The sequence below is a fragment of the Streptomyces olivochromogenes genome, from assembly GCF_021538895.1.
GTDB lineage: Bacteria > Actinomycetota > Actinomycetes > Streptomycetales > Streptomycetaceae > Streptomyces > Streptomyces olivochromogenes_A.
Genome location: NZ_JADDRL010000004.1, coordinates 1 through 56,529 on the forward strand (window position 1 = coordinate 1; position 56,529 = coordinate 56,529).

The following is a 56,529-nucleotide window of genomic DNA, read 5'->3' on the forward strand; positions in this document are numbered from 1 at the left end:
CGGCGGTCAGGACGGCCGGGGCCGCGACGCCCAGCCGCGCGTACACGGACATCACGTCGTCCCGCGTCAGCCCGGCCACCGGGCTGTCCATCAGTACCCGGCCGGCCCGCAGGCCGATGATCCGGTGCCCCCAGGAGAGCGCCAGGTCGACCTGGTGCAGGCTGCACAGCACGGTGAGCCGCTCCTCCTCGCCGATCTCCTTGACCAGCCGCATGATCTGGGCCGAGGACTCCGGGTCGAGGGAGGCGACGGGCTCGTCGGCGAGCAGGATCTCCGGGCGCTGCATCAGCGCCCGGGCGACCGCCACCCGCTGCTGCTGCCCGCCGGAGAGGGTGTCCGCCCGCTGGAACGCCTGGTCGAGCAGGCCCACCCGGTCGAGGTGCCGCTGCGCCTCGCGCCGTACCTCCCGCGGATAGCCGATCAGTCCGAGGCGCGGGCCGCGCAGCCGGCCGAGCGCGCCGGTGCACACGTTCTCCAGCACGGTGAGGCTGCCGACGAGGTGGAACTGCTGGAAGACGAAGCCGACGCGGCGGCGCAGCCGGCGCAGGGCGGCCCCGTTTGCGCGGCCCACATCGGTGCCGAGGACGGTGACCGTGCCGGCGGTGGCCCGCTGCAGCCCGTCCACATGACGCAGCAGCGTCGACTTGCCGGACCCGGAGAGCCCGAGCAGCACGACCATCTCCCCGGCCCGTACGCTCAGCGAGACGTCGTCGAGCGCGCGCACATCGGAATCGAACTGCTTGCTGACGCCCTCGAATCGCACGACGGGTTCGGGAAGGTGGTCCGCGGTCATGGGGTGCTCCGACTCTTTTGTGAACTGAACTGCCGTAGGGAAAACCGGAATTGCGGGGCCATGGCCGCCGCAATCCCGGTCGTCCTCGTTATGCGTGACGGTGTGCGCGGAATTCGGCCGCGTGGGTCAGGACTTCACGCACTGCTTGTCCTTGGTGATGTCGCAGACCTTGCGGACGCCGTCGTAGTCGGAGTCGTCGACCTTCGCGTAACCCCAGTCGCCGGCGTCGTTCACCTCGCACTTGCCGCTGCCCGGGCAGAATCCGTGGCTCTTGAGGTAGTCGACGTTGGCCATGTTCTGGAAGGCCTTGGCGATCTTCTCCTTGAGGCCGGCGTCGAGGTCGTCGCTGATCGCCACCGGGGAGCCGGGGATCATGTCCGACTTCCACACCGTGGTGATCTCGCCCTTCTTGAGCTGACCCTTTTCGATCAGCTGCTTGTCGACCATCGTGTCGTAGGCGAATCCGGCCTCGCACTGGCCGCTCTTCACCGCGAGCACGGAGGCGTCGTGGCCGCCGGCCATCACCGGGGTGATGCCCTTCTCCACGTCGACGCCGGCGGCCAGGAGCCCGGCGCGCGGGTAGAGGTAGCCGGAGGTGGAGTTGGGGTCGACGAAGCAGACCTTCTTGCCCTTGAAGCCCTTGAGGTCCTTGACCTTCGAGCCCGCCTTGACGATTCCGTAGGACTGGTAGCCGGGCTTCGCGCCCTTCGTCTCGACACCGGCGGCGACCGGAGTGGTCTTCACTCCGGAACTCTTCGCCTGCACGTAGGAGAACGGTCCGTACGCGGCGATCTGGATCTTTCCGGAACGCTGGCCCTCGATGACGGCCGCGTAATTGGTGGCCTTCTGGAAGGTGATCTTCTTGCCGGTCTCCTTCTCCAGCAGCTTGATCACGGCCCCGTAGGAGGCCTGCAGGTCGGTGGAGTTCTCGGCGGGCACGGCGGCCATCACGAGAGTGTCGCCGCCCTTTCCGTCCGCCGACGTCGCGGACTTCGACGCGGCGCTTTCGCCGCAGCCGGCCAGGGTGAGTACGGAGGCGGCACCGAGGGCGAATACGCCGAGATTGCGCCGGTTCACAAGAAACATGGTGTGGCTTCTCCTCAAACGGCCCGCGGGGGCGCCGCCGGAACGATTTTGAACGGCACCCAGGCTGAGTCCGGGGCGTGCCGGGGCGGAGAAGCGATGGTTGCGCTCTGTCGAACGGGTCCGGTCTCTTACGAGCACCCGACCGGACGAGTCACCACGAGCGGGGGCTTAAGTACCTCCGTGGAGTTCACGTAGGCGGCCACCAGGTCCAGGTCGAGGGCCTTGATCACCTCGGGGCCGCGGACCACACCGTCGGTCACCGGTTGATGTCGCAGGAGTGGACGGGGATGTCCGGGTAGGTCCGCGCGAGGTAGTGGGTGGTGTCGCCGAGGTGGCAGCCCGTCTCGACGATCACGTCGGGGCGTAGGCCTCGACCAGGCAGTCGAAGGCGACGGCCGCCTCGATGTCGAAACCGAAGGGGCCGCCGCCGTCGCTGAGCGGGAAGCTGCCGTCGAGCTGCCGCCCGCCCATGCGGTGCGTGCGGCAGAAGTGCTCGTAGACCCGCTCGTGCGTCATCCGGAGGCTTCGCCCAGCGCCGGCTGTTTGCGGCGGACCGTGCGCAGCATCGACCACAGCGCGAACAGCAGCGGGATCGAGCCGGAGACGATCACCTGGTCGCGGCTCGTGACCAGGCTGTTCGGGGTGCCCAGCAGGAAGCCGAGGCCGATGCAGGACCGGGACAGGGCCTGGTAGCAGGCCCAGGCGCTGCCGTGCACCTCGGCGGGCACCTGGGTGTGCACCGCGTTGCGCAGACCGACGTTGCACACGCCGTTGCCGAAGCCGGCGAGCAGGAACAGCGGGAAGATCGCCGCCGCCATCGGGAGCAGCCCCGCGCACAGCAGGCCGAGGGAGATGCCGAGCACCCCGCCGAGGATGAGCGCGGTGTGCCGCCCCGACCAGCTCGCGCGGCCCGCCAGCAGCGCGCCCGGGATGGAGCCCAGCGCCCAGGTCGACAGGAACAGGCCGAACACGGTCTCGTTGCCGTGGGCGACGTCCCGCAGGTAGTAGACGCCCGCGACCCCCTCGATGCTGGTGGCCAGCATCGCCGCCGCCAGGGTGGCCAGCAGCGGTCCGACGACCGGCGCGGTGCGCAGCGCCTGGTAGCCGTCCGACAGTTTCGCGTCGGGCCGGCGGCCGATCGACACGTTCACCGAGCGGGGTACGGCGAGGGCCGTGCACCAGGCGAGGACGAGGAAGGAGACGCCGTCGGCGCCGAGCAGGAACGCCGTGCCCGACACGGAGTGCAGCAGGCCCGCCAGCGCCGGCCCGACCAGCCCGGCCGCCGAAAGACCGGCCGTGAGCCGGCTGTTGGCCCGGCTGGTGTGCTTCTCGCCCGCGACGACCGGGAGCATCTTGAAGCCGGCCGCCACCGACGCCACTCCGGCCAGCCCCGACACGGCGATGAGCCCGATCCTGAGGTGGAAGCCGTCGACCGCGGCGGCGGTGCCGAGGGACATCGCCTGGACCGCGAGGGCCCACAGGCACACGGACCGGGCGCTGACCCGGTCCACGAGGGACCCGATGAACGGCGCGGCGACGACGGTGGGCAGCAGGTCGGCGAGGAACACCTCCGTGACACCCCAGCGCATGCCCTTGTCCGCCGCGTCCAGGACCATGCCGAGGGTGGCGAGCGAGTCGCCGACGCGGGAGAAGAGCGTTCCGGCGATCAGTACCAGGGCGGGCGCCGGAACGAGGGAATTCCGGCGCAGCGCGGCGAATGCCCCGAACGCCGTCTTCCGCGTCTTCTGCGTGTCCAATCGAGTCCAATCCGTCCGCCTGCCAGGTCACTTCAAGGCCGAGCCGCGGAACAGATTAGGTCTGCGTACGCAGCAGAAGGGCGTCCACCGGCCATCCGTGCGCACCACCGCCCGTCACCTCCATGGTGACCCGGTGTTCGTATGCGAGTCCCATTTTCTCGGCCATGAGCCGTACTTCACCGGATGTCCACACGTGTTCTTCATGAATACCCATAACGCCCGGGAACGGATACGGGTCTCCCGCATGCGCCTCGATGAAGTAGTTGTGCCGCAAGTTCCGGGTGTCCGGAAGGAAGTCGACGCCGCGCCGGATGAGTCGCCTGTTGCCCCGCCGATCCTCGAACGAAACGGCGTCACACATTTCGCGCAGGTGGACAAAGCGCTTCAGGGACGACTCGTGGAAGGCGACGAGGACGACATGGCCGTCCGGGCGCACGGCGTCGCGCAGGTTCCGGATGACGTCCGGCGCGGCGGACTCGGAGGTGAAGGAGTTGAGCGTCACGTTGCCCAGCAGTGCGAGGTCCACCTCGCTTTTCGGCCAACCCGGGAGTCGAGGAGGTCGCCCGCGACGAACCGGGCCACCCCCGCGCACCGTTCGTGAAACCGCTCCCACGCCGACTGCGCGTTGTCGATACCCGTCAGATGAATGTCCGGAAAATGCCGGGCCAACGCGCTGATGATGCGCCCCTATCCGCAGCCGGCGTCCAGAACGGACCGGGCCGCGGTCATGTCGCACAGTTCGATGTACGCCGGCAGGTCCCAGGTCACCTGCCAGGCGGCCGGTTCCTCGAATTCGTAGAAAAGACCGGAGAAATATGACTGAACGGGGATCTCGGGGAAGTTCTCCAGGATTCCGGAGAACGGGCGGAAGAACCGGGACGGGGTGTGCACGGCGGCCGTCATGCGACGGCCGCCGCCCGGGACGCGAAGCGGTGGACCTGGTCGAGCGCGTCCGCCCGGTAGGGGCCCTCCGTGTCCCGGCCCTGAGCCCGCAGGGTCTCCCGGTGGGCGTCCATCACCGACGCGATCCAGTCGACCATCGCCCGTGCGTCCGGGCCGAGGGCCGAGCGCACCACCTCGCTGCGCGCCGCCGTGTCGAAGAACTGGGCCCGCTGCCAGTACTCGGTGAGCAGCCCGTCGCACACGTCACGGTCGGCCAGGCCGGCCGCCCGCACGCTCAGCAGCAACTCCAGCAGGTGCGCGTACACATGGATCGTCGACAGGATGCGCAGACAGTCCATCCGGCGGCGTTCGCCCGCGACCGGGTTCCACGGGATGCCGAACACCGCGCCGCTCAGATGGTTGTGGTCGGGCCGCACGAGCCGGCGGCAGACCAGCAGGTCGTAGAACTTCTGGTGGGCGGCCTCGTGCAGGATCGCGTCCGCCGTCCTCAACGCCCCCGCGAGCACCTGGGTGTTGAGGACGGACACGAACGGGGCCGGGACGATGAACGCCGACTCGACGATGCTGTCCTCGATCAGCACCGCGCCGCGCACGGACGACACGATCGAGAGGCCGAACTCCCCGAGCGCCTCCGTGATGAGCCCGAGTCCGCGTTCGACGGCGGCGGCGTGCGCGAGAGTCGCGGCCACATAGGTGTGCGGCACCGCGAGGTCCGCGCTGATCACCCTCCGCAGGGCCCGGCCGCCGGCGCTCGCCGACCAGTCGGTGGCGAGGGCGTAGCGGTGACCGGACAGCACCAGCTCGGTGACCGGCGCGACCGGGGCGAGCAGGGCCGTGCCGCTGCGCAGGGCGGCCGCCGCCTCCTCGGGGTCCTTGCGGGTGTGCAGGGAGCGGAAGGCGTCCAGGGTCGTGGCGCGCGCGACGCTCTGCGCGACGAGCGGTGCACCCGGTGGCGGACACGGGGGACGCAGTCCCGTGTGGGCGTGCAGCAGTTCGGCCGCGACGTCCGAGAAGGCCGCCATGTCGGCGTTGATGTCCGCCGCCGAACCGAAGGGACCGCTGCCGAGAAGATGCCGTGCCTGGGCCATGTCCTGCCCCTCGCCTCGTGGAGGAAGCCTCCTGGGTGGGTGCCGCCGCCCGTGGCGGCGCCGACGGGGCGCCACCGCGAGACGGGACGGATCACCGGGGTCGGTGCGTCCGGCGGCCCGCGGCCTGCCGGCTCACCCGTCGGCCGCGGTCAGCTGACCGCCGGGTACTGCGCCTGGATCTCGGGGATGACGGGGCTGGTGGAGCCGACCTCCTCCTCGGCGTCCGCGGCCGGCTCGGCCGGCTGCTCGACGTCGATCTTGGACTTGTCCTCGGAACTCACGGGTCACGCCTCCTCCCGTACGGGGATCCCCTGCCGCGACAGCGCACGGGGCGGCGCGGGGGCAGGGAGCTCTTCGAGGAGGCCCGCGCCGGCCAGGTCGCGCGCCCGGTGCGCGAGTTCCCGCCGGGCGTCGAGGACGTCCTTCTTCCGCAACTGCGCGTACCGGGCCACCAGTTCGTCCCCGATGAGGCCGCTCTCGAACAGCTTGAGCAGCAGGACGGAACCGGCGTCGATCTGCAGCACCCTCACCGGTGTCGTGGTGAAGACGAGGAACCTGCCCCTGATGCTCAGCGGGCGGTACTGAATGCCTTCCGCAAGCTTGTAGTTCACGTGTGCACCTCGGGCTGTGATGTGGCCTGCCAGGTCTGGAGGTTGCCGACGAGGCCCGCGGGCAGCGCGTCGCGGAGGACGGCCAGCATGCGGGTGAGCTCCCGGTGCAGCACCAGTCCGTCCGGGCCGAACTCGCGGCGCACGCTGTCGAGTTCGAGGGAGCCGAGGAGGAAGCCGCCCCGCTCCACCGCCGTGGTGAGTCTCCTGCGTACGGTCTGCGGGTCGCAGCCGGTGCGCTCCGGGTGTCCGGCGCGCAGCGCGGTCGCGTGCAGTACGGCGAGATGGACGTAGACGTGCGCGGCGCAGATGACACGGCCGGCGTTGAACCACCGCGGAGTCGCGTAGGCGAGGCTCCATGGCAGCAGGACGCGTGCACTGTGCTCGTCGGTGTAGACGGGCCGCATGAGCCGGCGGGTCAGGCGCAGTACGGCCATCTTCTCGTGCAGCGATTCGTGCAGGAGGGCGTCCGCGAGACCGAGCGTGTCCCCGTGCACCGTGGCGGCGGAGACGAAGACGGTTTCGGGCACCTGCGTGAGATAGAGACTGGGAATGGGCGAGTCGAGAACGACGATCTGGTGCACGAACGGCAGGACGCTGGCCGCGATTTCCGGAACCAGTTCGTCGAGCAGCAGCATCGCCCGGGAGATCCGTATTTCGTCGTCCGGTGTCACCTGGGACGGCCGGGCGTGTTCCCCGATTCCCTGCCGAGCCATGGCCGAGACGAAAAGCCGCTCGAACTCGGCTCCGGCGGAATCGTGAATCCAGTCCCGGGCGTGAATCCAGCATTCCGGTGCCGCCTGGACGCGCAGCGCGGTGGAGCCGTACGCCGTCCATTTCCGCAACGCCGGAATACCCTGCTCCGCACCGGCGAGTTGCCGGTCGAGGGCGCAACGCCTCAGGCAGACCGGTATCCGGTCGCCCTCGGCGGCGAGCCGTAGCTCCAGTGGATCGTCGAGTCCGGTGGCCCTGGCCGCACCCGAATAAAGGACGTCCCGGTCGGACAGGAGGGCGGCGGCATCGGCGACGACACCGGTCGTGGCCCAGGTGATGACGTCGCTCGTAGGCATGAAATCCGCCCATCCCGTAGGCTTTTGTTTCCGGACCCTTCGCCCCCTGTTCCCCCATATTCTCCGCAGCTTTATCCGAGCATGTCAACGACCGTTCTGGACGCCTAACTCCCGGTCCAGCGACGCTCCAGGCGCATTCGACCCGCGGTAATGCGAGCGGCTCCGGACGGTCGAAAACCAGGTGACCCGGCGGTGTCCGTCTTCCTACACTCGCCCCACAGCGCACCGCCGCCACGCGGCGGGTGCGCCGTCATGACCAGGAGTGGGACGAGTGAGGGGAGCAGACCGTGCGTGACCGCACCGCTGTCGCCGTTCCCCGTGCCCGGTACGAGGTGATCCTGGTGTCCTCGTCCGCCCGGTGCCCGCTGCGCGGCCGGCACCGGACCCCCGTGACGCCCGCCTGACCCCACCGTGTCAGGTACGGCGACGCCTGCCGGCAACCCGTCAGGCGGCCGCTGCGCACGGGACATCGCGCCGCCCTTTTCCGGAAACCCTCCTCGAAAGGCGATCGGGCCGTGCGCACCGACCTCCACCTTCACCCCACCCCCGCCGTCCGCAACCTGGGCATCCTCGCCCATGTCGACGCGGGCAAGACCACCCTCACCGAGCGGATCCTGTATGCGACCGGCACCACACACAAGCGCGGCGAGGTCCACGACGGCACGACCGTCACCGACTTCGACCCCCAGGAGCGCGACCGCGGCATCACCATCTTCGCCGCCGCGGTCAGCTGCGCCTGGGACGGCCACCGGATCAACCTGATCGACACCCCCGGTCACGTCGACTTCGCCGACGAGGTCGAACGGTCGCTGCGCGTGCTCGACGGCGCGGTCGCGGTGTTCGACGCCGTCGCCGGGGTCGAGCCGCAGAGCGAGTCGGTGTGGCGGCAGGCCGACCGGCACGGCGTTCCGCGGATCGCCTTCGTCAACAAGCTGGACCGCGCGGGCGCCGACCTGGACGCGGCCGTCGACTCGATCCGGCGGCGGCTGCACCCGGCCCCGCTCGTCGTGCAGTTGCCGATCGGCACCGAGGACGCCTTCACCGGCGTGGTGGATCTGCTGCGCATGCGGTCCCTGCTGTGGACCGACGGCGACGGCGGCGTTGGCGTCGGCGGCGGCGTCGGCCGCGTCGAGGAAGGCCCGGTGCCGCCGGAACTGCTGGACGAGGCACGGCGGCGGCGCCGGCTGCTGGAGGAGGCGGTGGCCGAGCTGCATCCGGCGGCGCTGGACGAGTTCTGCACGCCGTCCGGCGTCTCCACGCCGACCCTCGTGGCCGCCCTGCGCGACCTCACCCGCTCCGGCGACGGCGTGGTCGTGCTGTGCGGCTCGGCGTACCGCAACCGCGGGATCGAACCGCTGCTGGACGCGGTCTGCGCCTACCTGCCCTCACCGCTGGACGTACCCGCCGTGCGCGGCACGTACGACGGTGCCGAGCGGCGGCGGCCGGCCGACCCCGAAGCACCGTTCGCGGCGCTGGCGTTCAAGGTGAACGCGACCGCCACCGGACGGCTGACCCACCTGCGCGTCTACTCGGGCGCCGTCGCGAAGGGAGACACCGTGTGGGACCCGACCACGGGGCGCACCGAGCGCGTCGCGCGGATCCTGCGGGTGATGGCCGACCGGCACGTCCCGCTGGACCGGGCGGTCGCCGGGGACATCGTCGCCGTGGTGGGCCTCAAGTCCGCCCGGGCCGGCTCGACCCTGTGCGACCGGCAGGCGCCGATCGTGCTGGAACCGCCCGTGTCCGCCGACCCTGTGGTGTCCGTGGCGGTCGAGGCCCGCAGGAGCGCCGACACGGGGCGGCTGGCCACCGCGCTGGCCCGGCTCGCCGAGGAGGATCCGTCGCTGGTGGTGCGGACCGACCCGGAGACCGGCCAGACCGTGCTGTCCGGCATGGGCGAACTGCACCTGGAGGTGGCGGTGGAGAAGATCCGGCGTGACGGCGGCCTGGAGGTCACCGTGGGCCGGCCGCGCGTGTCCTACCGGGAGACGGTCGTCGAGGGCGTGTCCGGTCTGGTCTTCCGGCACGTCAAACAGGACGGCGGGGCGGGCCAGTTCGCCCATGTCGTGCTCGACGTGGAGCCCCTGACGGCCGAAGTCGGCACCACCGGCTTCGAGTTCCGCTCGACGGTGGTCGGCGGGCGCGTGCCGCAGGAGTACGTCCGCGCGGTCGAGGCCGGCTGCCGGGACGCCCTGGCCGAGGGCCCGCTCGGCGGTCATCCGGTGACGGGAGTGCGGGTCACCCTGACCGACGGGGCGACCCATGTGAAGGACTCCTCGGACACGGCCTTCCGCACGGCCGGCCGGCTCGGGCTGCGGCAGGCCCTGCGCGCCTGCGCGACGGCCTTGCTGGAACCGGTCGCCGAGGTCACGGTCACCGTGCCCGAGGAGGCCGTGGGCGGGGTGCTCGGCGACCTGTCGGCCCGGCGCGGCCGGGTCACGGGATCCGAGTCCCGCGGCGGCGCGGCGGTCCTCACCGCCACCGTGCCGCTGGCCGAACTGTTCGGCTACGCGACCCGGTTGCGCAGCCGCACCCAGGGCCGGGGCAGCTTCACCACCCGGCCCGCCGGGTACGTACCGGCGCCCGCCACGGCGCCGGTCGCGTAGCGGTCGCGGTGGCGCGGCGGCGGTTGCCGCCGCGCCCCGCGTCCCCGGTTCCTCGTCAGGGGTACGACACCACCGTCGACGGCGTGGTCGAGGTGCCCGACGTCGGCGCCCCGAAGTCGTTGACCACGTGCTCGTACTGCCCGTTCCCGCCGAGCGAGACGACCAGCAGGTTGTGGAACCGCACGCCCGGCCGGGCGGGCGCGGCGAAGCCGTGGTGCTGCACGATCGTCGGGTCGACGTTGTAGTAGCAGTAGCTGCCCAGGCCCCACCCCTCGTGCGCGGTGACGCCGTCGCCGACCTTGTAGGCGGCGTAGCCCTTGACCGGGCCGTTCTGGATCGCGGCCTGGTTCGGGGCGTCGTACGCCTTCTCGTTCTGGAAGAAGATCGTGCGGCCCCGCTGGCCGTTCCACTGCACGTCGTACTTGTTGAAGTGCTCGACGAACAGGCCGGTCGCCAGGACGTCGTGGCCGTTGACGACGACACCGTAGTCGGCCCGGTTGGTCTCCCAGCCGACGCCGGTGCCGTGGTCGGCGCGCCACACCCAGGTGTGGTCGACGATCGTGTGCCGGCTGTTGACGACCATGCTCGTGGTGGCCCGGCCCGCGCCCGCGCCGCCGATGCGCACGAACACGTCCTGCACGGTGGTGGGGTTGGCAAAGTGGTCCCGGGACGCGCCCGCGGGCCCGATCTCCAGCAGGGTCGGGGAGTTGACCGGTCCCGCGTCGACGAGGAAGCCCGCGAGGCGGACCCCGTCCACGTCGGCGACCTTCAGGGCGGTGACGCCGTTGTCGGGCACGATGGTCGCGTATCCCAGGCCCAGGACCACGGTGCCCGCACGGTTCACCTGGATCGGCCGGTCCACGTGGTAGATGCCCGGGGTGAGCAGCAGGTGAAGTCCCTGTGCGAGCGCCTGGTTGAGGGTCGCGGCGGTGACGCCGGGCCGGGCGACGTAGAACCGCGACAGCGGCAGGGACGTCCCGCGTGGTGTGCCGTTGCCCCAGGTGACCCCGCGCGCGTTCGTCCGCTTCTCGGGCAGGAAGACACGGAACTCGCCTCCGCCGACGTACAGGAAGGGCTTCTCGCGGGAGACCGGCGTCGTGTCGAGCGTGGTGTACGGCGGGTTCGGGAAGCTCTGCGCCGGGGCGCCCTCGACGCCGGAGAACACCATGTTCCACACGCCGTTGAGCCAGCTGCCGATCGCGCTGTCACGGGTGTACCACTGCTGCTGGGAGTACGGGCCGACCTGGCCGTCGATCCGGCTGTCCGCGATGTAGCCGCCGCTCGCCCAGCCGTAGCCGGTGGGGGAGAGGTTGAGGCCGCCGCGGACATGCATACGGCGGAAGGGCGCGGCCTGGGCGACGGCCCACCGGTTGGTCCCGTTCGCCGGGACCAGGGCCAGGTTCTCCGCCGAACGCCAGAAGTTCTGCGTGGCGTTGCCGTTGAACCAGCCCGCGTCGACCGTCACGTCCCCGTTGATGGTCGTGTCGTCCGGGGACAGGCCGAGGCCCGCGATGGACGTGTAGAAGCCGAGCTGGGCGTTGAGCCCGTGGTAAGTGCCGGGCTTGAACAGCAGGGCGTAGCGGCCGGTGCCGAACTGTGCCGACTCCTGCTGCCGGAACACCTGGTCCAGCCGGGCCTGGATGTCCGGCGTCGACGGGTCGAAGACCAGGACGCCCGGGCCGAGGTCGCCGCCGCCGGGCAGGGCGGCGGGGCGCTTTCGGGACGGGGCGGCCGACGCGGGCGCGGCTCCGCCCGCCACGGCCGAGGCGACGGCGGCCGCGCCGGCGGCGCCGAGCAGGGTTCTGCGGCCGACGGAGGGTCCCCGCGAAGCGGGGGAGTGGGAGGTCATGGGGCGGCTCTCCTCATTCAGGAAGCGAACGGTGGGGAGTTCGGGGAGCGCTCTCTCGCCGGGGAATGCTTCATGCGGTGAATGGACCCGTCAAGGGGTGCGACGAGAGTTCGTCGCACTCTGTCCAAACCCTTGACGGACCCGCCTTCCGAGGTTTAACTCACGTCCTAAATTAAGCCATGATGGCAATCCCGGAAGGGGACACCAGGACCCATGCGCACCATCCGAGCCGCTGCTGTCGGCGCCGTCACCCTGTCTCTCGCCCTCGCGGCCACGGCCTGCGGCGGCGGTTCGTCGACCGGCGGGGGGTCCGACAACTCGCCGAAGACGCTCACCTACTGGGCCTCCAACCAGGGCGCCAGCATCGCCGTCGACAAGAAGGTCCTCCAGCCCGAACTCGACAAGTTCGAGAAGCGCACGGGCATCAAGGTGAAGCTGGAGGTCGTCCCCTGGTCCGACCTGCTCAACCGGATCCTCACCGCGACCACCTCCGGCCAGGGTCCCGACGTGCTCAACATCGGCAACACCTGGAGCGCCTCGCTGCAGGCCACCGGCGCGCTGCTGCCCTGGGACGCGAAGAACTTCGCGAAGATCGGCGGCAAGGACCGGTTCGTCGACTCGGCGCTCGGCTCCACCGGCGCCGAGGGCAAGGACCCGGCGGCCGTCCCGCTGTACTCGATGGCCTACGCGCTCTACTACAACAAGCAGATCTTCGCCGACGCGGGCATCTCCAAGCCCCCGGCCACCTGGGACGAACTGGTCGCCGACGGCAAGAAGATATCCGCGAAGGGCAAGTCGGTCCTCGGCGCCGAAGGTTCGAACGTCGCGGAGAACATCCACCACGTCTTCGTCTTCGCCAAGCAGCACGGCGCGGACTTCTTCACCGCCGACGGCAAGCCCGACTTCACCAACGACAACGTGGTCGCCGCCGTCAAGCAGTACGTCGACCTGATGGCCAAGGACAAGGTCATCCCGACCGGCAACGCCGAGTACGCGCAGAACCAGTCCGTCAGCGACTTCGCCAAGGGCAAGCAGGCGATGCTGCTGTGGCAGTCCGCGTCCTCCAACCTCAAGTCGCAGGGCATGAGCGAGGACGCCTACGGCATCGCCCCCGTCCCCGTGCAGTCCGGCACCCCCGGCACCGGCGCCCAGGTCAACTCGATGGTCGCCGGCATCAACCTCGCCGTCTTCAAGAACACCGACAACCTCGACGGCGCCACCAAGTTCGTGAAGTTCATGACCAGCGACGCGGAACAGAAGATCCTCAACACCGCCTACAGCTCCATCCCGCCGGTCAAGGCCGCCCAGTCGGACGCCGCGTTCACCGCCCCGGCGAACGCCGTCCTGAAGGACACCCTGGCCACCAGCGCCGCCGCGCTGCCGCAGGTCGCCTCCGAGTCGCAGTTCGAGACCACGGTCGGTACGGCCGTCAAGGACCTGTTCGCGGACGCCGCCGCCGGACGCCCGGTGACCACCGACTCGGTGAAGGCGGCGCTCCAGAAGGCCCAGCAGCAGATGCCCGCGAAGTGAGCACCGGCACCATGACGACCGCCACCGAGGTCAGGAAGCCGGTGCACAAGAGCTCCCCCGGGGCGGCGCGCCACCCGCGCCGCCCCGGGCGGATCCGCCGCGTCTCCCTGCCCTACCTGCTTCTTCTGCCCGCCCTGGTGCTCGAACTCCTGGTCCATCTGGTGCCGATGGTGATAGGCATCGTGATGAGCTTCAAGGAGCTCACGCAGTTCTACATCCGCGACTGGGGCAGCGCCCCCTGGTCCGGTCTCGACAACTACTCGATGTCGGTGGACTTCAACGCCCCCGTCGGCGAGGCGCTGCTGCACTCCTTCCTCGTCACCGTCGGCTTCACTCTGCTGTCGGTGGCCCTGTGCTGGCTGATCGGCACGGCCGCCGCGATCTGCATGCAGGACACCTTCCGCGGCCGCGGCCTGCTGCGCGCCCTGTTCCTGGTGCCGTACGCGCTGCCCGTCTACGCGGCCGTCATCACCTGGGTGTTCATGTTCCAGCACGACAACGGCCTGGTGAACCACGTCCTGCACGACCAGCTGCACCTCACCGACAAGCCGTCCTTCTGGCTGATCGGCGACAACAGCTTCTACGCCCTGCTGACCGTGTCCGTGTGGAAGGGCTGGCCGTTCGCCTTCCTCATCGTGATGGCCGGCCTGCAGAACATCCCGAAGGAGCTGTACGAGGCGGCCGCGCTGGACGGCGCCGGGATGTGGCAGCAGATCCGCCGCATCACCCTGCCGTCCCTGCGCCCCGTCAACCAGGTGCTGGTCCTGGTCCTGTTCCTGTGGACCTTCAACGACTTCAACACGCCGTACGTCCTGTTCGGCAGGTCCGCCCCCGAGGCCGCGGACCTCATCTCGGTCCACATCTACCAAGCGTCCTTCGTCACCTGGAACTTCGGCACCGGCTCGGCGATGTCCGTCCTGCTGCTCCTGTTCCTGCTCGTCGTGACGGGCACGTACCTGCTGCTCACCTCACGCGGACGGAGGGCCGCAGATGTCTAGCCCCGCCGCCTCCCGGATTCCGTCGGTCTCCCCGACGGCCCCACCGCGCTCCTTCCTCTGGACCCGGCGGATCTTCCTCACCCTGCTCACCGGCTTCGTCCTGGTGCCGGTGTACGTCATGATCTCCAGTTCGCTGAAGCCCCTGGCGGACGTGACGGGCAAGTTCCGCTGGCTGCCGCGCGGGCTGACGATCCGCCCGTACATCGACATCTGGTCGACGGTCCCGCTCGCCAAGTACTTCGCGAACTCCCTGATCGTGGCGGGCGCGGCGACCGTCTGCTCGGTGGTGATCGCGGTGTTCGCCGCGTACGCCGTCAGCCGCTACAGCTTCCGCGGCAAGCGCGTCTTCACGGTCACCGTGCTGTCGACGCAGATGTTCCCCGGCATCCTCTTCCTGCTGCCCCTGTTCCTGCTGTACGTCAACATCGGCAACGCCACCGGCATCGCCCTGTTCGGCTCGCGCGGCGGCCTGATCCTGACGTACCTCACCTTCTCCCTCCCGTTCTCGATCTGGATGCTCATCGGGTACTTCGACTCGGTGCCGCGCGATCTGGACGAGGCGGCGCTGGTGGACGGCTGCGGACCGCTCGGCGCGCTCTTCCGCGTCGTCGTGCCGGCCGCGATCCCCGGCATCGTCGCGGTCGCCGTCTACGCCTTCATGACCGCCTGGGGCGAGGTCCTCTTCGCCTCCGTCATGACCAACGACACCACCCGCACCCTGGCCGTCGGCCTCCAGGGCTACTCCACGCTCAACGACGTGTACTGGAACCAGATCATGGCCGCGTCGCTGGTCGTGAGCGTGCCCGTGGTCGCGGGCTTCCTGCTGCTGCAGCGCTATCTCGTCGCGGGACTGACGGCGGGCGCCGTCAAGTGAACCCGCCCCGTTCCGAAGGGACTTACGTGTCCGAACGCATCGACCTCGCCGCACTCCCGCACGACTTCCTGTGGGGCACGGCCACAGCGGCGTACCAGATCGAGGGAGCCGTCGCCGAGGACGGCCGCGCCCCGTCGATCTGGGACACCTTCTCCCACACCCCCGGAAAGATCGCGGGCGACGACCACGGCGACGTCGCCTGCGACCACTACCACCGCTGGCGCGAGGACATCGCCCTCATGCGCCGGCTCGGCACGAACGCCTACCGGTTGTCGATCGCGTGGCCGAGGGTGTTCCCCGGCGGCGACGGCCCGCTCAACCAGAAGGGCATCGACTTCTACGACCGGCTGGTCGACGGCCTGCTGGAGGCCGGCATCACCCCCTCCGTCACCCTCTACCACTGGGACCTGCCCCAGGCGCTCCAGGACCGCGGCGGCTGGCCCGAGCGGGCGACCGCCCTCGCGTTCGCCGACTACGCCTCGGCCGTCGCCGAACGCCTGGGTGACCGCGTGCGACTGTGGGCCACCCTCAACGAGCCCTCCTGCTCGGCCTGGATCGGCCACCTGGAAGGCAAGATGGCCCCGGGCCTGACCGATCTGACGGCCGCCGTCCGCGCTTCCTACCACCTGCTCCTCGGCCATGGCCTGGCCACCCAGGCGATTCGCGCGGCCGCCCCGGCCGCCCAGGTCGGCATCGTCAACAACCTCTCCACCGTGCACCCCGCCACTGACCGCCCCGAGGACGTGGCGGCCGCCCGGCGCCACGACGGCCACGTCAACCGCTGGTGGCTGGACCCGGTCCACGGCCGCGGCTTCCCGGCCGACATGCGTGAGGTCTACGGCGTCGAACTCCCCGAGCAGGAAGGTGACTTGGCGACGATCGCCGCCCCGCTGGACTGGCTCGGCCTCAACTACTACTTCCCGGCGTACGTGGCCGACGACCCCTCCGGCCCCGCGCCCTACGTCTTCTCGGTCCGCCGTGAGGGCGTCCGGCGCACCGGCATGGACTGGGAGATCGACGCCGACGGCATCGAGACCCTGCTCCTGCGCCTGACCGACGACTACGGCGCCCGCAAGATCTACATCACCGAGAACGGCTCCGCCTACCCCGACGTGGTCCGCCCCGACGGCACCGTCGACGACCCCGAACGCCAGGAGTACCTGGTGAACCACCTCGCGGCCTGCGCAGCGGCGGCCCGCAAGGGCGCCCCGCTGGCCGGCTACTTCGCCTGGTCGCTGCTCGACAACTTCGAGTGGGCGTACGGCTACGACAAGCGCTTCGGACTGGTCCACGTCGACTACCGCACGCAGGTCCGCACCATCAAGGGAAGCGGACACCGGTACGCGGACATCGTGCGCAGCCACCGCGGACGCACACGCAAGGCCGCCTGAGGAGGACCCCCGGTGGGCGCGCGTGCGGGAGCGCGCGCCCACCGCGAGGGGACCGACAGGCGAGTGAAGTGGCGAGTGAAGTGACATGAGCACGCCACACATGCACACGTCCATGCACACCCCCACCTCCCCAAGGAGAGCCGCATGGCATCCCGCACCTTACGCATGCTCCTGAGCGCACTCGCGACGCTGGCGTTCCTGGGCGCGAGCCCGGCACTCGCCGCCCCCGCCCCCTCCGCCGTGGCCCCGGTCTGGGACACCGACCGCGCGGCCACCGCCTACGCCGCGAACCCGGCCGCCGTCACCGCCTCCGGCAGCGAGAACGCCGGCACCACGCCGGGCCTGGCCTTCGACGCGAACGGCGCGACCCGTTGGTCCAGCAACTTCGCCGACGACGCCTGGATCCGTCTCGACCTCGGTACGACGATCCGCGTCGACCGGGTCGTCCTGGACTGGGAGGCGGCGTACGGCAGGAAGTACGTCCTGGAGGCGTCCCGCAACGGCACCGACTGGACCCCCTTCTACACCGAGACCGACGGCACCGGCGGCACGATCACGGCCCACACGTACCCCCAGGAGGTCACCGGCCGCTACATCCGCCTGCGCGGCATCGAACGCGCCACGCCCTGGGGCTACTCACTCTGGTCTTTCAGGGTCTACGGCGGCGAACCGACCCCGGGCTCCACCACCCGCAGCAACCTCGCCCTGAACCACCCGGCGTACTCCAACTACTACCAACACGCGGGGAACTCACCGGCGTTCGTCACGGACGGCGGCCGGCCCGCCAACCTCAAGGACGACACGACCCGCTGGTCGAGCGACTGGAACGCCGACCGCTGGATCTCCGTGGACCTCGGCGCCCCGTCCACGATCTCCTCCGTGGACCTGTATGGGAGGCGGCCTACGCCGTCGACTACCAACTCCAGGTCTCCGACGACAACCGCACCTGGCGCACGGTCCACCAGCCCTCGGCCGCGGAAGTCGCCACGCGCCGCGCGAACGTCAAGCCCCCCTCGGAGGCAACGGGCCTGCACGACGCGATCACCCTCCCGTCTCCGGTGTCGGGCCGCTACATCCGCACGCTCGGCAAGGAGCGCCGCTCCTTCTACAACCCGGCCCCCTACACGGCCCAGTTCGGCTACTCCCTCTACGAGTTCGAGGTCTGGGGCACGGGCGGCAGCGCGGTGGCGGCCTACCCCGCCCTGCCGACGGACCAGTCCGGCACCTACCGCACGACCTTCTTCGACGACTTCACCGGAGCCGCCCTCGACCGCTCCAAGTGGCGGGTCGTGCGCACCGGCACGGAGATGGGCCCGGTCAACGGCGAGTCACAGGCGTACGTCGACTCGACGGACAACGTCCGCACGGAGAACGGCAATCTGATCCTCGGCGCCAAGTACTGCAAGGGCTGCACGCAGGCGGGCGGCGGCACCTACGACTTCACCTCCGGCCGCATCGACACCAGCACCCACTTCGACTTCACATACGGCAAGGTCAGCGCCCGTATGAAACTCCCTGTCGGCGACGGCTTCTGGCCCGCCTTCTGGCTGCTCGGCAGCAACGTCGACGACCCGTCCGTCTCCTGGCCCGCCTCCGGCGAGACCGACATCATGGAGAACATCGGCTACCCCGACTGGACCAGCTCGGCCCTCCACGGCCCCGGCTACTCGGCGGACGGCAACATCGGCGCCCGCCAGACGTACCCGAACGGCGGCACGGCGGACCAGTGGCACACGTACGCGGTGGAGTGGACACCGACGGCACTGCGCTTCTCCGTCGACGACCGCGTGGTCCAGGAGACGACCCGCAACAAACTGGAATCCACGCGGGGCCAATGGGTCTACGACCACAACCAGTACGTGATCCTCAACCTCGCCCTCGGCGGCGCCTACCCCGCCGGCTGGAACAAGGTGACGAGTCCCTACTGGGGGCTGCCGCAGTCGAGCGTGGACAAGGTCGCGGGCGGGGGAGTGCGGGCGGAGGTGGACTGGGTTCGGGTGGAGCAGAAGGGGTGACCGGTTGAACCACGCGGGCAGCCGCGTGCGTTCGTGTGCATCCGGGCGGAATCACGGGACCACCGCCACGCGGACGACTCGCGCGTGACAGGATCCCGACCATGAGCGCATCCCCGGCGGTAAGGAGCCTGCGCGCCGCCGTGTTCGCCGCGGTGTGCGTGTTGCTCGCTGCCGCCGGGCACGGGCTGGCGATGGGGGCGATGCCGCCGTTGTGGGCCGACGGGGTCGGATTCCTGGTCGTGTTCGTGGCGGGGTGGCTGCTCGGCGGGCGGGAGCGGTCGCTGGCGGGGATCGGTGCGGCCATGCTCGTCACCCAGGCGGGGCTGCACGTCGCCTTCGACGCGGCCCGCCCCGCCGCGCCCATCTCTGGACACGCCATGCGGATGGCGGCCATGCACGGCCACACCATGGCCGCCGTGGTCACCCGTCCGCACGCGCTCACCGCCCACGCCACCGTCGCCCATGTCCTCGCCGCCCTCCTCGCCTCCTGGTGGCTGCGGCGCGGTGAGGTCGCCCTGTGGTCGCTGTTGCGGCGGGCCGTCGCGTGTGTGCCCGGGCTTGTCGCCTGGTGGCGGGACACGCCGTTGCCCGTGTCGCCGGAACGTCCTCGGCCGGTCCCGGTCGTCGTCGTTCCGGCGCGACGGCTTCCGATACGTCATGCCGTGAGCCGGCGTGGGCCCCCGGTCCGGATCCCGTACTCGATCTGACCCCCCATCACTCCTTCAGTACGTACGGAGATCCACTCGCCCATGTCTGCCATTTCTTCCATGACTGCCAAGTCCAGGAACCGCACCATCCTGCGCCGCGTCTCGACCGTCACCGCCCTCGCCGCCGCCGGGGTTCTCGCCGCCGCGGGTGTCGCCTCGGCGCATGTCACCGTCCACCCCGAGAGCTACGCCAAGGGCGCCACGGACGGTCTGCTGAGCTTCCGGGTGCCCAACGAGGAGGACGGCGCGAGCACCACCAAGGTTCAGGTGTTCCTGCCCACCGACCACCCCGTCCTCGGTGTGCTCGTGCATCCGCAAGGCGGGTGGACCGCCAAGGTGACCACCACCAAGCTCAAGACGCCGGTCAAGACCGACGACGGGACCATCGGCGAGGCCGTCTCCGAGATCACCTGGACCGGGGGCAAGATCGGCCCGGGGCAGTTCGAGGACTTCGACGTCGCCTTCGGGCAGCTGCCGCAGGACACCGACGAGCTGACCTTCAAGACGCTCCAGACGTACTCCGACGGCAAGGTCGTCCGCTGGATCGAGCAGGGCGGGGAGGAGGAGTCGGAGAATCCCGCCCCGGTGCTGAAGCTCACCGCCGCCGACAGCGAGGCCCCCGCCGCGACGGCCACGAAGGACGGCGGCGCCAAGACCGGTTCCACGGCAGCCGCCACCGGCTCCGGCGACTCCAGTGACTCCACCGCCCGCGGTCTCGGCATCGCGGGCCTGATCGTCGGCGTGCTGGGCCTGGCGGCCGCCGCGTTCGCCCTCGTACGGAGCCGGTCGGCGCGCTCGTAGCGCGGCCGAGCGGGAGACGAGCGGGAAACGGGAAGCGGGAAGCGAGCGGGAAACGGGAAGGGCCCGGATCAGTTGCTGATCCGGGCCCCTCCCTTCGCGTCGACCTCTCAAGTGGTCACCTGGCGACGAGCTCCAGCATCTCCTGGGCGGGCGCCTCCTGGACGATCCGGGACCTGCGCCACAGCCACAGCACGTCCCGCCCGAACGACCACAGCAGCGAGCCCAGCGCCAGCAGCGCCACGGCCAGGTTCGCGATGTGCGGGAGCAGTTCGGAGCCCGCCAGCAGCAGGCAGACGCCCTGCAGCGCGGCGACCGTCTTGCGGGCGAAGGACGGCGGCAGCGGCGCGTTCAGCCAGGGCGCCACGCGGGCCGCGGCGACGAACGCGTAGCGCATGCCGCCGATCAGCAGCACCCACGGGCCGAGCTGCATCGACACGTACACGCTCAGCACCAGGATCAGGAACGCGTCGACCTCCATGTCGAAGCGGGCGCCGAGCGCGGTCGAGGTGCCGGTGCGCCGGGCGACCTTGCCGTCGACGCCGTCCAGGATCAGGGCCACGGCCGTCAGGCCGACCAGCAGCGTCACCGGCGGCGAGCTCTCGAAGGAGTCCGCGACCAGCGCCGTCACCCCGCCGACCAGCGTCGCCCGGCCCAGGGTGACCCGGTTGGCGGGGCCGAAGGAGCGCAGCCGGGAGCGGTGCAGCGCCCGGGAGAGCACCGCCCAGGAGGCGATCGCGAACGCCAGGCCCGTCAGCCAGCCGGCCGGCCCCATGCCGATCGCCGAGCCCAGCAGGGCCAGCAACAGGATCTGCACGCCCGCTCCCACAGCGGTCTCCTGCTGGACCAGCCTCGCTTCGTAAGTGTTGTTCAGGGCCACCGCACGTCCTCCGGCCGAGTGACAGAGTCGATCAACGCCGCGTACTGTGCGCGGCCTGTGCACATCTCGGTACGTGAACAACTTCCCGATCGTTCAGGAGGATGCCGATGAACCGCTCCGCGCGCGCGTTCTGGCTCCGCTCGCCCGGCCAGGGCGAGCTCCGTGACCACGCGCTGCCCGCGCCCGCCGAGGGCGAGGTCGTGGTGCGCTCGCTCTACTCCGGAGTGAGCCGCGGCACGGAGACGCTCGTCTTTCGCGGCGGCGTTCCCGAGAGCCAACACGCCGCGATGCGGTCGCCGTTCCAGGAGGGCGACTTCCCCGGTCCGGTGAAGTACGGCTACCTCAACGTCGGCGTGGTCGAGGAGGGACCGGACGAGCTGACGGGCCGTACCGTCTTCTGCCTGTATCCGCATCAGACCCGTTACGTCGTTCCGGTGAAGGCGGTGACCCCCGTGCCCGACGGCGTGCCCGCCGAGCGGGCCGTCCTCGCCGGCACCGTGGAGACCGCCGTGAACGCCCTGTGGGACGCGACACCGCTGATCGGCGACCGGATCGCGGTGGTCGGCGGTGGCATGGTCGGCTGCTCGGTGGCCGCCCTGCTGGCCCGCTTCCCCGGCGTACGGCTGCAGCTGGTCGACGCCGATCCGGCCCGCGCCAAGACCGCCGAGGCGCTCGGCGTGGCCTTCGCCGCGCCCGAGGACGCGCTCGGCGACTGCGACCTGGTCGTTCACGCCAGCGCCACCGAACAGGGCCTCGCCCGCTCCCTCGAACTCCTGCGCGCCGAGGGCACGGTCCTCGAACTGAGCTGGTACGGCGACCGGCGCGTCGCCCTCCCGCTCGGCGAGGCCTTCCACTCCCGGCGGCTCACCGTGCGCAGCAGCCAGGTCGGCTCCGTCTCCCCGGCCCGCCGCTCCAGCCGCGACTACGCCGGCCGGCTGGCCCTCGCCCTCGACCTGCTCACCGACCCCGCGCTGGACGCCCTCATCACCGGGGAGAGCGCGTTCGAGGAGCTGCCGGAGGTCATGCCGAGGCTCGCCTCGGGGGAGCTCCCGGCCCTGTGCCACCGGGTCCGCTACGGCGACCAGGGCGACACAGACTGACGGATTCGCACAATCCAGGACGACGAAACGGCCTGACCTCAGAAAAGAGTGAGAGAGGGCTGAACACGGGGAAGCGAAGAGCCGTACTACACGGCATCCCGCGGCAGGCATCAGCCGAGGGAACCAGACGCGCCGCACCTGGAGGGTCGTCCGTTGTTCAGCATCACCGTCCGCGATCACATCATGATCGCCCACAGCTTTCACGGCGAGGTGTTCGGGCCCGCGCAGCGCCTGCACGGTGCCACGTTCCTCGTGGACGCGACGTTTCGCCGCGAGCAGCTGGACGACGACAACATCGTCGTCGACATCGGACTGGCCACGCAGGAACTGGGCGCCGTCGTCAGCGAGCTGAACTACAGAAACCTCGACAACGAGCCCGACTTCGCCGGTGTCAACACCTCCACGGAGTTCCTGGCCAAGGTCATCGCCGACCGGCTCGCCGAGCGGGTCCACAAGGGCGCGCTGGGCGAGGGCGCCCGGGGGCTCGCGGGCATCACGGTCACCCTGCACGAGTCGCACGTCGCCTGGGCGAGTTACGAGCGTGCCCTGTGACCGACACGACCATGGACCGTGCGCCGTCCCTGACCTTCGTGCCCGCCCAGCGCGCGGCCCTCGACCACGTCGGGATCGTCCCCATGTCCCTGCGCACCGTGCACTTCGTGATGCCGGGCGGCGTCGACGACCCGGCCCAGCCCAGCGGCGGCAACGCCTACGACCGGCGGCTGTGCCTGGACCTGCCCGGCTTCGGCTGGCAGGTCACCCCGCACGCCGTGGACGGGACCTGGCCCCGCCCCGGCCGGGCCACCCGTGACGAACTCGCCCGCACGCTGCGGGAACTGCCGGACGGCGCGGTCGTCCTGCTCGACGGTCTGGTCGCCTGCGGCGTCCCCGACATCGTCGTCCCCGAGGCCGCGCGCCTGCGCCTCGCGGTGCTGGTCCACCTCCCGCTCGGCGACGAGACGGGCCTCGATGCGGCGGTGGCGGCGGACCTCGACGCCAAGGAGCGCGAGGTACTGCGGGCGGTACCCGCGGTCGTGGCCACCAGCGACTGGGCGGTCCGCCGCCTCGTCTCCCACCACGGCCTCGCCCCCGACCGCGTGCACGTCGCCGCGCCCGGCGCCGACATCGCCCCCCTCGCCCCCGGCACCGACGGCGTCTCGCGCCTGCTGTGCGTGGCGGCGGTGACCCCGCGCAAGGGGCAGCACCGGCTGGTCGAGGCGCTCGCCGCGGTACGGGACCTGCCGTGGAGCTGCGAGTGCGTCGGCGGCCTCGGGAACGATCCCGAGTACGTCGCCCATCTGCGGTCCCTGATCGAGAAGTACGGCCTGACGGACCGTCTGCATCTGGCGGGCCCCCGCTCAGGCGCCGCGCTCGACGCCAGCTACGCCGCCGCCGACCTCATGGTCCTCACCTCGTACGCCGAGACGTACGGCATGGCGGTCACCGAGGCGCTCGCGCGCGGCATCCCGGTGCTGGCCACGGACGTCGGCGGCCTGCCCGAGGCGGTCGGCCGCGCCCCCGACGGCGGCGTGCCCGGCATCCTCGTCCCGCCGGAGGACCCGGCCGCCCTCGCCGCCGAACTGCGCGGCTGGTTCGGCGAGGCCGATGTGCGCCGGCGCCTGAAGGCCGCCGCGCGCGGCCGCCGCGCGGCCCTCGACGGCTGGGCGACCACGGCCCGCAGCCTGGCCGGAGTCCTGCACCGGCTCCCCGACGAACCCCGGAGGGCGGCATGAGCCAGACGACCACCACCACCCAGTCCGGGGGGATCCCGGCCCAGCCGGGCCCGCGGGACCTGACGGGCGCGGAGCGAGAGGGCACCCCGACCATGCCGGAGCCCACCACACCGACCACCGCAGATTCGACCGTGCCGGAGCCCGGCGCGGCGACCGCCGCCGTGGAGACCGACGCCGGACCCGCCGTGGTCATCGCCGGTGCCGGGCCCGTGGCGCGGCCCGGGGAGCGGGCCACCGTACGGCTGCGGGAGGACGTGTCCGACGAGCCGCCCCGGTACGCGCCCGAGTGGCTGCAGCTGCGGGAAGAGGCCGACGCGGCCGCCCGGGCGCTCGATCTGCTCGACCCGCTGCGGATCCGGCTCGCCAACCTGCCGGGCCGCTGCGGCGGTCTGGTCGTGCACGACGTGGGCTGCGGCACCGGCTCGATGGGCCGCTGGCTCGCGCCGCGCCTGGACGGCGCCCAGCACTGGGTCCTGCACGACCGCGACCCCTACCTGCTGCACTTCGCCGCCGTCGCCTCCCCGCGCGCCGCCGGCGACGGCAGCCGCGTCTCGGTGGAGACCCGGCGCGGCGACGTGGCCCGGCTGACCCGGGACGCGCTGGCCGGCGCCTCGCTGGTGACGGCGTCCGCGCTGCTCGACGTCCTCACCCGCGAGGAGGTCGAGACGCTCGCCGACGCCTGCGTCGGTGCCGGCTGCCCCGCGCTGCTCACCCTCTCCGTCGCCGGGCGGGTCGAACTGACCCCGTCCGACCCGCTGGACACCGAGATCGCCGAGGCGTTCAACGCCCACCAGCGGCGCGGCGGCATGCTGGGACCCGACGCGATCACCGTGGCCGCCGAGGCGTTCTCCGAGCGCGGCGCCACGGTGAAGGTGCACCCGAGCCCCTGGCGGCTGGGCCCCGAGGAGGCCGCGCTGACGGCCCAGTGGCTGCGCGGCTGGGTCGGCGCCGCCGTCGAACAGCGCCCCGAACTGCGGGAGCGCGCCGACCGCTACCTCCAGGACCGGCTGGCCGCCTGCGAGGCCGGCGAGCTCGACGTCGTCGTCCACCACAGTGACCTGCTCGCCCTGGTCCGGCCGACGGGCGGAGCGTCATGAGCGCGCACACGGCGGGGCCGCAGGCGGTGGGCGCCGAGGCGTTGTCCCGGACGGCACGAACGGCCCCGCACACGCGCGTGGCGCCGATGCTCACGACCCGCACGTGCTCGCACCTCGGCGACACGGCACGGGTCGCGGCGCCCCCGCGCGTGCCCACGGCGGCAAAGACCGCCGCCCCGGAGGCGGCCGCCCCACCGGCCCCCGCCCGGGGCGGCGGTCCGCGCCGTTTCCTCGCCCGCCTCAACACCCACGCCGTGCGCACCCACTTCGGCACCGTCGCCGGCGTCGCCATCCTCACCGCCCTGCTGTGGCGGCTGGGCACCGGCGTCCTCCTCGACGGACTGCGCCGGATCGACACCGTGACCCTGCTGGCGGCGCTCGGCATCGGCGTCGTCACCACCGTGTTCAGCGCCTGGCGCTGGCAGTTGGTGGCCCGGGGCCTGCGGATCCGGCTGCCGCTGGGGCCCGCCGTGGCCGACTACTACCGGGCGCTGTTCCTGAACGCGGCCCTGCCCGGCGGAATCCTGGGCGACGTGCACCGGGCGGTCCGGCACGGGCAGAGCGCCGGCGACGTCCGGCGCGGGGTCAAGGCGGTCGTCCTGGAACGGGTCGCCGGTCAGGTCGCGCTGACCGTGTTCGGCGCGGTGGTGCTGCTGACGCTGCCGTCCCCGGTCCGCGACGACGCCCGCAACTTCGCCCCGCTGGTGGCCCTCGCCGCGGCGGGCGCGCTCGCCGTCGTCCTCGCCGTCCGCCTGAACCGCGCGCCCTCCCGGCGCGGCGGCGCCCTGCGCAACACCCTCGCCGAGGCGCGCGAGGGCCTGCTGTCCCGCGCCAACGGGCCCGGCGTCGCGCTGTCCTCCGCCGTCGTCCTGGCCGGGCACCTGGCGATGTTCGTGGTGGCGGCCCGGGTCGCCGGATCGGCCGCGTCCGTCGCCGTGCTGATGCCGATCGCGGTCCTCGCCCTGGTCGCCATGGGCCTGCCGCTGAACATCGGCGGTTTCGGCCCCCGCGAGGGCGTCACCGCCTGGGCGTTCGGCGCCGCGGGCCTGGGCGCGAGCAGCGGGGTGGCCGTCGCCGTGGTGTACGGGGTGCTGAGCTTCGTGGCGAGCCTGCCCGGCGTCGCCGTCCTCCTCGTCCGCTGGTACGGCGGACTGCGTGCCGGGACCGCCGCGACGGAGCCCGGTCACGCTCCCCACGCCGGTTACCCGCGTTCGTCCGCGGACGTGAGCAACTCGGCATACGCTCCGAAGGATTCGGCGAGGCTCGCCAGCAGTTCCTTGCCCTTTTCCGCCGACCCCAGGGAAGGACGGCCGATGACACCCGATTCGGTATAGGCGGACATTCCCACGGTGAGCAGATGACGGCGGTCGTCCGCGACGAAATCGGCGGACTCGTAACCAGGGCGGACGAATTCAGGATGAGCGTGCAGCAGAATGGAGGTCTCGATTTCCCCCGCGTGCATGTCGGTCAGCAGCGAGGTGAGGACCCCGGCCCGCTCCCGCGCCGCCTCCCAGTCCTCCGCCGCCGGGAACAGCGCCATCCGCTCCCCACGCGCGGAGGCTTCCTGTACGACGTTCCCCAGCACATAGTTGCCGCCGTGGCCGTTGACCACGACGAGCGCGTCGACGCCCGAACGGCGCAGCGACGCGGCGATGTCCCGTACCACCGCATGAAGCGTCACGGAGGAGATGCTGACGGTCCCCGGCCAGGCAGCGTGTTCGTGCGAGCAGGCGATCGTCACCGGAGGAAGGAGGTGCACCGGGTACGCCGCGGCGATCTCCCGGGCGATGGCACAGGCGACGAGCGTGTCGGTCGCGAGCGGAAGGAACGGCCCGTGCTGTTCGAAGCTTCCGACGGGAAGGACGGCGATCTGTGGTGAGACGCCGGCCCCCCGCGTCCGTACGTCCTGTGTGGTGTCCTCCGGCAACAGACCGTATGCCTCCGTACGCGCGCCCGAACCACTCATCTTTTCACGGCCTTTCGTCTCTGCTTAGGAATCAGATCATGACAGAAAACATCGGCGTACTCGGCAAGAAGTCCCCGCGGCGTTCGGGCGCGGAACGGGTTGTGAATGCCCCGCTGCCCACCGTGTACGGGAAATTCCAGGCGGTCGGTTACCTCGACCACGACCGCGGCGACGAGCAAGTGGCCCTGGTCTACGGAGACATCGGCACCGAGAACGTGCTGACCCGGCTGCACTCGGAATGCCTGACCGGTGACGCGTTCGGCTCCCAGCACTGCGAGTGCGGCGACCAGTTGGCCTCCGCGCTGCGCGCGGTCGTCGCGGAGGGCAGCGGCATCGTCGTCTATCTGCGGGGCCACGAGGGCCGGGGCATCGGCCTGCTGGCGAAGCTGCGCGCGATGGCCCTGCAGGCGGAGGGCCTGGACACCGTCGAGGCGAACCTGGCCCTGGGCCTGCCGGTCGACGCCCGCGACTACCGCGTCGCCGCCGAGATCCTGCGCGACCTGGGCGTCCGCTCCGTACGTCTGATGTCCAACAACCCGCGCAAGCGCGAGGCGCTGCTGCGGCACGGCATCGAGGTCGCCGAGCAGGTACCGCTGCTGATCGAGCCGTGCGAGAACAACATCACGTATCTGCGGACCAAGCGGGAACGAATGGACCACAACCTTCCCCATCTGGACGCGGTCGCCCACTGGTCCTGATTCGCCCGGCGGCGGTCCGGACAGGATGAGGGTGACATCGTCCACCGCGACGGCGGCGGGCCCGGCACCCAGGACGCCGCGGCGGCCGGGGTCGTGGTCCGCGCGGCAAAGGAGGCAGAGGCGTGAATCTCCAGGCCCGGGTCGTGATCGTGGGCGGCGGTGTGATGGGCACGAGCATCGCCTACCACCTGGCGAGCGCGGGCGTACGGGACGTCGTCCTGGTCGAGCGGGACGAACTGGCCGCCGGGTCCACCTCAAGGGCGGCGGGCGGGGTGCGGGCGCAATTCTCCGACGAGCTCAACATCCGGCTCGGGGCCAGGAGCCTGGAGGCCTTCGACCGCTTCGGGGAGGAGATCGGCCACGACATCGGGCTGCACCGGGTCGGCTACCTCTTCCTGCTGTCGACGCCCGAACAGGTCGCCTCCTTCGAGCAGAGCGTCCGGCTGCAGAACTCCCTCGGCGTGCCCAGCCGCCTCATCACCCCCGAGGAGGCCCGCCGCCGCTCCCCGCTGATCACCACCGAGGGGCTGCTCGCCGCCGCCTACTCCCCGGACGACGGGCACTGCACACCCGAAGCCGTCGTCCACGGCTACGCGGCCGCCGCCCGCGCCCACGGCGCCCGCATCCTGCGCCACACCGAGGTCACCGGCATCGAACGCCACGGCGACACCCTCACGGCCGTGACCACGACCCTGGGCCGCATCGCCACCGACACCGTGATTTGCGCCGCCGGCCCCTGGTCCCGGGCGGTCGGCGCGATGGCCGGCGTCGACCTGCCGGTACAGCCGCTGCGCCGCCAGATCGCGGTCACCGAACCCGTCACCGGGCTGCCGCCGAAGCTCCCCATGACGATCGACTTCACCACCAGCCTCTACTTCCACGCCGAGGGCCCCGGCCTCCTCGTCGGCATGTCCGACCCCGACGAGAAACCCGGCTTCGCCACCGACACCCACGACCGCTGGATCCCCCGGCTGTACGAGGCGATGCGGCACCGCGCGCCCGCCCTGCTCGACCTGCGCCGCACGGGCGGCTGGGCCGGCCTGTACGAGAACACCCCCGACCACAACGCCCTGATCGGCGAGGCGACTTCACCGTCCCGTTTCCTGTACGCGACCGGGTTCTCCGGCCACGGGTTCCTCCAGGGACCCGCCGTCGGCGAGGTCGTCCGTGACCTGTACCTCGGCCGCGCGCCCTTCCTGGACGTCGGCCCGTTGAGCGCCGACCGGTTCGCGGCCGACGCCCCGCGCCCGGAGGCCAACCTGGTGTGACCGGGCGCCACCCGTGGCCGCGCCGGGCCGGTTCAGTCCACGACCGCCTCGTGCACGAGCCGCTTCAGCTCCGGGAACACCTTCAGCGTCTTCGGCCGCACCTGGGTCATGAACTGCACGGTCAGGTCGCGGCCGGGGTCCACCCAGAAGGTGGTGGTCGCCACGCCGCTCCAGCCGTAGGCGCCCGGGCTCGTCGGGGCGAGGGTGCGGGCCGGGTCGATCACGACGGAGACGTTGAAGCCGAAGCCGACGCCCGCGTTGCCGGGCTCCTGGTGGGCGGGGGCGCCGAAGGCGCGCAGATCGGCGTTGTCCGGGAGGTGGTTGGCCGTCATCAGGGCCACCGTCGCGGGCGTCAACAGGCGGGCGCCGTCCAGCTCGCCGCCCCGGCGGAGCATCTCCATGAACCGGTGGTAGTCGTGCGCCGAGGCGACCATGCCGCCGCTGCCGGACAGAAACCGCGGGCGCCCCTTGAGCGGCAGCCCCGGGATCGGCTCGATGCCGCCCGCCTCGGTCTCGCCGTACAGCTCGGACAGCCGCTCCTCCTGCTCCGGCCCGATGTGCAGGCCCGCGTCGGTCATGCCGAGCGGCCGGAAGATCCGCTCGGCGAAGAACTCGTCGAGCGGCTGCCCGGACACCACCTCGATGACCCGGCCGAGCACGTTGGAGGCGACGGAGTAGTTCCACTGCGTTCCCGGCTCGAACTGCAGCGGCAGGCTCGCGTACACGTCGACCGTCTCGGCGAGGTTCGCGCCCGGCGGCACCGAGGACTCCAGCCGGGCCGCGCGGTAGAGGGCGTCGACGGGGTGGGAGTAGTAGAAGCCGAAGGTCAGGCCCGCGGTGTGGGTGAGCAGATGCCGGACCAGGATCGGTCCGGCGGCCGGGCGGGTGCGTACCTCGTCGCCGGAACCGCCCTCGTACACCCGGGGGTTGGCGAAGACCGGCAGGTGGCGCTCGACCGGGTCGTCCAGCGACAGCCGGCCCTCCTGCACCAGCAGCAGGGCGGCGACCGCGGTGACCGGCTTGGTCATGGAGTAGATCCGCCACAGCGTGTCGGCCTCGACCGGCAGCCCGGCCGCGACGTCGCGGTGGCCGTACGTGGTGAGGTGGGCGACACGGCCGCCGCGGGCCACGGACACCAGATAGCCGGGCAGGCGCCCTTCGTCGACGTGGTGGGCGAAGTACTGGTCGAGGCGGTCGAGCGCCTTCGCGTCCAGTCCGGCCTCGTCCGGGTCGACGTCCTGACGTAGTGGTGCCATGGCTCTCCTCAAGTCGCGCCGTACGCGGTGCGGTCCGGCCTGCCCCGCCCCTGGGACGGCCTTGGAACCCACCGGTTCTCATCGTCGCGCAGGAACAGCCGCAAGGTCCCGTTCATCGGGGTGTGGTGTGATCGACGCGACGCGGTCGGCGGGCAGTGCGCGGGCCGCCGGCACCGCGAGCGCGGCCACGGCCGCGAGCAGGAGCAGGGTCCGCTCGGTGCCCTGGCCGGCCATCACCGCGCTCGCCACGGCGACCCCCAGCGTCGGGCCGATGTTCAGGGCCGTCTGCTGCAACCCGCCCCCCACTCCGGCCGAGTCGACGTCCGCCTGCCGTACGACGACATGGGTCGCCGCCACCATCACCGTGCCGAAACCGGCGCCCAGCAGCGCGAATCCGCCGCACAGGGCGGCCGTGCCGGACGCCCGCGACAGCACCAGGACGCCGAGCGCGAGGACGGCCACCGCCGCCCCGGTCGTCCGGCGGGCGCCGACCCGGCGCAGCAGGACGGGGCACCCGGGGGCGGCCACCACCATCAGCGCGGCCAACGGCAGTCCGCGCAGGGCGCTTTGGAACGGGTCGAGGCCGAGCGTCCGCTGCAGGACATAGGTGACGGCGAACAGCGTGCCGAACAGTGCCGCCGACGCGGCGACCAGGATGCCCAGCGCCGCGCCCACCGGCGCCGAGCCGATCACCCGCGCCGGCAGCAGCGGGCTCGCGGTGCGCCGCTCGTGCCGGACGAGGACGGCACCGGCGAGCACCGCCACGCCCAGCTCCGGCCAGTACGGGGCGACCAGGAAGTGCACCAGGCAGGCCAGCGTCACCGCGAGCAGCACCGCACCCGGCACGTCCAGCCGGCCGGCGCGCGAGCGCTCCGGCCGCGGCCCGCGCGCGGTGAGGACGAGCAGGCCGAAGCCGAGCGCGGGCAGCACGTTGAGGAAGAACACGGCACGCCAGCCCGGCCCCGTCACCAGCGCCCCGCCCACGACCGGCCCCGCGGCGGCCGCAAGACCGATGGCGCTGGTGCGCACCGCGAGCGGCATCGCGAGCCGGTCCGGCGGGTACGCGGCGCGCAGCATCCCCAGCGTGGCCGGCTGGAGCAGGGCGCCGCACACCCCCTGCACGACGCGCAGCGCGATCACCCAGCCGATCCCGGGCGCGAGACCGATGGCAGCCGACGCCGCACCGAAGCCGAGCATGCCCCAGGCGAACACCCGCCACTGCCCGTAGCGGTCGCCGAGCCGCCCGGCGAACACCAACAGGCCTGCCACCGCGATGAGATAGGCGGTACTCGTCCACTGGACCGCGGCGAACGAGGCGTGCAGATCCCGCTGCAGGGTGGGCTGCGCGACCGTGAAGACCGTACCGTCCAGGGCGACGACCACGGCGCCCACCACGCTGCTCGCCAGCGTCAGTCGGCGGTTCACCGGCCGCCCTCCGGGCCGAGGTGGGCGTCCAGGGCGGAGCACAGCAGCGCGTCGAAGTCCTGGACACCGGTGGCGAGTTGCAGGCTGCCCCAGCCCCACAGCTGGGCGATGCCGTGCAGGTTCGCCCACAACGCGCCGGCGACGAGCCGGGCGTCCGCCTCGGGCCGGACCCCGCCGACCAGCTCGGTCAGCAGGCCGAAGAGCGGCAGGCTCGTCTCCCGCAGGCCCAAGTGGCCGCTCTCCAGCAGGTCGTGGCGGAACATCAGCTCGTACATGCCGGGGTTGTCCAGCGCGAACCGCAGATAGGTCCGGCTCAGCCGGGTCAGTCGCGCGCGGGGACCGACCGTGCCGTCGTCGAGCGCCGCGGCCGCCTGCTGAGCCAGCGCGTCGAAGCCGCGGCGCGCGATCGCCGAGAGGAGTTCCAGATGGGTGGGGAAGTAGCGGCGCGGCGCCCCGTGCGAGACCCCCGCGCGGCGGGCGATCTCCCGCAGGGTGAGCGCCTGGGCGCCCTCGGCGGCCACCAGTTCCACGCCGACGTCGACCAGACGGGTGCGCAGCCCCGCCTCCGCATCACTGTTCATAGACACTGTCTACCAGTCGTGAGTAGACGGTGTCTACCGAATGAGTGGACACCGTCTACGAGTCGGGCCCGCTCGGGAATGCGCGGCCCGCCCGGTCCCGTTGATCCAGACATGACTCAGGACGCGACACAGGACGCACTGCTGAAGCTGCTCTCCGAGCACCACGGCGGGGTGCTGGTCACCCTCAAGCGCGACGGCCGCCCCCAGCTGTCGAACGTGAGCCACGCCTACTACCCGGGCGAGCGCGTCATCCGGATCTCCCTCACCGACGACCGCGCCAAGACCCGCAACCTGCGCCGTGACCCCCGGGCGTCGTACCACGTCACCACCACCGACCGGTGGGCGTACACGGTCGCCGAGGGCACTGCGGAGCTGTCACCGGTCGCCGGCGACCCGCACGACGACACCGTCGAGGAACTCGTCCGCCTCTACCGCGACGCGGCCGGCGAGCACCCCGACTGGGACGAGTACCGGGCCGCGATGGTCCGCGACCGCCGCCTGGTCCTGCGGCTGCGGGTGGAACGGGCGTACGGCATCCCCAAGGGCGACTAGCCGGCCGCCCCCTCGGCGGTGCGGGCCTCGATCGCGTGCAGGACCGCCACCATGTCCTCGCCGCCGTGCCCTTGGGTCACCGTCTCCTCGAAGAGTGCGTGGCAGGTGTCGAGGAGCGGTGAGGCGAGGCCCGCCGCGCGGGCGGCCTCGGCGATCAGCCGGTTGTTCTTGAGGACGTCCAGCGCCGCCGCCTGCACCGCGAAGTCGCGGGTGTGCAGCTTGGGTGCCTTCATCCGGGAGACCCCGCTGGCCATCGGGCCCGCGTCCAGCACGTCCAGGAACAGACGCGGGTCCAGGCCCTGCCGCTCGGCGAAGTGGAACGCCTCGGTGAGCCCGGTGACCAGGGTGATCAGGAACAGGTTCACCGACAGCTTCATCAGCAGGGCGCGGGGCGCCGGACCGCACACGAACGTCTCCCGGCACAGCGGCGCGAGCAGCGGCCGAACGACCGTCACCGCCGCCTCGTCCCCGGCCAGCATCGCCACCAACTGCCCCCGCTCCGCCGGGATCCGCGACCCCGAGACGGGGGCCTCGACATAACTCCCGCCCGCGGCTCGGACGTCGGCCTCCAGGGAGTGGGAGTAGCCGGGCGAGGTCGTGCCCATCGGGACGATCACGCGTCCGGCGACCCGCGCGGCGAACTCCGGCCCGCCACGGGCCAGTACGGCGTCGGTCGCGGCCTCGTCGGCCATCATCAGCAGCACCACGTCCGCCCGCGCGAACACCTCGCCGGGGCCGCTCGCCACCGCCGCGCCGGCCGCGCGCGGCGGCTCCGCGCGAGCCGGGGTGCGGTTCCAGACCACGAGCGGGGTGCCGGCCCGCGCGAGCCGCAGGGCCATGGGCCCGCCCATCACTCCGAGACCGATGAAACCGACGCGCACGGGGGACCGCCCTCCGGCCGGGGGACCGAATATGACAGCGGTCATAGTAGCGGGCGTTATGACGCCGGTCATAGAGTGGGCGCGGATCCACGCACGGCACGCCGGGAGGTCGGGATGGCACAGGCCCAGCGGGGGCCGCGCGAGCGGATGGTCTTCAGCGCGGCCCAGCTCATCCGGCGCGACGGGGTCACCGCGACCGGCATGCGCGAGGTCGCCGCCCACGCCGGGGCCCCGCGCGGATCGCTCCAGCACTACTTCCCGGGCGGCAAGGAACAGCTGGTCAACGAGGCCGTGGGCTGGGCGGGCCGGTACGCGGGCAAGCGGATCGCGCGGTTCCTGGCCGCCCTGGACGAGCCGTCGCCGAGCGGGTTGTTCGCGGCGATGGCGCGGCAGTGGACCGACGAGTACGAGACGTCCGGCTTCGACTCCGGCTGCCCGGTCGCCGCGGCCACCGTGGACTGCGCCGCCACGGGGGCCGCGACACGGCAGGCGGCGGCCGCCGCGTTCGCGACCTGGCGCGCACCGCTCGCCGAGGCACTGACGGACATGGGGGTGCCCGTCGCACGGGCCGCGTCGCTCGCCACGCTGATGATCAGCACCCTGGAGGGCGCGATCCTGATGGCCCGCGCCGAACGGGACGTACGCCCCCTGACGACCGTCGTCCGCGAACTCCGGCCGCTCCTCGATGCCGCCGTGGACCCGTCCGCGTGAGGCGCGGCGGCACCGGCCGGAGTCGGTGCTTGTCCCCGGCCCCGCACCGCACTAGCCTCCGCGCGTGATCAATGGCGCACATGTGGTGCTGTACAGCGGTGACGCGGAGGCGGACCGGGCGTTCCTGCGGGACGTACTCGGGTGGACGCACGTCGACGCCGGGCACGGATGGCTGATCTTCAAGGCGCCGCCCACCGAGGTGGCCTGCCACCCGGCGGACGGCGAGCCGTCGCACGAACTGATGCTGATGTGCGACGACCTCGACGCGACCACCGCCGAACTCCGGGACAAGGGCGTGGAGTTCACCCGGCCGGTGGAGGAGGCGCGGTGGGGCCGGGTGACCGGCTTCCGGCTGCCGGGCGGCGGTGAGCTCAGCCTCTACGAGCCCCGTCACCCGCTACCGTGACCCCGGCCGACTCCTCCTTGACCCACCCTTCCAGCAGGTCCACGAACTCCGCCGAACGGTCCTGCCAGTCGAAGGCGCTCAGGGCGGCCTCGCGGCCGAGTCGGGCGGTGCGCAGCCGCAGCTCGGTGTCGGCGGCCAGCCGCCGTACCGCCTCCGCCGCCGCCCGCGGGTCCTCGTAGGGCACCACGAGACCGCAGTCGTACCGCTCCACCAGCTCCGCCGCCAGCGGGGTCGGCGTGGTGACCACGGGGACGCCGTGGGCCATGTACTCGACGACCTTGGTGGGCCGCGAGTGGCGGTAGTTGGGCTGGTCGTGCAGCAGGGACAGGCCGGCGAGCGCGCCCGAAAGCCGTTGCAGGGCACGGTCGTTGGGCAGGAAGCCGTGCCAGCGCAGCACCCCGTCCCGGTCGGCCCTGGCGAGGATGTGCCGGACGTCGGGGTCGGCCGCGCCGATCACCTCGACGCGGACGGCCGGCGCCAGCAGCCGTGCCGTGGCGATCAGGTCGAGCGCACCGCGCGCCCGGGACAGATGACCCAGGTAGACGACCCGGTCGGCGCCCGGCGGGGCGGGCGGGTCGGCCGGTGCGGTGGCGAAGTTGGGGACGACGGGGTGGACGCGGCGGAACCGGGCCTGGTAGGCGTCCTCGGCGAGCAGCAGCCGCAGATGCCGCTCCGCGAGCCGCTCCGCCGCCCGCACCGCCGCGCGCAGCGGCGGCCGCAGCGCCTTGGGCAGCCAGGCCTTCATGGTGAGCGCGGCGGCGGTGTCCTCGTGGACGTCCCAGACGGTCACGGGGGCCGCACCGGCGCGCCGCCAGCGGCGCACGGCGCCGGGGAGCGCCAGCAGCAGCTCCGGATCGTGCAGCAGCACCACGTCCACCTCGGCGCCGCGCTCGGTCAGCAGGGCGCGGGCCGAGCGCAGGGCCGCGCGCCGGTCGCGGCCGGCCGCGCGGGGGAGGTCCACGCCCTCCAGGTACGGGCGGGGGACCACCTCGCGGGCCGAGAACGGGGCCGCGTACACCACTTGGTGGCCCCGTTCCCGCAGCGCGGCGATCTCCCGGTGCAGGATGCGCGCGTCCTCGGGATGGTGGACGACGGTGACGACGAGTATCCGCATCAGAGCACCTTTCAACTCCGCGCGAAACAACCGCGATGGGCGACGGGGGCGGCCGACCGGAGGCCGGCCGCCTGGAGCGTGGCCGACTGGGGGAGTGGGCTACAGGACCTCGACGCCGGGCCGGAAGATCCGTCCCCGGGTGTCGAACAGCAGCCGCGCCGCGTCGGCCAGGGCGGGCAGGTCGTAGGCGGAGTGGTCCTGGAGCAGGATGGTCAGTTCGTGCTCGCGTACCGCCGTCATCAGGTCGGGGACGCGGGGCACGTTGACCCCGTCGACCGACCACAGCGGTACGTGCGGATCGTGGAAGGAGATGTCCGCCTCCCGTTCCCGCAGCAGCCGCGCCACCGGCACGGCCGGGCTCTCGCGCTGGTCGGCAACGTCCGGCTTGTAGGTGACGCCGAGCAGCAGCACCCGCGAACCGTGCAGCGGACGTTCGGCCGTGTTCAGGAGGTCCTGGGCGCGGCGCACCACGTACTCGGGCATCCGCCGGTTGATCTCCTGGGCCAGCTCGACGAACCGGAACTCGTAACCCAGTGACGAACGCACCTTGTACGAGAGGTAGTTGGGGTCGATGGGAATGCAGTGCCCGCCCACCCCGGGGCTCGGCCGGAAGGCCTGGAAGCCGAAGGGCTTGGTGCTCGCGCAGCGGATCGCGTCCCACACGTCGACGTGCAGTTCGCGGCTGATGATGGCCAGCTCGTTGACCAGCGCGATGTTCACGTGCCGATAGGTGTTCTCCAGGAGCTTGGCCATCTCGGCCTCGCGGGTGCCCTTCGCCTGGACGACCGTCTCGATGAACTTGCCGTAGAAGGCCACCGCGCGCACCGCGCACGACGGGGTGCAGCCGCCGACCACCTTGGGGGTCTCGCGCAGCCCGTGCTGGGTGTTGCCGGGATCGATCCGTTCGGGTGAGAAGGCGAGCGCGAAGTCCTCGCCGACCCGCAGTCCGGACTCCTCCAGCAGCGGGCGGAGGATCTCCTCGGTGGTGCCGGGGTAGGTGGTCGATTCCAGCACCACCAGGTGCCCACGGCGCAGCCGGCCCGCCACCGCGCGGGCGGCCGAGGTCACCGCGCCCAGATCGGGCCCGCCGTCCTCGCCCAGCGGGGTCGGCACGCAGATCACCACGGTCTGCGCCCGGGCCAGACAGGCGTCGTCGGTATGGGCGGTGAAGCCGGCCTCCCGCATCCGGCGGACGTCGTCGTCGCTGACGTCGTCGACGTGGGAGTGTCCGGCGTTGAGACCCGCGACCACGCGCGGATCCCGGTCCAGTCCCACGACTCTCAGACCGACCGACACGGCTTCCCGTGCCAGCGGCAGTCCGACGTAGCCGAGCCCGATCACCGCGAGTTCGACACCGTCGGTCGGTTTCTCGTCCCCGAGCTCTGCACTCATGTCCCCGAGTGGTTCGGCCTGTTCGACCTGCATAGGGATTCACCCGGCCTTCACGGCTGGATTGGGTTGTGTGCACGGGACCTCAGAGGCATCCCAGAGCTCGATACGCCTCTCGGGTCGTCCGTGCGACCCGGTCCCAGGTGCGTTCCCGCGCGACCAGCGCGCGAGCGGCGGCTCCGTATTCGAGCCGCCGCTTTTGACTGTAGAGCAATATTTCGAGGGCATCTGCCCAAGCAAGTGGTGATTCGGTAGGAATTAGCTGCCCGTTAACTCCCGGTTCGACGAGTTCTCGCATCGCGGTGAGATCACTTGCGGCCACGGGGAGACCGCTCGCCATCGCTTCGACGGGCTTGAGAGGGGTCACCAGATGGCAGACGCGCTCGTCGGTGCGCGGCACCGCGAACACATCCAACACGGCGTGGAAATCCCGCACTTGGGCGTGCGGGACGCGGCCGGTGAACAGGGCGACGCGGTCGTCCAGCAGGCCGAGCCGGGCGGCCTGCCGCTCCAGCGCCGCGCGCTCCGGTCCCTCGCCGACGATCAGCAACCGCAGCGGGATTTTTCGCCGGCGCAGCTCGGCACCCGCATGGAGCAATGTGCCGATGCCCTCGTGCGGGGTGAGGCTGCTGACCGTGCCGACGACGAACTCGTCCGGGGCGATGCCCAAGCGGGCCCGCACCGGTGCCCCGTCCGGCGGCGGCGCAAGGAACATCTCGTCCACGGCGTTGGGCACGATCAGGACCCGCTCCTCGGGCACCCCGCGGCCCACGATCTCGGCCTTCATCGCGGCGCCCAGCGTCAGCACCAGGTCGGCCTCGCGCATGCAGTGCGTCTCCAGGGCGCGCCGCATCCGGTACACGGAGTCCTGCGGACCGCGTCCCGGCCGCTGGGTCAGCCAGGTCTCCTCCAAAAAGCCCCGCACCTCGTACACCACCGGCAGCCGGTAGGACTCCCGCAGGGCCAGGGCCACCCGGCCGTTGCCGTGGTCGGTCGCCGCGTGCAGCACGGCCGGCCGCAGCCGCTCCACCAGCCGGCCCGCCAACTCGGCGTTGCGGTTCAGCAGCGGGCCCTGTCCGTAGGGCAGCCAGGCCGGCAGCAGTCGGTGCTGCGGCACCTCGCCCACCGTCTGCAGCGCACTGGCGTCCAGCACCCCCTGCGCCACCGGGAACCCGATCCGCGTCACGACGTGCGGATCCAGGCCGGCCGCCCGCTGCGCCTCGGCGAGCTTCTGCGTGCGCACGGTGTAGCCGGCGTGCTTGAACGGCAGCGAATTGGTCACCACATGGAGCACCCGGCCAGGGACCGGCCGGACCGGCCGTCCGGCGGGGGCCGTCACCCGAACGGCGGACGGAGTGGCCACCGGTCCGGCCGACCGTGCCCGGCCGGACAGCCACCGCTCGACGGGCCGCGCCGGGCGCCGCACCGGTGCCGGCAGCAGCCGCACACCGAGCAGCGCGGCCCGGGCGGGGTCGTGGCGCAACTCGCCCCAGGCCACCGAAGCGGCCAGACTGACAGCGCGGGGGATACGACGGGACATGCCGCCACGGTAGGCCGACGGAGCGCGCGACGCGGTGCCGAACGCCCGGCGGCACCCCGAAGGGCCGAGCACGAACGGGCTCTGCACATCCGCTCGGGCGCCCCGGAGGCGGAGCGCTCATGGGAGGCAACGACATGAACGGCCGCGTACTCCATGTGGTCGGCACCCGGCCCAACTTCGTGAAGGCCGCGCCGGTGGTCGCCGCGCTCGGGGTGGCCGGCTGCGACCAGGTCCTCGTCCACACCGGCCAGCACTACGACGCCCGGATGTCGGACGTGTTCTTCCGTCAGCTGGGACTGCCCGAGCCGGACACCGACCTCGGCGTCGGCTCCGGCAGCCACGCCCGGCAGACCGCCGACCTGCTGGTGGCGCTGGAGGCCGAGCTGACCGCCCGCGCCCCGGCCCTCGTCGTCGTGTACGGCGACGTCAACTCCACGCTGGCCGCGGCCCTGGTCGCCGCCAAGCTGGGCGTCCCGGTCGCGCACGTGGAGGCGGGCCTGCGCAGCTTCGACATGACGATGCCGGAGGAGGTCAACCGGCGTCTGGTCGACCAGCTGGCCGAGCTGCTGTTCGTCACCAGCCCGGAGGCCGTCGGCCATCTCGCCCGCGAGGGCGCCGACCTGGACCGGGTGCACTTCGTCGGCAACCCGATGATCGACACCCTGCTCACCCATCTGGACCTGTTCGACCCGGCCGCCGCGCGGGCCGCGTACGGGCTGCCCGACCGCTACGGCGTGGTCACCCTGCACCGCCCCGCCAACGTCGACGATCCCGAGGCCGCCCACGTCGCCGCCCGCGCGCTGACCGAGGCGGCCCGCCATCTCGACCTCGCCGTCCCGCTGCATCCGCGCGGGCAGGCGGCGCTGCGCGCGGCCGGCCTGGACGGCGCGCCCGGCGTCCACCTGCTCGAACCGCTCGGCTACGTCGAGTTCATGAGCCTGGTGCGGGGCGCGGCCGCCGTGATCACCGACTCGGGCGGGGTGCAGGAGGAGACCACCGTGCTCGGTGTGCCCTGCCTGACCCTGCGCACCACGACCGAACGCCCCGTCACCGTCACCCACGGCACCAACCGCCTCGTGACGCACGCCGAACTCGTGCCCGCCCTGCGCAAGGCGCTCGACGGCGGGGCGGCGGCGTCGGCCGAGGGGCCGCCGCTGTGGGACGGCAGGGCGGGCACCCGGATCGCCCGCGTGGTCACCCAGTGGCTGGAGCACCATGACTGACCGCACCGACATCCCCCTGGACCTCGGCACGGACCCGGATCCCCCCGAGGACACGTACTGGGACATCCGCCACCGGGAGCAGGACGACCTGGCCTCCGGCGGTCACATCAGCCTGGACCGCGCGGGCAACGAGCTCTTCTACGGCCTGCGGCTCGGCGCCCTGCTCACCCTCATCGGCGACCTCAACAGCACGATCGCCCCGCTGTTCGTGCTCGACGCGGGCTGCGGCAAGGGCCACTTCGCCCGGGCCCTCGCCCGCTGCGGCCACCGCGTCGACGCCTTCGACGCGAGCCGGGAGGCCATCGAGCGGGCCCGCGCCGCGGCCGGCGGCCCGCGCTACACCGAGGCCCGGCTCGACACCTGGCGCAGCCCCTGGCCGTACGACGTCGTGCTCTGCGTCGACGTCCTCTTCCACGTCCTCGACGACGCGGAGTGGGCGGCGGGCCTGCGCAACCTGGCCTCCCTGGTCCGGGTCACCGGCCGGCTGATCGTCACCGACGAGGACGTCCGCGTACCCCGACCGCGGGGCGACTACATCGTGCACCGGCCCACCGCCGCCTACCGCGCCGAACTCGAACCCCTCGGGCTGCGGCACACCGAGTTCCGGCCGTACGGCTTCCGGGAGAACGAAGTCGGCTTCCACGTCTTCACGAGGACCCGCTGATGCGCCTGACCGATCTGCTCCACCCGCACCTGGACGGCGTCACCACGGTCGTCGACGCCACCGGCCACGGCCTGCGCCTGGACCCCTACCTCCATCTCCCCGACGGCGTCGCCCTGCGCGACGACGCCGAACGGCCGGTCGGCGAGGGCGAACTGGTGCTCCTGTCGTACGGCCCCGACCCCGCCCTGCACGGCACCGAGGACGACTGCCTCGCCGTACTGGAACGCCTGCGGCCCGGCGCGCGCGGCCTGCTGCTCCTCGGACACCCCGAGCCGCCCTACCACCGGCTGCTGGACGCCCTGGTGACGCACGGCTGCCAGGTGCTGCGCGCCGCCCCGCTCGACTACACGCACCTGCACGCGGGCGCCGTGTTCGCCCGCACCGGCGGGGACGAACTCCTGCCCCCGCACGACTGGTTCGGCCGTGCCGTGCCCTCGGACGGTTTCGCCACCGCCCTCAGGATCGCCGACGAGTACGTGTTCGCCGACCTCGTCTCGCGTTCCCTGCGCGCCCGGGTGCTCGACCTGGAGCGCCGCGCCGAGGAGGCCGAGCGCGCCCGGGACGCGGCCCGCGCGGACGGGCTCGCCGACCGGCTGGCCGCCGCCGTCCGCGAGCGGGAGCAGCTGGCCTCCGCCCTGCGCGGCGCCCGGGAGCGGGTCGACGTGCTGAAGGCACGCGTCGCCATGCTGGAGGGCTCGACCTCGCTGCGGGTCGGGCGGGCGCTGGTCTCGGCCGCCCGGTCGCCGCGGCGCGGAGCGGCGCGCCTGCCACGGGAGTTGTACGGGATGTGGCGCGGGCGGACCGTGAAGAAGGTCGCGCCGACGGCCCGCCCGGCGGCCGACAACGCCGCGCCCGCGGCCGCCGACGACCGCCTCTACCTCGTCCACCGCGCGTTCTCCTGCGCGCCCCGCGACCGGCTGGTGATCGCCGGAGTGCTCACCGACGCCACCGCCGAGGACTTCGCGGCGGACGCCGTCGTCAACCGCCTGCTGCCGCACGACGGCGGTGTGCTCGTACGGCGCACCGACCCGGACGCCGTGGTGGTGCAGCTGAGCGCCTGCACCGGAACGGGGCCCTGGTCGCTCGCGGGCAGCGGCCTCGCCCCCGATCTGGACCGCCGCATGGCCGAACTCCTCACCGAGGCACGGGCCCTGGGCCGGGCCACCGTCCTGTGGCGGGACGCCCCGCCGGCCTCCGCCCCCGGTCTCGCCCAGTTCACCTGGGAGGCCGTCCTCGACACGGACACCGGCGTCCGGCTCTCCCGGCTCGACCCGGCCGCACAAGGCAAGGAACGGCTCCGAGAGGTCTTCCAGTGGGACAGCACCCGGGTCCGGCTCGCCGAGCTGGCGCGGCTGGTCGGCGCCCCCGACCCGCTGGACGAACGCCGGGTCGCGGTGCTGGCCGCCCCGCGCGACCGCACCGACCGGGCCCGGCTCGTCGCGCAGGTCCTCGGCCAGGACCACCGGCCCGCCGAAGTGCTCGTACCGGACCCGGAAGGCCTGGAGGAACTCGACGCCGCCGGGGTCACCGTGCGCACCGGAGCGCCCACCGTCGCCTGGGTCGCCGACTGGAGCGACCCCGACGAGGACCGCCCGGACACCCTGCTGCTGGACCTGATGTGCGCCCAGGAGTACTCGGGCGCCGACGCGCTGGGGCACGCGCCCGGCGGCGAGGACTTCACCTTCGTACCGGCCCTGCGGCGTCCGCTGCTGGTGCGCCGGTCCCTGCACCGGGCCGGTGCGCCACCCGAGGCGTGGTGCGGCCAGGGGTACCGACTGTTCGCCGTGCGCGGGAAGGAGCCGTCATGAGCCGTGTGGTGCGCGCCCTGGTCTACGGCGACGTGGACCTCAACCTCATCGACGGCTCCGCCGTCTGGGCCCAGTCGACGGTGCAGGCGCTGTCGCTGGCCGGGTGCACGACCCGGCTGGTGCTCAAGGCCCCCGTCCGCACCGGGCGGCTGATCGATCCGTTGGCCGGGCTGCCCGGCGTGACGGTGGTACGGCCGCACGAGGAACGGCTGGTCGACGGGCAGCGCGGCCAGACCCTGTCCCCGGTGCAGGCCTCGCAACTGCTGGCCCGGCTGGACCGGGAGGAGCCCTGCGACCTGCTCGTGCTGCGCGGCCGCAGACTGGTCTCCCGGGTCGTCGCCGACGGCCACTTCCACGGGCGGATCTGGGCCTACCTCACCGACATCCCGCAGTCCGCCGCCGCCATGACCGAGGAGGCCCGCGCGGAACTCGTCCGGATCGCCGCCGCCTCCCGGCAACTCCTGTGCCAGACCGAGGAACTGCGCGGCCACCTGGAGGCGTGGGTGCCGCAGGCCTGCGGCCGCAGCGTGCTCTGCCCGCCCGCCGTACCCGAGCCCGGCTTCCCGACTCCGGAGCGCACCCGGCCGCACGACCCGCTGCGGCTGGTGTACACCGGCAAGTTCGCACCGCTGTGGAACACCCTGCCCATGACCCGGCTGCCGGCCCTGCTGGCCGAACGGGGCGTGCACGCCGAACTCCACACCGTCGGCGACAAGATCCACGACGACTCCGCCCACCCCGGCTTCCGTGAGGCGATGTACCGGGCGCTGCACGGCGACACCCCCGGCGTCCGACACCACGGCGGACAGTCCCGCGAGGAGGCCATGCGCATCGCCGCCGACTGCGACGTCGGTCTCGGCTGGCGCGACAGCCTCCTCGACGCCAGCCTCGAACTGTCCACCAAGGTCCTGGAGTTCGGTGCGCTCGGCCTGCCCGTCGTGCTCAACCGCACCCCCGCCCACGAGACGCTGCTCGGCTCCGACTACCCGCTGTTCGTCCGGGGCCGCGCCGAACTCGCCGACGCCGCCGAGGCGGTGGCCCGCGCCGCCCGCGAACCCGAGGCCCGGCGCCTGGCGGCCGACCGCTGCCGGGAGGCCGCCGGCCGGTACACGCTCCGGGCCGCCGCGACCCGTTGGCGCGCCCACCTCGACCACGCCTTCCCGGCGGCGCCGCCCGCCGTGACCGCCCGGACGCGCCCGCTGCGGGTCGGCGTCGCGGGCCACGACCTGAAGTTCCTCACCCGCCTCCTGGACCACTTCCGTGCCCTGCCCGGACTCGACGTGCGCGTCGACGCCTGGCCCGCGCTCGCCCGGCACGACCCGGCCGCGAGCCGTGCGCTCGCCGACTGGGCGGACGTGGTGGTCGTCGAGTGGTGCGGTCCGGCCGCCGTCTGGTACAGCCGCCACAAGCGGCGCGGCAGCCGGCTCGTGATCCGGCTGCACCGCTTCGAGCTGGACGCCGAGTGGCCCCGGCAGGTCGAGATCGACGCCGTCGACCGGGTGGTGTGCGTCAGCCCGTACTACGCCCGCCGCACCCTGGAGCACACCGGCTGGCCCGAGTCCAAGGTCGTGGTCGTCCCGAACTGGGTGGACACCGACCAGCTCGACCGGCCCAAGGCGCCCGGCGCCCGCTTCCGGCTCGGCATGATCGGCATCGCGCCCAGCCGCAAGCGCCTCGACCTCGGTCTCGACGTCCTGCAGCGGCTGCGGGCCCGCGACCCGCGCTGGCACCTCTCGGTCAAGTCCAAGCCGCCGTGGGAGTACTGGTGGATCTGGAACAAGCCCGAGGAACGCAGGCACTACGACGCGATCCTGCGCCGTATGCAGACGTCCCCGCTGCTCGAAGGGGCCGTCGTCTTCGACGACTTCGGCGCCGACGTGCCGGCCTGGCTGCGGCGGATCGGGCACGTCCTGTCCACCAGCGACGACGAGAGCTTCCACCTCGCCCCGGCCGAGGGCATGGCCTCGGGCGCCGTACCGGCACTGCTGCCCTGGCCGGGGGCGGACGAGATCTACGACCGCCGCTGGATCCACGACGACCCGGAGGCGATGGCGGAGGCGATCCACGGCCTCGGTGAGCCGGAGCCCTGGCGGGCCGCCTCGGAGCTGGCCCGCGACCAGGTACGGGAGTCGTACTCCCTGGACAGGGTGGCGGCGGCCTGGACCGACCTGCTGGTGAGCGGCGCTCAGCCCGCCGCGCGCTCCGCCGTGAGGTAGGCGATCACCATGTCGCCCAGCATGGCGCGGTCGTGCTCGCGCTGCGCGGGCACGACCGGGGTCCGGGCGAACAGCGCGCCGAAGGTGTGCCGGCCGGCGATCCGGAAGTAGCAGAACGAGCTGATCATCGCGTGCAGGTCGACGGCGTCCACCTCGGCCGTGAACCGGCCCGCCGCCCGGCCCGCGGCGAGTGCGTTCCGCAGCGCGTCGAGGGCGGGCGAGCCGATCGTCCCGAGCTTCGCCGCGGCGGCGAGGTGGCCGGCCGCGTGGGCGCTGCCGATGCCGACCAGCCGGAGGAAGTCCGGGTGCCGCTCGTGGTGGTCGAAGGTGAGCTCGGCCAGCCGGCGCACGGCCGCGACCGGGTCCAGGTGCGCGACGTCCAGGTCCCGCTCGGCGTGGTGGATCGCGCGGTACGCCCGCTCCAGGACGGCCGTGTACAGCTGCTCCTTGCCGCCGAAGTAGTAGTAGATCATCCGCTTCGTGGTACGGGTGCGGGCGGCGATCTCGTCGACGCGGGCACCGTCGTATCCGGACCGGGCGAACTCCTGGGTCGCCACGTCGAGGATCTCGGCCCGGGTACGGGCGCCGTCACGGCTCCGCCCGCTCGGTCGTGCCGGTCGGTCGACGGTGGTCATCGGTTTCCTTCGGGCCTGGAGCGCACTCTGCGCCGGACCGGGAGACTACCCCGCCGGGGGCTGGATGGCGACGGTTCCCGCTGGGGGTGTGCGGGGGGTGTTGTTGCCGGTGTGTGGTGGCTTGGGGCTGGTGGTGTGCGGCGACCCCCACCGCCGGTATGCGAAGGCTGCCCGCTGCCGGTGTGCGACGGCCCGCAGCTGTCGGTGTACGGCGACCCCCGCTGCCGGTCTGCGACAGCCCGCATCTGCTGCTGTGCGGCGACCCCCACTGCCGGTGTTTGACGGCTCACGGCCCCTGGTATCCGACGGCTGCCCACTACCCGTGCGTGACAGCCCGCGGCCGTCGGTGTGCCGCGGCCGCCCGTCGCTGGTGTGCGGTGGGCGGCCGGGGCTTTCGTGTGGGGTGTCAGGGGCTGGTGTTCCACTGTGCGATCACGGGTCGTCCGTGTTCCGTCGACAGGCGGCTGAGTGTGCCCGTCGCCAGCTGGAACAGGCTGCCGTCCGCGGGGGACAGGCCCAGGCGGCGGGCGGCCAGCACGCGTAGGAAGTGGGCGTGGGCCACGAGGATCACGTCGCCGGGGCCGGTGGCCAGGGCGGCGTCCACTCGGGCCAGCACCCGGTCGGCCCGCTCGCCCACCACGGCAGGTGACTCGCCGGGATGCCCCGCGGGGCCCGGCGGCACGCCGTCCAGCCACAGGTTCCAGCCGGGCCGGGTGCGGTGGATGTCGACGGTGGTGACGCCCTCGTAGCCGCCGTAGTCCCACTCGTGCAGGTCGGGCTCGGGTTCGGCCCCGGTGATGCCGGCCAGCTCGGCGGTGCGTATCGCGCGGTCCAGGGGGCTGGTGAGCGCGAGGACGAAGGTCCGGCCGGACAGGAGCGGAGCGAGGGATTTGGCCTGTTCCTCGCCGTCGTGGGTCAGGGGCAGGTCGGTCCAGCTGGTGTGCCGGCCCGACACGCTCCACTCCGTCTCGCCGTGGCGGACCAGCAGCAGGTCCCCCATGGCGTTACTCCTTCGACTCGACGGCGTGGCCGCCGAACTGGTTGCGCAGGGCCGCGATCATCTTCATCTGCGGGGAGTCGTCCTGCCGGGAGGCGAACCGCGCGAAGAGGGAGGAGGTGATCGCCGGGAGCGGCACCGCGTGGTCGATGGCCGCCTCGACGGTCCAGCGGCCCTCGCCGGAGTCCTCCGCGAACCCGCGCAGCTTGTTCAGGTGCTCGTCCTCGTCGAGGGCGTTGACCGCGAGGTCGAGCAGCCAGGAGCGGATGACCGTGCCCTGCTGCCAGGAGCGGTACACCTCGCGGACGTTGTCCACCGACCGGACCTTCTCCAGGAGCTCCCAGCCCTCGGCGTAGGCCTGCATCATGGCGTACTCGATGCCGTTGTGGACCATCTTGGAGAAGTGCCCGGCGCCGACCTTGCCCGCGTGGACGAAGCCGTACGGGCCCTCCGGCTTGAGCGCCTCGAAGATCGGCTGGAGCCGGTCGACGTGCAGCTTGTCGCCGCCGACCATCAGCGCGTAGCCGTTCTCCAGGCCCCACACGCCGCCGGAGACGCCCGCGTCGACGAAGCCGATGCCCTTGATGCCGAGTTCGGCGGCGTGCTTCTCGTCGTCCGTCCAGCGGGAGTTGCCGCCGTCGACGACCGTGTCCCCGTCGTCGAGCAGGTCCTTGAGTTCGTCGATGACGGACTGGGTGGCGTGCCCGGCCGGGACCATCACCCAGACCGTGCGCGGGGCATCCAGCTTCCCGACCAGTTCGGCGAGGTCCTTGACGTCCGAGACATCGGGATTGCGGTCGTAACCGACGACGGTGTGGCCCGCGCGGCGGATCCGCTCGCGCATGTTGCCGCCCATCTTGCCGAGACCGACGAGTCCGAGCTGCATGATCAGTTCACTTCCCAAATGTGCGGTAGGCGGCGACGAGATTGCTGGTGGACGGGTCGAGACCGGGCACGTCCGCGCCCTCGGTGAGGGCGGGCTCCACGCGCTTGGCGAGGACCTTGCCCAGCTCCACGCCCCACTGGTCGAAGGAGTCGATGTTCCAGACGGCGCCCTGTACGAACACCTTGTGCTCGTACAGCGCGATCAGCTGGCCGAGAACCGACGGGGTCAGCTCGCGGGCCAGGACGGTCGTCGTGGGGTGGTTGCCCCGGAAGGTGCGGTGCGGTACCTGCTCCTCGGCCACCCCCTCGGCGCGCACCTCGTCGGCGGTCTTGCCGAAGGCGAGCGCCTGCGTCTGGGCGAAGAAGTTGGCCATCAACAGGTCGTGCTGGGCACGGAGTTCCCCGCTCAGCTCGGCCACCGGCCGGGCGAAGCCGATGAAGTCCGCCGGGATCAGCTTCGTCCCCTGGTGGATGAGCTGGTAGTAGGCGTGCTGCCCGTTGGTGCCGGGCGTGCCCCACACCACGGGACCGGTCTGCCACTCCACCGGATCGCCGTCCCGGTCCACCGACTTGCCGTTGGACTCCATGTCCAGCTGCTGCAAGTAGGCGGTGAACTTGGACAGATAGTGGGAGTACGGCAGCACCGCGTGCGACTGGGCGTCGAAGAAGTCGATGTACCAGATGCCCAACAGACCCAGGATCAGCGGGGCGTTGGACTCCGCCGGGGCGTTCAGGAAGTGCTCGTCGACGAGCCGGAAGCCGTCGAGCATCTCCCGGAACCGCTCCGGGCCGATCGCGATCATCAGGGACAGGCCGATCGCCGAGTCGTAGGAGTACCGGCCGCCGACCCAGTCCCAGAACTCGAACATGTTGGCCGTGTCGATGCCGAAGTCCGCCACCTTCTCGGCGTTCGTCGACAGGGCCACGAAGTGCTTGGCCACCGCCTTCTCGTCGCCGTCCAGGCCGGCCAGCAGCCAGGACCGCGCCGAGGTGGCGTTGGTGATCGTCTCGATGGTGGTGAAGGTCTTGGACGCGACGACGAACAGCGTCTCCGCCGGGTCCAGGTCCCGCACCGCCTCGTGCAGGTCGGCGCCGTCCACGTTCGACACGAAACGGAACGTCAACTCCCGTGCCGTGTAGGGGCGCAGCACCTCGTACGCCATCGCCGGGCCGAGGTCGGAGCCGCCGATGCCGATGTTGACGACGTTCCTGATGCGCCGGCCGGTGTGACCGGTCCACTCGCCCGAGCGGACCCGGCGAGCGAAGTCGGCCATCTTGTCCAGGACGGCGTGCACGGCCGGGACGATGTTCTCGCGGTTCTCACCGTCGACCTCCACCACCGCCTCGCGCGGCGCGCGCAGCGCGGTGTGCAGCACGGCCCGGTTCTCGGTGAGGTTGATCCTCTCGCCGCGGAACATGGCGTCGCGCAGGCCGAACACGTCGGTGGCGGCGGCCAGTTCCCGCAGCAGGGCCAGGGTCTCGTCGGTGATCAGGTGCTTGCTGTAGTCGATCAGCAGGTCGCCGACCCGGACGACATAGCGGTCGGCGCGCCCCGGGTCCGCGGCGAACAGCTCCCGCAGCGAGGCCTGCCCCCGGCCGCGGTGGTCGGCGAGCGCCGTCCACTCGGGCCGCCGGTTGAGCTTCGGGTGATCCGACAGTGCGTCAGACATGTCAGGAGTTCTCCTTGATACCGTCGCCGCGCAGGGCGATGGCGTACATCTCGTCGGCGTCGAGGCGGCGCAGTTCCTCGGCGATGAGCTCGGAGGTGGCGCGGACCTTCAGGGCGAGGGTGCGCGGCGGCTGGCCCGGCAGGGTCAGCGTGGCCAGGGGCCCTTCGGGGCGGTCGATGAGGATCTCGCCGTTGTCGGTGCCCAGGCGCACGGCCGTGACGACCGGCCCGGGGGTGACCACCCGCTGGACCGGGACCCGCAGGCGGACCTCCAGCCAGCGCGCGAGGAGTTCGGCGCTCGGGTTCTCGGCCTCGCTCTCCACGGCGGCCGAGATGATCTTCGTGCGGGCCTGGTCCAGGGCGGCGGCCAGCATCGACCGCCACGGGGTCAGCCGGGTCCAGGCGAGGTCGGTGTCGCCGGGCGCGTAGGAGCGGACGCGGGTCTCCAGGGTGTCGAGGGGGTGCTCGACGGCGTACATGTCGGTGATCCGGCGCTGGGCGAGCGCGCCCAGCGGGTCCTTCGCGGGGTTCTCGGGGGCGTCCACCGGCCACCACACGACGACCGGGGCGTCCGGCAGCAGCAGCGGCAGGACGACCGAGTCGGCGTGCTCGGACACCTCGCCGAAGGTCCGCAGGATCACCGTCTCGCCGGTGCCCGCCTCGGAGCCGACGCGGACCTCCGCGTCCAGGCGGGACCGGGTGCGGTCGCGCGGGGTCCGCGCGTGCCGCTTGATGACGACCAGGGTGCGCGAGGGGTGCTCGCGCGAGGCGTCCTCGGCCGCCTTGACCGAGTCGTAGGCGTTCTCCTCGTCCGTGACGATGACCATCGTCAGGACCATGCCCACGGCCGGGGTTCCGATGGCGCGCCGGCCCTGTACCAGCGCCTTGTTGATCTTGCTTGCCGTGGTGTCGGTCAGGTCGATCTTCATGGCCTGCGCCAGCTCCGTCCGTCTCGTGCGAGCATCTCGTCGGCTTCCTCGGGTCCCCAGCTGCCCGACGCGTACTGCGCCGGCCTGCCGTGTGTGGCCCAGTACTCCTCGATCGGGTCGAGGATCTTCCAGGACTCTTCCACTTCCTGGTGGCGGGGGAACAGGTTCGCGTCGCCCAGCAGTACGTCCAGGATGAGTCGCTCGTACGCCTCGGGGCTGGACTCCGTGAACGACTCGCCGTAGGCGAAGTCCATCGTCACGTCCCGGATCTCCATCGAGGTGCCCGGCACCTTCGAGCCGAACCGCACGGTCATGCCCTCGTCCGGCTGGACGCGGATGACGATCGCGTTCTGGCCGAGTTCCTCGGTGGCCGTGGAGTCGAAGGGGGAGTGCGGGGCCCGCTGGAAGACCACCGCGATCTCGGTGACCCGGCGGCCCAGCCGCTTGCCGGTGCGCAGGTAGAAGGGGACGCCCGCCCAGCGGCGGTTGTCGATCTCCAGCTTGACGGCCGCGTAGGTGTCGGTCTTCGACCGCGGGTCGATGCCGTCCTCTTGCAGGTAACCGATGACCTTCTCGCCGCCCTGCCAGCCGCCGGCGTACTGCCCGCGCACGGTGTGGCCGCCGAGGTCCTCGGGCAGCCGCACCGACTTGAGCACCTTCAGCTTCTCGGTGAGCAGCGCCTCCGCGTCGAAGGCGATGGGCTCCTCCATGGCGGTGAGCGCCATCAGTTGGAGCAGGTGGTTCTGGATGACGTCGCGGGCTGCGCCGATGCCGTCGTAGTAGCCGGCCCGGCCGCCGATGCCGATGTCCTCGGCCATCGTGATCTGCACGTGGTCGACGTAACTGCGGTTCCAGATCGGCTCGTACATCTGGTTGGCGAAGCGGAGCGCCAGTATGTTCTGGACGGTCTCCTTGCCGAGGTAGTGGTCGATGCGGAACACCTGGTCCGGGTCGAACACGTCGTGCACCACGGCGTTCAACTCACGGGCGCTGGCCAGGTCGTGGCCGAACGGCTTCTCGATGACCGCCCGCCGCCAGGAGCCCTCCGGCGCATTCGCCAGGCCGTGCTTCTTCAGCTGCCGCACGACCTTGGGGAAGAACTTCGGCGGTACGGACAGGTAGAAGGCGAAGTTGCCGCCGGTGCCCCGGGAGGAGTCCAGCTCCTCGACGGCCTCGCGCAGCTGCTTGAACGCGGTGTCGTCGTCGAAGTCGCCGGGGATGAACCGCATGCCCTCGGCGAGCTGCTGCCAGACCTCCTCGCGGAACGGGGTGCGCGCGTGCTCGCGCACCGCGTCGTGCACCTCCTGCGCGAAGTCCTGGTCCTCCCAGTCCCGGCGGGCGAAGCCCACCAGCGAGAAGCCCGGCGGCAACAGACCGCGGTTGGCCAGGTCGTAGACGGCCGGCATCAGCTTCTTGCGGGACAGGTCGCCGGTCACCCCGAAGATGACCAGTCCGGACGGGCCCGCGACGCGCGGCAGCCGACGGTCGCGCGCGTCGCGCAGCGGGTTCGTCCACGCGGTCCCCGGGATGACGGGCACCCGCACCTTGGCCGGTGCCGACTCCTGGTCGGAAGTGGTGCTCATTACGCTGCTACCCCCTTGCTGTTCAGGGACTTCGTCACGGCGTTCAGCAGGTCCTGCCAGGCCACCTCGAACTTGGCGACGCCCTCGACCTCCAGCCGCTGGACGACCTCGGCGTAGGAGATGCCGAGCTGCTCGACGGCGTCGAGGTCCGCGCGGGCCGCGGCGTAGCCGCCGGTCACCGTGTCGCCGGTGATGTCGCCGTGGTCGGCGGTGGCGTCGAGCGTGGCCTCGGGCATGGTGTTCACGGTGCCGGGCGCGACCAGTTCGTCCACGTACAGGGTGTCCTTGTACGCCGGGTCCTTCACGCCGGTCGACGCCCACAGCGGGCGCTGCCTGCGGGCGCCGGCCGCGGCGAGCGCGCTCCAGCGCTCACCGGCGAAGACCTCCTCGTAGGCCTGGTAGGCCAATCGGGCGTTCGCCAGCGCCGCCCGGCCCTTGAGGGCGAGTGCCGCGTCGGTGCCCAGGAGCGTCAGCCGCTTGTCGATCTCGGTGTCGACGCGGGAGACGAAGAAGGAGGCGACGGAGTGGATGGCGGACAGGTCCAGGCCCCGCTCCTTGGCCTTCTCCAGGCCGGCCAGATAGGCCTCCATGACCTCGCGGTAGCGCTCCAGCGAGAAGATCAGCGTGACGTTGACGCTGATGCCGAGGCCGATGACCTCGGTGATCGCCGGGAGACCGGCCTTCGTCGCCGGGATCTTGATCATCACGTTCGGGCGGTCCACCAGCCAGGCGAGCTGCTTGGCCTCGGCGACCGTCGCCCTCGTGTGGTGCGCCAGGCGCGGGTCGACCTCGATGGAGACCCGGCCGTCTTCGCCGTCGGAGGCGGTGAAGACGGAACGCAGCACATCGGCCGCCGCCCGCACGTCGGCGGTCGTCATCATCCGCACGGCCTCGTCGACCGTGACGCCCCGCACCGCCAGCTCGGCCAGCTGCTCCTCGTAGCCCTCGCCGGAGCCTATGGCGGCCTGGAAGATGGACGGGTTGGTGGTGACGCCGACGACGTTCCTCGTGGCGACGAGTTCGGCGAGGTTGCCGGACTCGATCCGCCCCCGCGACAGGTCGTCGAGCCAGATCGAGACGCCCTCGTCGGCGAGGCGTCCCAGCGCTCCCGCGGTCGCGGTTGCTTCGGTCACTGTGATCATCTTCTTTCTGGCGATCGGATCAACCGCGGGCGGCGGCGAGGCCCGTAGTTGAGTCAAGTGCAGCCCGGGCCGCGGCGGCGACGTTCTCGGCGGTGAAACCGAACTCGGCGAACAGGGTCCGGGCGTCGGCGGAGGCGCCGAAGTGTTCGAGGGAGACGATGCGTCCCGCGTCACCGACGTAGCGGTACCAGGTCAGGCCGATGCCGGCCTCGACCGCGACCCGTGCCCTGACCGACGGCGGCAGCACTCGCTCGCGGTAGGCCCGCGGCTGCTCCTCGAACCACTCGACGGACGGCATCGACACCACACGGGTGCCGATCCCCTCGGCCTGGAGCAACTCGCGAGCGCCGACCGCCAGGCGCACCTCGGAACCGGTGGCGACGATGATCACCTCCGGGGTCTCGGTGGCGGACTCGCGCAGCACATAGCCGCCCTTGGCCGCGTCCGGGTTCGGCGCGTACGTCGGCACGCCCTGGCGGGTCAGCGCGAGCCCGTGCGGGGCCGGGTGGGTGGCGTGCCTCTTCAGGATCTCGGCCCAGGCCACCGCGGTCTCGTTGGCGTCCGCCGGGCGGACGACGTTCAGCCCCGGGATGGCGCGCAGCGAGGCCAGGTGCTCGACGGGCTGGTGGGTGGGGCCGTCCTCGCCGAGACCGATGGAGTCGTGCGTCCACACATAGGTCACCGGCAGCTGCATGAGCGCCGACATCCGTACGGCGTTGCGCATGTAGTCGGAGAAGACCAGGAACGTGCCGCCGTAGACGCGGGTGTTGCCGTGCAGGGCGATGCCGTTCATCTCCGCGGCCATCGAGAACTCGCGGATACCGAAGTGGATCGTACGGCCGTACGGGTCGGCCTCGGGCAGCGGATTGCCCTTCGGCAGGAAGGACGACGTCGCGTCGATGGTCGTGTTGTTCGAACCGGCCAGGTCGGCGGAGCCGCCCCACAGCTCGGGGACGACGGCGCCGAGCGACTGGAGCACCTTGCCGGAGGCGGCGCGCGTGGCGACCGACTTGCCCTCCTCGAAGACCGGCAGGGCCTCCTCCCAGCCCTCGGGCAGCCGGCCGGCCACGATCCGGTCGAACAGCTCGGCCCGCTCCGGCTGGGCTCCGCGCCACTTGTCGAGCCGCTTGTCCCAGGCGGCGTGCGCCTCGGCGCCGCGGTCGAGGGCCTCGCGGGCGTGGGCGAGGACGTCGGCGTCGACCTGGAAGGACCGCTCGGGATCGAAGCCGAGGACGCGCTTGGTGGCGGCGATCTCGTCCGCGCCGAGCGCCGATCCGTGGGAGGCCTCGGTGTTCCGCGCGTTCGGGGCGGGCCAGGCGATGATCGTGCGCATCGCGATGATCGAGGGGCGCCCGGTCTCGGCCCGCGCCGCCTGGAGGGCCGCGTACAGGGCGTGGACGTCGACGTCACCGTCCCGCGTCGGCTCGATCCGCCGGGTGTGCCAGCCGTAGGCCTCGTACCGCTTCAGCACGTCCTCGGAGAACGCCGTCGCGGTGTCGCCCTCGATGGAGATGTGGTTGTCGTCGTAGAGGAGGACGAGGTTGCCGAGCCGCTGGTGGCCGGCGAGGGAGGAGGCCTCGGCGGAGACACCCTCCTCCAGGTCGCCGTCGGAGACGATCGCCCAGACGGTGTGGTCGAAGGGGGAGGTGCCCTCGGGGGCCTCGGGGTCGAACAGGCCGCGTTCGTAGCGGGCGGCCATCGCCATGCCGACGGCGTTCGCGACACCCTGGCCGAGCGGGCCGGTGGTGGTCTCCACGCCCGCGGTGTGTCCGTACTCGGGGTGACCGGGGGTCTTGGAGCCGTGCGTGCGGAACGCCTTCAGGTCGTCCAGTCCCAGCTCGTACCCGGCCAGGAAGAGCTGGGTGTAGAGGGTCAGCGAGGTGTGTCCGGGGGACAGCACGAAGCGGTCACGGCCGGTCCACTCCGGATCGGCCGGGTCATGGCGCATCACCTTCTGAAAGATCGTGTACGCGGCGGGCGCCAGGCTCATCGCGGTGCCGGGGTGGCCGTTCCCGACCTGCTGGACGGCATCGGCCGCCAGGAGGCGGGCGGTGTCGACGGCACGCCGGTCGAGGTCGGTCCACTCGAAGCCGTCCGTTGTCTGCGTACTCATCTTCAAGAAGTCCTCGATCGAAGCGCGGTATCTGGCTGGACGCGTTCAAAACTAAAAGTCTGACTTTTTGGAGGGAAGGTCGGGGTGTGTCAGCCTGTGGTGAAAGTGGGACACCGGCGGTACGACAGGGCGGCACGAGAAGGACATGACGGACAGAGCACCCCGCGGCGAGGGCGACGGGGACGGGATCAGAACCTTCGCCTTCCCGGCCGACCTGAGCGTCTGCGGCGTCGGCATGCAGGTGGGCCCCATGGGCGCCGGCCGCACCTGGCACGTGGACGCGCCTCTCCATCGTGTCCACCGCATCGACTTCCACGTGGTCATGCTGTTCGACGACGGCCCGGTGCGCCACATGGTCGATTTCGCCGAGCACGAGGCGACGGCCGGCGACCTGCTGTGGATCCGCCCCGGACAGGTCCACCGTTTCTCGCGGACCAGCGAGTACCGCGGAACCGTGCTCACCATGCAGCCCGGTTTCCTGCCCCGCGCCACCGTGGAGGCCACCGGCCTCTACCGCTACGACCTGCCGCCCCTGCTGCACCCGGACGAGGCCCGGCTCGCCGGGCTGCGCGCGGCCCTCGCCCAGCTGCGACACGAGTACGAGGACACCACGACCCTCCCGCTCACCCTGCACACCGCCGTACTGCGCCACAGCCTGACGGCGTTTCTGCTGCGGCTGTCCCATCTGGCCGCCAGCTCCGCGGAGGCGGCCCGGCAGCAGGCCGACACGACGTTCACCCTGTTCCGCGACGCCGTGGAGAAGGGGTTCGCCGCCAACCACAGCGTCAGCGCCTACGCCGACGCGCTCGGCTACTCCCGCCGCACCCTCGTGCGCGCCGTCCGCACCGCCACCGGCGAGACCCCCAAGGGCTTCATCGACAAGCGCGTCGTCCTGGAGGCCAAGCGGCTGCTCGCCCACACCGACATGCCCGTCGGCCGGGTGGGCGCGGCGGTCGGCTTCCCCGACGCGGCGAACTTCTCGAAGTTCTTCCAGTTGCACACCGGGCAGACGCCGGTGACGTTCCGGGCGGAGCTGCGGCAGTGACCTGAGCTGTTGTCAGTAACCCATCGGGCGGTAGTACCCCAGCACCGCCGCCAGATGCGCGAACCACTGTCCCAGCAGCGCGCGCGGCTTCGCCGTCACGGCGCACTCGAAGATCCTGCCGTCGATGTGGACGACCGCCGTCATCAGGGCCTTGCCCGAGGGGCTCGCCTTGTAGTGGACGCTGCGGATCTCCTGCCAGGGGAACTCGGCGGTGAGGCCGTGGTCCTCGAACGTGACGCCGTCCACGTCGACCACGATCGAGTTGTGGCGGTCGACGGCCAGGAACTCCGGTCCCGTCGGCCCCGGTTGGGGCGGCACGGGCGGCTGGGGATGCTGGGGCGGCGCGTACTGCGGTGGAGCGGGGGCGTACTGCGGCTGGGCGGGGGAGTACTGCGGCGGCGGAGGGCCGAAACCCTGTGGCTGCTGGTGGCCGTACGGCTGCTGATGCGTCATGGGTCCCCCGGTCCCCCGTGCTTCGTCTTCTCCTACGGAACCTACCCCTCGGCCGTGAAACATTTCCGGGGGCCCGGCGCATCAGAGAAGTGAGACCGGTTCGGGCGGCCACGGCGACAGGGGGGAACCACGCATGAGACGGGTCCGGGCGGACGGCTACGCCGAGTTCGCGGCGGCGCGCGCCGGGCATCTCTACCGGTCCGCGTGTCTGCTCACCGCGGGTGACACGCATCTCGCGGAGGACCTGGTACAGGAGACGCTGGGGCGGCTGTACGTCCGGTGGGGGAGGGTGTCGCGGGTCGGAAATCCGGCCGGGTACGCGCAGACCGTCCTCACCCGGACCTTCCTCGCCCATCAGCGACGTCGCAGCAGCACCGAGCGGGCGACGGACGTACTGCCGGACGTGCCGTACTCCGCCGACGACACGTCCCTCAGGCTGACCCTGCTGCAGGCGCTCGCCCGGCTGCCCGCCAAGGACCGCGCCGTGGTCGTCCTGC

52 protein-coding genes and 2 pseudogenes (1 of these 54 only partly in view) are annotated in these 56,529 nt (G+C 72.0%); 24 read left to right on the plus strand and 30 right to left on the minus strand.

The genetic code is table 11. The annotated features are described in order from the left end of the window. From phnC to IPZ69_RS02815, 11 genes are all read right to left on the minus strand, one after another. The coding region (gene phnC / locus IPZ69_RS02775; protein ID WP_235452015.1) for a phosphonate ABC transporter ATP-binding protein at positions 1–793 on the minus strand (793 nt) is incomplete at its 3' end. Positions 794–919: 126 nt separating this feature from the next. Continuing rightward, positions 920–1,879 (minus strand): phosphate/phosphite/phosphonate ABC transporter substrate-binding protein, encoded by a 960-nt coding sequence (locus tag IPZ69_RS02780; RefSeq protein WP_235452016.1) that lies wholly within the window; start codon positions 1,877–1,879, stop codon positions 920–922. 128 nt (positions 1,880–2,007) lie between these two features. Then, the gene (locus IPZ69_RS46845) at positions 2,008–2,139 is read right to left on the minus strand and encodes a hypothetical protein (protein ID WP_268834157.1); all 132 of its coding nucleotides are present in this window, start codon (positions 2,137–2,139) and stop codon (positions 2,008–2,010) included. Between the two features lie 91 nt (positions 2,140–2,230). Further along, on the minus strand, positions 2,231–2,395 hold the full coding sequence (locus tag IPZ69_RS02785; protein ID WP_235452017.1) for a hypothetical protein: 165 nt from the start codon (positions 2,393–2,395) through the stop codon (positions 2,231–2,233). Beyond that, positions 2,392–3,636 (minus strand): MFS transporter, encoded by a 1,245-nt coding sequence (locus tag IPZ69_RS02790; RefSeq protein WP_235452018.1) that lies wholly within the window; start codon positions 3,634–3,636, stop codon positions 2,392–2,394. Before IPZ69_RS02790 ends, IPZ69_RS02785 begins: the two co-directional genes overlap by 4 nt. A 55-nt stretch (positions 3,637–3,691) precedes the next feature. Further along, positions 3,692–4,162, minus strand: coding sequence for a hypothetical protein (locus tag IPZ69_RS02795; RefSeq protein ID WP_235452019.1), 471 nt, complete (start codon positions 4,160–4,162; stop codon positions 3,692–3,694). Positions 4,163–4,323: 161 nt separating this feature from the next. Beyond that, entirely contained in the window at positions 4,324–4,539 is a 216-nt protein-coding gene (locus tag IPZ69_RS02800) for a hypothetical protein (protein WP_235452020.1), read from the minus strand. Beyond that, a complete protein-coding gene (locus tag IPZ69_RS02805; protein WP_235452021.1) occupies positions 4,536–5,627 on the minus strand; it encodes an aKG-HExxH-type peptide beta-hydroxylase in 1,092 nt (363 codons plus the stop codon). Before IPZ69_RS02805 ends, IPZ69_RS02800 begins: the two co-directional genes overlap by 4 nt. Positions 5,628–5,776: 149 nt before the next feature. Continuing rightward, positions 5,777–5,908 (minus strand): hypothetical protein, encoded by a 132-nt coding sequence (locus IPZ69_RS46850; protein WP_268834158.1) that lies wholly within the window; start codon positions 5,906–5,908, stop codon positions 5,777–5,779. A gap of 3 nt (positions 5,909–5,911) precedes the next feature. Further along, the gene (locus tag IPZ69_RS02810; RefSeq protein WP_235452022.1) at positions 5,912–6,238 is read right to left on the minus strand and encodes a hypothetical protein; all 327 of its coding nucleotides are present in this window, start codon (positions 6,236–6,238) and stop codon (positions 5,912–5,914) included. Next, complete coding sequence (locus IPZ69_RS02815) at positions 6,235–7,305, minus strand: hypothetical protein (RefSeq protein WP_235452023.1); 1,071 nt, start codon at positions 7,303–7,305, stop codon at positions 6,235–6,237. Before IPZ69_RS02815 ends, IPZ69_RS02810 begins: the two co-directional genes overlap by 4 nt. Positions 7,306–7,820: 515 nt before the next feature. Between IPZ69_RS02815 and fusA the strand changes: the two genes are divergently transcribed. Further along, positions 7,821–9,911: an elongation factor G gene (gene fusA, locus IPZ69_RS02820; protein WP_235452024.1), complete on the plus strand. Its 2,091-nt coding sequence runs from the start codon at positions 7,821–7,823 to the stop codon at positions 9,909–9,911. A 55-nt stretch (positions 9,912–9,966) separates the two neighbouring features. On the opposite strand, the gene IPZ69_RS02825 is transcribed toward fusA, so the two are convergent. Beyond that, a complete protein-coding gene (locus IPZ69_RS02825; RefSeq protein ID WP_235452025.1) occupies positions 9,967–11,760 on the minus strand; it encodes a coagulation factor 5/8 type domain-containing protein in 1,794 nt (597 codons plus the stop codon). 213 nt (positions 11,761–11,973) lie between these two features. Between IPZ69_RS02825 and IPZ69_RS02830 the strand changes: the two genes are divergently transcribed. The 7 genes and pseudogenes from IPZ69_RS02830 (at position 11,974) to IPZ69_RS02860 (ending at position 20,076) form a co-directional block, all read left to right on the plus strand. Then, a complete protein-coding gene (locus tag IPZ69_RS02830; RefSeq protein WP_235452026.1) occupies positions 11,974–13,290 on the plus strand; it encodes an ABC transporter substrate-binding protein in 1,317 nt (438 codons plus the stop codon). Between the two features lie 11 nt (positions 13,291–13,301). Next, positions 13,302–14,288, plus strand: a complete 987-nt coding sequence (locus IPZ69_RS02835) for a carbohydrate ABC transporter permease (RefSeq protein ID WP_235452174.1) — start codon at positions 13,302–13,304, stop codon at positions 14,286–14,288. Continuing rightward, positions 14,281–15,162: a carbohydrate ABC transporter permease gene (locus IPZ69_RS02840; RefSeq protein WP_235452027.1), complete on the plus strand. Its 882-nt coding sequence runs from the start codon at positions 14,281–14,283 to the stop codon at positions 15,160–15,162. The genes IPZ69_RS02835 and IPZ69_RS02840 overlap by 8 nt, the downstream gene beginning before the upstream one ends. Before the next feature lie 26 nt (positions 15,163–15,188). Beyond that, entirely contained in the window at positions 15,189–16,553 is a 1,365-nt protein-coding gene (locus IPZ69_RS02845) for a GH1 family beta-glucosidase (protein WP_235452028.1), read from the plus strand. A gap of 144 nt (positions 16,554–16,697) precedes the next feature. Further along, positions 16,698–18,568, plus strand: a pseudogene (locus tag IPZ69_RS02850) (discoidin domain-containing protein). 101 nt (positions 18,569–18,669) lie between these two features. Further along, positions 18,670–19,275: a hypothetical protein gene (locus IPZ69_RS02855; RefSeq protein ID WP_235452029.1), complete on the plus strand. Its 606-nt coding sequence runs from the start codon at positions 18,670–18,672 to the stop codon at positions 19,273–19,275. A gap of 60 nt (positions 19,276–19,335) precedes the next feature. Then, positions 19,336–20,076, plus strand: coding sequence for a YcnI family copper-binding membrane protein (locus tag IPZ69_RS02860; RefSeq protein WP_235452030.1), 741 nt, complete (start codon positions 19,336–19,338; stop codon positions 20,074–20,076). A gap of 115 nt (positions 20,077–20,191) precedes the next feature. Here IPZ69_RS02860 and IPZ69_RS02865 read toward each other — a convergent pair whose 3' ends face one another. Continuing rightward, positions 20,192–20,953, minus strand: coding sequence for a CDP-alcohol phosphatidyltransferase family protein (locus IPZ69_RS02865; RefSeq protein WP_235452031.1), 762 nt, complete (start codon positions 20,951–20,953; stop codon positions 20,192–20,194). Positions 20,954–21,060: 107 nt separating this feature from the next. Here IPZ69_RS02865 and IPZ69_RS02870 point away from each other — a divergent pair, with 107 nt between their 5' ends. The 5 genes and pseudogenes from IPZ69_RS02870 to IPZ69_RS02890 form a co-directional block, all read left to right on the plus strand. Further along, positions 21,061–22,053 carry a zinc-dependent alcohol dehydrogenase gene (locus IPZ69_RS02870; protein ID WP_235452032.1) on the plus strand — a complete coding sequence of 331 codons (993 nt, stop codon included), beginning with the start codon at positions 21,061–21,063 and terminating at the stop codon, positions 22,051–22,053. 153 nt (positions 22,054–22,206) lie between these two features. Beyond that, positions 22,207–22,605 carry a 6-pyruvoyl trahydropterin synthase family protein gene (locus IPZ69_RS02875; protein ID WP_235452033.1) on the plus strand — a complete coding sequence of 133 codons (399 nt, stop codon included), beginning with the start codon at positions 22,207–22,209 and terminating at the stop codon, positions 22,603–22,605. Then, a complete protein-coding gene (locus tag IPZ69_RS02880; protein ID WP_235452034.1) occupies positions 22,602–23,786 on the plus strand; it encodes a glycosyltransferase family 4 protein in 1,185 nt (394 codons plus the stop codon). The genes IPZ69_RS02875 and IPZ69_RS02880 overlap by 4 nt, the downstream gene beginning before the upstream one ends. After that, a complete protein-coding gene (locus IPZ69_RS02885) occupies positions 23,783–24,883 on the plus strand; it encodes a class I SAM-dependent methyltransferase (protein ID WP_235452035.1) in 1,101 nt (366 codons plus the stop codon). The genes IPZ69_RS02880 and IPZ69_RS02885 overlap by 4 nt, the downstream gene beginning before the upstream one ends. A gap of 86 nt (positions 24,884–24,969) precedes the next feature. Further along, positions 24,970–25,989 (plus strand): annotated as a pseudogene (locus IPZ69_RS02890) (lysylphosphatidylglycerol synthase transmembrane domain-containing protein); the annotation flags it as partial. A 95-nt stretch (positions 25,990–26,084) separates the two neighbouring features. On the opposite strand, the gene IPZ69_RS02895 reads toward IPZ69_RS02890, so the two are convergent. Further along, positions 26,085–26,849 carry a creatininase family protein gene (locus tag IPZ69_RS02895; RefSeq protein ID WP_308407420.1) on the minus strand — a complete coding sequence of 255 codons (765 nt, stop codon included), beginning with the start codon at positions 26,847–26,849 and terminating at the stop codon, positions 26,085–26,087. Between the two features lie 38 nt (positions 26,850–26,887). Between IPZ69_RS02895 and ribA the strand changes: the two genes are divergently transcribed. Continuing rightward, positions 26,888–27,547, plus strand: a complete 660-nt coding sequence (gene ribA / locus IPZ69_RS02900) for a GTP cyclohydrolase II (protein ID WP_235452037.1) — start codon at positions 26,888–26,890, stop codon at positions 27,545–27,547. Between the two features lie 122 nt (positions 27,548–27,669). Then, on the plus strand, positions 27,670–28,815 hold the full coding sequence (locus IPZ69_RS02905; RefSeq protein ID WP_235452038.1) for an NAD(P)/FAD-dependent oxidoreductase: 1,146 nt from the start codon (positions 27,670–27,672) through the stop codon (positions 28,813–28,815). Between the two features lie 32 nt (positions 28,816–28,847). Here IPZ69_RS02905 and IPZ69_RS02910 read toward each other — a convergent pair whose 3' ends face one another. From IPZ69_RS02910 to IPZ69_RS02920, 3 genes are all read right to left on the minus strand, one after another. Continuing rightward, positions 28,848–30,071 carry a serine hydrolase domain-containing protein gene (locus tag IPZ69_RS02910; protein ID WP_235452039.1) on the minus strand — a complete coding sequence of 408 codons (1,224 nt, stop codon included), beginning with the start codon at positions 30,069–30,071 and terminating at the stop codon, positions 28,848–28,850. Positions 30,072–30,149: 78 nt separating this feature from the next. After that, the gene (locus tag IPZ69_RS02915) at positions 30,150–31,496 is read right to left on the minus strand and encodes an MFS transporter (RefSeq protein ID WP_235452040.1); all 1,347 of its coding nucleotides are present in this window, start codon (positions 31,494–31,496) and stop codon (positions 30,150–30,152) included. Next, positions 31,493–32,077, minus strand: a complete 585-nt coding sequence (locus IPZ69_RS02920) for a TetR/AcrR family transcriptional regulator (protein WP_235452041.1) — start codon at positions 32,075–32,077, stop codon at positions 31,493–31,495. The genes IPZ69_RS02915 and IPZ69_RS02920 overlap by 4 nt, the downstream gene beginning before the upstream one ends. Positions 32,078–32,188: 111 nt before the next feature. Between IPZ69_RS02920 and IPZ69_RS02925 the strand changes: the two genes are divergently transcribed. Continuing rightward, positions 32,189–32,629, plus strand: coding sequence for a PPOX class F420-dependent oxidoreductase (locus IPZ69_RS02925; RefSeq protein WP_235452042.1), 441 nt, complete (start codon positions 32,189–32,191; stop codon positions 32,627–32,629). On the opposite strand, the gene IPZ69_RS02930 is transcribed toward IPZ69_RS02925, so the two are convergent. Then, the gene (locus IPZ69_RS02930) at positions 32,626–33,510 is read right to left on the minus strand and encodes an NAD(P)-dependent oxidoreductase (RefSeq protein WP_235452043.1); all 885 of its coding nucleotides are present in this window, start codon (positions 33,508–33,510) and stop codon (positions 32,626–32,628) included. The genes IPZ69_RS02925 and IPZ69_RS02930 overlap by 4 nt on opposite strands. A 114-nt stretch (positions 33,511–33,624) precedes the next feature. Between IPZ69_RS02930 and IPZ69_RS02935 the strand changes: the two genes are divergently transcribed. Both IPZ69_RS02935 and IPZ69_RS02940 read left to right on the plus strand, forming a co-directional pair. Continuing rightward, complete coding sequence (locus tag IPZ69_RS02935; RefSeq protein ID WP_235452044.1) at positions 33,625–34,221, plus strand: TetR/AcrR family transcriptional regulator; 597 nt, start codon at positions 33,625–33,627, stop codon at positions 34,219–34,221. Between the two features lie 64 nt (positions 34,222–34,285). Next, positions 34,286–34,627 (plus strand): VOC family protein, encoded by a 342-nt coding sequence (locus IPZ69_RS02940; RefSeq protein WP_235452045.1) that lies wholly within the window; start codon positions 34,286–34,288, stop codon positions 34,625–34,627. Here IPZ69_RS02940 and IPZ69_RS02945 read toward each other — a convergent pair. The 3 genes from IPZ69_RS02945 to IPZ69_RS02955 form a co-directional block, all read right to left on the minus strand. After that, the gene (locus tag IPZ69_RS02945; RefSeq protein ID WP_235452046.1) at positions 34,593–35,741 is read right to left on the minus strand and encodes a glycosyltransferase family 4 protein; all 1,149 of its coding nucleotides are present in this window, start codon (positions 35,739–35,741) and stop codon (positions 34,593–34,595) included. The two genes, IPZ69_RS02940 and IPZ69_RS02945, sit on opposite strands and share 35 nt — an antisense overlap. A 99-nt stretch (positions 35,742–35,840) precedes the next feature. After that, complete coding sequence (locus IPZ69_RS02950) at positions 35,841–37,133, minus strand: nucleotide sugar dehydrogenase (RefSeq protein WP_235452047.1); 1,293 nt, start codon at positions 37,131–37,133, stop codon at positions 35,841–35,843. An 82-nt stretch (positions 37,134–37,215) separates the two neighbouring features. After that, a complete protein-coding gene (locus tag IPZ69_RS02955; RefSeq protein WP_235452048.1) occupies positions 37,216–38,670 on the minus strand; it encodes a glycosyltransferase family 4 protein in 1,455 nt (484 codons plus the stop codon). A 119-nt stretch (positions 38,671–38,789) separates the two neighbouring features. Here IPZ69_RS02955 and wecB point away from each other — a divergent pair, with 119 nt between their 5' ends. From wecB to IPZ69_RS02975, 4 genes are read left to right on the plus strand one after another with little or no spacing between them, the layout of a single operon-like run. Continuing rightward, a complete protein-coding gene (wecB, locus tag IPZ69_RS02960; RefSeq protein ID WP_235452049.1) occupies positions 38,790–39,893 on the plus strand; it encodes a non-hydrolyzing UDP-N-acetylglucosamine 2-epimerase in 1,104 nt (367 codons plus the stop codon). After that, positions 39,886–40,557 (plus strand): class I SAM-dependent methyltransferase, encoded by a 672-nt coding sequence (locus IPZ69_RS02965; protein ID WP_235452050.1) that lies wholly within the window; start codon positions 39,886–39,888, stop codon positions 40,555–40,557. The genes wecB and IPZ69_RS02965 overlap by 8 nt, the downstream gene beginning before the upstream one ends. Beyond that, a complete protein-coding gene (locus tag IPZ69_RS02970) occupies positions 40,557–42,365 on the plus strand; it encodes a hypothetical protein (RefSeq protein WP_235452051.1) in 1,809 nt (602 codons plus the stop codon). The genes IPZ69_RS02965 and IPZ69_RS02970 overlap by 1 nt, the downstream gene beginning before the upstream one ends. Further along, positions 42,362–44,581, plus strand: coding sequence for a glycosyltransferase (locus tag IPZ69_RS02975; protein WP_235452052.1), 2,220 nt, complete (start codon positions 42,362–42,364; stop codon positions 44,579–44,581). The genes IPZ69_RS02970 and IPZ69_RS02975 overlap by 4 nt, the downstream gene beginning before the upstream one ends. On the opposite strand, the gene IPZ69_RS02980 is transcribed toward IPZ69_RS02975, so the two are convergent. The 8 genes from IPZ69_RS02980 to tkt all read right to left on the minus strand — a co-directional run bounded on the left by IPZ69_RS02980 (position 44,551) and on the right by tkt (position 54,534). After that, on the minus strand, positions 44,551–45,216 hold the full coding sequence (locus IPZ69_RS02980; RefSeq protein WP_235452053.1) for a TetR/AcrR family transcriptional regulator: 666 nt from the start codon (positions 45,214–45,216) through the stop codon (positions 44,551–44,553). The genes IPZ69_RS02975 and IPZ69_RS02980 overlap by 31 nt on opposite strands. A gap of 406 nt (positions 45,217–45,622) precedes the next feature. Then, positions 45,623–46,216: a histidine phosphatase family protein gene (locus IPZ69_RS02985; protein WP_235452054.1), complete on the minus strand. Its 594-nt coding sequence runs from the start codon at positions 46,214–46,216 to the stop codon at positions 45,623–45,625. A gap of 4 nt (positions 46,217–46,220) precedes the next feature. Beyond that, positions 46,221–47,099 carry a phosphogluconate dehydrogenase (NAD(+)-dependent, decarboxylating) gene (gnd, locus tag IPZ69_RS02990; RefSeq protein ID WP_235452055.1) on the minus strand — a complete coding sequence of 293 codons (879 nt, stop codon included), beginning with the start codon at positions 47,097–47,099 and terminating at the stop codon, positions 46,221–46,223. A gap of 7 nt (positions 47,100–47,106) precedes the next feature. Then, the gene (gene pgi, locus IPZ69_RS02995) at positions 47,107–48,756 is read right to left on the minus strand and encodes a glucose-6-phosphate isomerase (protein WP_235452175.1); all 1,650 of its coding nucleotides are present in this window, start codon (positions 48,754–48,756) and stop codon (positions 47,107–47,109) included. 13 nt (positions 48,757–48,769) lie between these two features. Continuing rightward, positions 48,770–49,696 carry a glucose-6-phosphate dehydrogenase assembly protein OpcA gene (gene opcA / locus IPZ69_RS03000; protein ID WP_235452056.1) on the minus strand — a complete coding sequence of 309 codons (927 nt, stop codon included), beginning with the start codon at positions 49,694–49,696 and terminating at the stop codon, positions 48,770–48,772. Beyond that, entirely contained in the window at positions 49,693–51,279 is a 1,587-nt protein-coding gene (zwf, locus tag IPZ69_RS03005; RefSeq protein ID WP_235452057.1) for a glucose-6-phosphate dehydrogenase, read from the minus strand. The genes opcA and zwf overlap by 4 nt, the downstream gene beginning before the upstream one ends. Next, positions 51,279–52,421 carry a transaldolase gene (gene tal / locus IPZ69_RS03010; RefSeq protein WP_235452058.1) on the minus strand — a complete coding sequence of 381 codons (1,143 nt, stop codon included), beginning with the start codon at positions 52,419–52,421 and terminating at the stop codon, positions 51,279–51,281. Before tal ends, zwf begins: the two co-directional genes overlap by 1 nt. A gap of 19 nt (positions 52,422–52,440) precedes the next feature. Then, the gene (gene tkt / locus IPZ69_RS03015) at positions 52,441–54,534 is read right to left on the minus strand and encodes a transketolase (protein WP_235452059.1); all 2,094 of its coding nucleotides are present in this window, start codon (positions 54,532–54,534) and stop codon (positions 52,441–52,443) included. A 145-nt stretch (positions 54,535–54,679) separates the two neighbouring features. Here tkt and IPZ69_RS03020 point away from each other — a divergent pair, with 145 nt between their 5' ends. Next, the gene (locus IPZ69_RS03020) at positions 54,680–55,579 is read left to right on the plus strand and encodes a helix-turn-helix domain-containing protein (protein ID WP_235452060.1); all 900 of its coding nucleotides are present in this window, start codon (positions 54,680–54,682) and stop codon (positions 55,577–55,579) included. 12 nt (positions 55,580–55,591) lie between these two features. Here the strand turns inward: IPZ69_RS03020 and IPZ69_RS03025 are convergent, their stop codons facing one another. Beyond that, the gene (locus tag IPZ69_RS03025) at positions 55,592–56,032 is read right to left on the minus strand and encodes a hypothetical protein (RefSeq protein WP_235452061.1); all 441 of its coding nucleotides are present in this window, start codon (positions 56,030–56,032) and stop codon (positions 55,592–55,594) included. Positions 56,033–56,165: 133 nt separating this feature from the next. On the opposite strand from IPZ69_RS03025, the gene IPZ69_RS03030 reads away from it, so the two are divergent. Continuing rightward, on the plus strand, positions 56,166–56,529 hold the 5' portion of the coding sequence (locus IPZ69_RS03030) for a SigE family RNA polymerase sigma factor (protein WP_235452062.1). Its footprint extends 143 nt past the window's final position; only the first 364 of its 507 coding nucleotides appear in the window; the start codon lies at positions 56,166–56,168; its stop codon lies off the right edge, out of view.

Bases quoted from the DNA above. Each gene is read 5' to 3' on its own strand.
- IPZ69_RS02780 (WP_235452016.1), bottom strand. From the start codon at position 1,879: ATGTTTCTTGTGAACCGGCGCAATCTCGGCGTATTCGCCCTCGGTGCC.
- IPZ69_RS02785 (WP_235452017.1), bottom strand. From the start codon at position 2,395: ATGACGCACGAGCGGGTCTACGAGCACTTCTGCCGCACGCACCGCATG.
- IPZ69_RS02800 (WP_235452020.1), bottom strand. From the start codon at position 4,539: ATGACGGCCGCCGTGCACACCCCGTCCCGGTTCTTCCGCCCGTTCTCC.
- IPZ69_RS02805 (WP_235452021.1), bottom strand. From the start codon at position 5,627: ATGGCCCAGGCACGGCATCTTCTCGGCAGCGGTCCCTTCGGTTCGGCG.
- IPZ69_RS02815 (WP_235452023.1), bottom strand. From the start codon at position 7,305: ATGCCTACGAGCGACGTCATCACCTGGGCCACGACCGGTGTCGTCGCC.
- IPZ69_RS02825 (WP_235452025.1), bottom strand. From the start codon at position 11,760: ATGACCTCCCACTCCCCCGCTTCGCGGGGACCCTCCGTCGGCCGCAGA.
- IPZ69_RS02830 (WP_235452026.1), top strand. From the start codon at position 11,974: ATGCGCACCATCCGAGCCGCTGCTGTCGGCGCCGTCACCCTGTCTCTC.
- IPZ69_RS02835 (WP_235452174.1), top strand. From the start codon at position 13,302: ATGACGACCGCCACCGAGGTCAGGAAGCCGGTGCACAAGAGCTCCCCC.
- IPZ69_RS02840 (WP_235452027.1), top strand. From the start codon at position 14,281: ATGTCTAGCCCCGCCGCCTCCCGGATTCCGTCGGTCTCCCCGACGGCC.
- IPZ69_RS02855 (WP_235452029.1), top strand. From the start codon at position 18,670: ATGAGCGCATCCCCGGCGGTAAGGAGCCTGCGCGCCGCCGTGTTCGCC.
- IPZ69_RS02860 (WP_235452030.1), top strand. From the start codon at position 19,336: ATGACTGCCAAGTCCAGGAACCGCACCATCCTGCGCCGCGTCTCGACC.
- IPZ69_RS02870 (WP_235452032.1), top strand. From the start codon at position 21,061: ATGAACCGCTCCGCGCGCGCGTTCTGGCTCCGCTCGCCCGGCCAGGGC.
- IPZ69_RS02885 (WP_235452035.1), top strand. From the start codon at position 23,783: ATGAGCCAGACGACCACCACCACCCAGTCCGGGGGGATCCCGGCCCAG.
- IPZ69_RS02895 (WP_308407420.1), bottom strand. From the start codon at position 26,849: ATGAGTGGTTCGGGCGCGCGTACGGAGGCATACGGTCTGTTGCCGGAG.
- ribA (WP_235452037.1), top strand. From the start codon at position 26,888: ATGACAGAAAACATCGGCGTACTCGGCAAGAAGTCCCCGCGGCGTTCG.
- IPZ69_RS02910 (WP_235452039.1), bottom strand. From the start codon at position 30,071: ATGGCACCACTACGTCAGGACGTCGACCCGGACGAGGCCGGACTGGAC.
- IPZ69_RS02920 (WP_235452041.1), bottom strand. From the start codon at position 32,077: ATGAACAGTGATGCGGAGGCGGGGCTGCGCACCCGTCTGGTCGACGTC.
- IPZ69_RS02925 (WP_235452042.1), top strand. From the start codon at position 32,189: ATGACTCAGGACGCGACACAGGACGCACTGCTGAAGCTGCTCTCCGAG.
- IPZ69_RS02935 (WP_235452044.1), top strand. From the start codon at position 33,625: ATGGCACAGGCCCAGCGGGGGCCGCGCGAGCGGATGGTCTTCAGCGCG.
- IPZ69_RS02945 (WP_235452046.1), bottom strand. From the start codon at position 35,741: ATGCGGATACTCGTCGTCACCGTCGTCCACCATCCCGAGGACGCGCGC.
- IPZ69_RS02950 (WP_235452047.1), bottom strand. From the start codon at position 37,133: ATGAGTGCAGAGCTCGGGGACGAGAAACCGACCGACGGTGTCGAACTC.
- IPZ69_RS02955 (WP_235452048.1), bottom strand. From the start codon at position 38,670: ATGTCCCGTCGTATCCCCCGCGCTGTCAGTCTGGCCGCTTCGGTGGCC.
- wecB (WP_235452049.1), top strand. From the start codon at position 38,790: ATGGGAGGCAACGACATGAACGGCCGCGTACTCCATGTGGTCGGCACC.
- IPZ69_RS02965 (WP_235452050.1), top strand. From the start codon at position 39,886: ATGACTGACCGCACCGACATCCCCCTGGACCTCGGCACGGACCCGGAT.
- IPZ69_RS02970 (WP_235452051.1), top strand. From the start codon at position 40,557: ATGCGCCTGACCGATCTGCTCCACCCGCACCTGGACGGCGTCACCACG.
- IPZ69_RS02975 (WP_235452052.1), top strand. From the start codon at position 42,362: ATGAGCCGTGTGGTGCGCGCCCTGGTCTACGGCGACGTGGACCTCAAC.
- IPZ69_RS02980 (WP_235452053.1), bottom strand. From the start codon at position 45,216: ATGACCACCGTCGACCGACCGGCACGACCGAGCGGGCGGAGCCGTGAC.
- IPZ69_RS02985 (WP_235452054.1), bottom strand. From the start codon at position 46,216: ATGGGGGACCTGCTGCTGGTCCGCCACGGCGAGACGGAGTGGAGCGTG.
- gnd (WP_235452055.1), bottom strand. From the start codon at position 47,099: ATGCAGCTCGGACTCGTCGGTCTCGGCAAGATGGGCGGCAACATGCGC.
- opcA (WP_235452056.1), bottom strand. From the start codon at position 49,696: ATGAAGATCGACCTGACCGACACCACGGCAAGCAAGATCAACAAGGCG.
- zwf (WP_235452057.1), bottom strand. From the start codon at position 51,279: ATGAGCACCACTTCCGACCAGGAGTCGGCACCGGCCAAGGTGCGGGTG.
- tal (WP_235452058.1), bottom strand. From the start codon at position 52,421: ATGATCACAGTGACCGAAGCAACCGCGACCGCGGGAGCGCTGGGACGC.
- tkt (WP_235452059.1), bottom strand. From the start codon at position 54,534: ATGAGTACGCAGACAACGGACGGCTTCGAGTGGACCGACCTCGACCGG.
- IPZ69_RS03020 (WP_235452060.1), top strand. From the start codon at position 54,680: ATGACGGACAGAGCACCCCGCGGCGAGGGCGACGGGGACGGGATCAGA.
- IPZ69_RS03025 (WP_235452061.1), bottom strand. From the start codon at position 56,032: ATGACGCATCAGCAGCCGTACGGCCACCAGCAGCCACAGGGTTTCGGC.